Origin of the sequence: Roseovarius atlanticus (assembly GCF_001441615.1) — a bacterium.
GTDB classification, from domain to species: domain Bacteria; phylum Pseudomonadota; class Alphaproteobacteria; order Rhodobacterales; family Rhodobacteraceae; genus Roseovarius; species Roseovarius atlanticus.
In genome coordinates this window covers 1-53,980 of the sequence record NZ_LAXJ01000025.1, presented here as the reverse complement: position 1 = coordinate 53,980, position 53,980 = coordinate 1, and the positions used below count along the sequence as shown (strand labels likewise).

Annotated in this window: 61 protein-coding genes and 1 riboswitch (1 of these 62 cut by a window edge); of the genes, 21 read left to right on the top strand and 40 right to left on the bottom strand. The window is 65.0% G+C overall.

From position 1 onward, the window contains the following. The 9 genes from XM53_RS18710 to XM53_RS18670 all read left to right on the top strand — a co-directional run. Nucleotides 1-947 carry the 3' portion of a VWA domain-containing protein gene (locus tag XM53_RS18710; RefSeq protein WP_057796118.1) on the top strand. Its footprint begins 19 nt before the window's first position, so the window shows 947 of its 966 coding nt (coding positions 20-966); the start codon falls outside the window, past its left edge; the stop codon is at nucleotides 945-947. Further along, nucleotides 944-1,837, top strand: a complete 894-nt coding sequence (locus XM53_RS18705; RefSeq protein WP_057796116.1) for a vWA domain-containing protein — start codon at nucleotides 944-946, stop codon at nucleotides 1,835-1,837. Before XM53_RS18710 ends, XM53_RS18705 begins: the two co-directional genes overlap by 4 nt. Further along, nucleotides 1,834-2,508 carry a hypothetical protein gene (locus XM53_RS18700; protein WP_057796114.1) on the top strand — a complete coding sequence of 225 codons (675 nt, stop codon included), beginning with the start codon at nucleotides 1,834-1,836 and terminating at the stop codon, nucleotides 2,506-2,508. Before XM53_RS18705 ends, XM53_RS18700 begins: the two co-directional genes overlap by 4 nt. Before the next feature lie 404 nt (nucleotides 2,509-2,912). After that, a complete protein-coding gene (locus tag XM53_RS18695) occupies nucleotides 2,913-4,082 on the top strand; it encodes a hypothetical protein (RefSeq protein ID WP_236544561.1) in 1,170 nt (389 codons plus the stop codon). A 150-nt stretch (nucleotides 4,083-4,232) separates the two neighbouring features. Beyond that, nucleotides 4,233-4,946, top strand: coding sequence for a LuxR C-terminal-related transcriptional regulator (locus XM53_RS18690; protein WP_057796110.1), 714 nt, complete (start codon nucleotides 4,233-4,235; stop codon nucleotides 4,944-4,946). A 10-nt stretch (nucleotides 4,947-4,956) separates the two neighbouring features. Beyond that, nucleotides 4,957-6,108 carry an FIST N-terminal domain-containing protein gene (locus XM53_RS18685; RefSeq protein WP_236544560.1) on the top strand — a complete coding sequence of 384 codons (1,152 nt, stop codon included), beginning with the start codon at nucleotides 4,957-4,959 and terminating at the stop codon, nucleotides 6,106-6,108. Next, entirely contained in the window at nucleotides 6,108-8,402 is a 2,295-nt protein-coding gene (locus tag XM53_RS18680) for an ATP-binding protein (RefSeq protein ID WP_057796106.1), read from the top strand. Before XM53_RS18685 ends, XM53_RS18680 begins: the two co-directional genes overlap by 1 nt. A gap of 15 nt (nucleotides 8,403-8,417) precedes the next feature. After that, nucleotides 8,418-9,092, top strand: a complete 675-nt coding sequence (locus tag XM53_RS18675; RefSeq protein ID WP_328586692.1) for a hypothetical protein — start codon at nucleotides 8,418-8,420, stop codon at nucleotides 9,090-9,092. Beyond that, entirely contained in the window at nucleotides 9,089-9,436 is a 348-nt protein-coding gene (locus XM53_RS18670) for a hypothetical protein (protein WP_057796104.1), read from the top strand. Before XM53_RS18675 ends, XM53_RS18670 begins: the two co-directional genes overlap by 4 nt. A gap of 7 nt (nucleotides 9,437-9,443) precedes the next feature. On the opposite strand, the gene pqqE is transcribed toward XM53_RS18670, so the two are convergent. From pqqE to XM53_RS18635, 7 genes are all read right to left on the bottom strand, one after another. Continuing rightward, complete coding sequence (pqqE, locus tag XM53_RS18665; RefSeq protein ID WP_057796103.1) at nucleotides 9,444-10,553, bottom strand: pyrroloquinoline quinone biosynthesis protein PqqE; 1,110 nt, start codon at nucleotides 10,551-10,553, stop codon at nucleotides 9,444-9,446. Beyond that, entirely contained in the window at nucleotides 10,550-10,825 is a 276-nt protein-coding gene (pqqD, locus tag XM53_RS18660; protein ID WP_057796101.1) for a pyrroloquinoline quinone biosynthesis peptide chaperone PqqD, read from the bottom strand. The genes pqqE and pqqD overlap by 4 nt, the downstream gene beginning before the upstream one ends. Continuing rightward, nucleotides 10,825-11,574, bottom strand: coding sequence for a pyrroloquinoline-quinone synthase PqqC (gene pqqC / locus XM53_RS18655; protein ID WP_057796099.1), 750 nt, complete (start codon nucleotides 11,572-11,574; stop codon nucleotides 10,825-10,827). The genes pqqD and pqqC overlap by 1 nt, the downstream gene beginning before the upstream one ends. After that, nucleotides 11,571-12,467, bottom strand: coding sequence for a pyrroloquinoline quinone biosynthesis protein PqqB (gene pqqB / locus XM53_RS18650; protein WP_057796097.1), 897 nt, complete (start codon nucleotides 12,465-12,467; stop codon nucleotides 11,571-11,573). Before pqqB ends, pqqC begins: the two co-directional genes overlap by 4 nt. A 29-nt stretch (nucleotides 12,468-12,496) precedes the next feature. Next, nucleotides 12,497-12,595, bottom strand: a complete 99-nt coding sequence (pqqA, locus tag XM53_RS18645) for a pyrroloquinoline quinone precursor peptide PqqA (protein ID WP_057796095.1) — start codon at nucleotides 12,593-12,595, stop codon at nucleotides 12,497-12,499. An 86-nt stretch (nucleotides 12,596-12,681) separates the two neighbouring features. Next, entirely contained in the window at nucleotides 12,682-13,368 is a 687-nt protein-coding gene (locus XM53_RS18640; RefSeq protein WP_057796092.1) for a response regulator transcription factor, read from the bottom strand. Between the two features lie 47 nt (nucleotides 13,369-13,415). Beyond that, the gene (locus XM53_RS18635) at nucleotides 13,416-14,984 is read right to left on the bottom strand and encodes a sensor histidine kinase (protein ID WP_057796090.1); all 1,569 of its coding nucleotides are present in this window, start codon (nucleotides 14,982-14,984) and stop codon (nucleotides 13,416-13,418) included. Between the two features lie 168 nt (nucleotides 14,985-15,152). Here XM53_RS18635 and XM53_RS18630 point away from each other — a divergent pair, with 168 nt between their 5' ends. After that, nucleotides 15,153-15,356 carry a hypothetical protein gene (locus XM53_RS18630; protein WP_057796087.1) on the top strand — a complete coding sequence of 68 codons (204 nt, stop codon included), beginning with the start codon at nucleotides 15,153-15,155 and terminating at the stop codon, nucleotides 15,354-15,356. Between the two features lie 7 nt (nucleotides 15,357-15,363). Here XM53_RS18630 and XM53_RS18625 read toward each other — a convergent pair whose 3' ends face one another. The 9 genes from XM53_RS18625 to XM53_RS18585 are packed head-to-tail and all read right to left on the bottom strand — an operon-like array spanning nucleotide 15,364 to nucleotide 22,141. Continuing rightward, entirely contained in the window at nucleotides 15,364-16,155 is a 792-nt protein-coding gene (locus tag XM53_RS18625) for an ABC transporter permease (RefSeq protein ID WP_057796085.1), read from the bottom strand. Next, entirely contained in the window at nucleotides 16,152-16,871 is a 720-nt protein-coding gene (locus XM53_RS18620; RefSeq protein ID WP_057796083.1) for an ABC transporter ATP-binding protein, read from the bottom strand. Before XM53_RS18620 ends, XM53_RS18625 begins: the two co-directional genes overlap by 4 nt. Next, on the bottom strand, nucleotides 16,868-17,488 hold the full coding sequence (locus XM53_RS18615) for an ABC transporter ATP-binding protein (RefSeq protein WP_057796172.1): 621 nt from the start codon (nucleotides 17,486-17,488) through the stop codon (nucleotides 16,868-16,870). The genes XM53_RS18620 and XM53_RS18615 overlap by 4 nt, the downstream gene beginning before the upstream one ends. Beyond that, on the bottom strand, nucleotides 17,485-18,231 hold the full coding sequence (locus tag XM53_RS18610; protein ID WP_057796082.1) for an ABC transporter permease: 747 nt from the start codon (nucleotides 18,229-18,231) through the stop codon (nucleotides 17,485-17,487). The genes XM53_RS18615 and XM53_RS18610 overlap by 4 nt, the downstream gene beginning before the upstream one ends. Further along, complete coding sequence (locus XM53_RS18605) at nucleotides 18,232-19,194, bottom strand: ABC transporter substrate-binding protein (RefSeq protein WP_057796080.1); 963 nt, start codon at nucleotides 19,192-19,194, stop codon at nucleotides 18,232-18,234. It lies immediately after the preceding gene. Between the two features lie 30 nt (nucleotides 19,195-19,224). Further along, nucleotides 19,225-19,473: a PepSY domain-containing protein gene (locus XM53_RS18600; protein ID WP_057796078.1), complete on the bottom strand. Its 249-nt coding sequence runs from the start codon at nucleotides 19,471-19,473 to the stop codon at nucleotides 19,225-19,227. A gap of 13 nt (nucleotides 19,474-19,486) precedes the next feature. Next, a complete protein-coding gene (locus XM53_RS18595) occupies nucleotides 19,487-19,936 on the bottom strand; it encodes a cupredoxin domain-containing protein (RefSeq protein ID WP_057796076.1) in 450 nt (149 codons plus the stop codon). A gap of 15 nt (nucleotides 19,937-19,951) precedes the next feature. Beyond that, nucleotides 19,952-20,926, bottom strand: a complete 975-nt coding sequence (locus XM53_RS18590) for a YVTN family beta-propeller repeat protein (protein WP_057796074.1) — start codon at nucleotides 20,924-20,926, stop codon at nucleotides 19,952-19,954. 9 nt (nucleotides 20,927-20,935) lie between these two features. Further along, the gene (locus XM53_RS18585; RefSeq protein WP_082631116.1) at nucleotides 20,936-22,141 is read right to left on the bottom strand and encodes an ABC transporter substrate-binding protein; all 1,206 of its coding nucleotides are present in this window, start codon (nucleotides 22,139-22,141) and stop codon (nucleotides 20,936-20,938) included. 121 nt (nucleotides 22,142-22,262) lie between these two features. Between XM53_RS18585 and XM53_RS18580 the strand changes: the two genes are divergently transcribed. Genes XM53_RS18580 through XM53_RS18565 form a run of 4 tightly spaced genes read left to right on the top strand, consistent with a single transcriptional unit; the run spans nucleotide 22,263 to nucleotide 25,030 of the window. Next, on the top strand, nucleotides 22,263-22,769 hold the full coding sequence (locus tag XM53_RS18580; protein ID WP_057796071.1) for a DUF3280 domain-containing protein: 507 nt from the start codon (nucleotides 22,263-22,265) through the stop codon (nucleotides 22,767-22,769). Continuing rightward, nucleotides 22,766-23,308 carry an SRPBCC family protein gene (locus XM53_RS18575; RefSeq protein ID WP_057796069.1) on the top strand — a complete coding sequence of 181 codons (543 nt, stop codon included), beginning with the start codon at nucleotides 22,766-22,768 and terminating at the stop codon, nucleotides 23,306-23,308. The genes XM53_RS18580 and XM53_RS18575 overlap by 4 nt, the downstream gene beginning before the upstream one ends. Further along, nucleotides 23,292-24,224, top strand: coding sequence for a YncE family protein (locus XM53_RS18570; protein ID WP_057796067.1), 933 nt, complete (start codon nucleotides 23,292-23,294; stop codon nucleotides 24,222-24,224). The genes XM53_RS18575 and XM53_RS18570 overlap by 17 nt, the downstream gene beginning before the upstream one ends. After that, nucleotides 24,221-25,030 (top strand): quinoprotein dehydrogenase-associated SoxYZ-like carrier, encoded by an 810-nt coding sequence (locus XM53_RS18565; protein ID WP_057796065.1) that lies wholly within the window; start codon nucleotides 24,221-24,223, stop codon nucleotides 25,028-25,030. Before XM53_RS18570 ends, XM53_RS18565 begins: the two co-directional genes overlap by 4 nt. A gap of 51 nt (nucleotides 25,031-25,081) precedes the next feature. On the opposite strand, the gene XM53_RS18560 is transcribed toward XM53_RS18565, so the two are convergent. The 8 genes from XM53_RS18560 to XM53_RS18525 form a co-directional block, all read right to left on the bottom strand. Continuing rightward, nucleotides 25,082-26,506 carry a putative sodium/potassium/calcium exchanger gene (locus XM53_RS18560; RefSeq protein WP_160321417.1) on the bottom strand — a complete coding sequence of 475 codons (1,425 nt, stop codon included), beginning with the start codon at nucleotides 26,504-26,506 and terminating at the stop codon, nucleotides 25,082-25,084. A gap of 101 nt (nucleotides 26,507-26,607) precedes the next feature. Beyond that, on the bottom strand, nucleotides 26,608-27,153 hold the full coding sequence (locus XM53_RS18555; protein ID WP_144435610.1) for a PQQ-dependent catabolism-associated CXXCW motif protein: 546 nt from the start codon (nucleotides 27,151-27,153) through the stop codon (nucleotides 26,608-26,610). After that, nucleotides 27,150-28,019: a substrate-binding domain-containing protein gene (locus tag XM53_RS18550; protein WP_057796061.1), complete on the bottom strand. Its 870-nt coding sequence runs from the start codon at nucleotides 28,017-28,019 to the stop codon at nucleotides 27,150-27,152. Before XM53_RS18550 ends, XM53_RS18555 begins: the two co-directional genes overlap by 4 nt. After that, entirely contained in the window at nucleotides 28,003-28,530 is a 528-nt protein-coding gene (locus tag XM53_RS18545; protein ID WP_057796059.1) for a c-type cytochrome, methanol metabolism-related, read from the bottom strand. Before XM53_RS18545 ends, XM53_RS18550 begins: the two co-directional genes overlap by 17 nt. A 106-nt stretch (nucleotides 28,531-28,636) precedes the next feature. Beyond that, a complete protein-coding gene (locus XM53_RS18540; protein ID WP_057796057.1) occupies nucleotides 28,637-30,436 on the bottom strand; it encodes a methanol/ethanol family PQQ-dependent dehydrogenase in 1,800 nt (599 codons plus the stop codon). Nucleotides 30,437-30,557: 121 nt separating this feature from the next. Next, complete coding sequence (locus XM53_RS18535) at nucleotides 30,558-30,950, bottom strand: c-type cytochrome (protein WP_082631115.1); 393 nt, start codon at nucleotides 30,948-30,950, stop codon at nucleotides 30,558-30,560. A 37-nt stretch (nucleotides 30,951-30,987) separates the two neighbouring features. After that, complete coding sequence (gene fghA / locus XM53_RS18530) at nucleotides 30,988-31,815, bottom strand: S-formylglutathione hydrolase (protein ID WP_057796165.1); 828 nt, start codon at nucleotides 31,813-31,815, stop codon at nucleotides 30,988-30,990. 7 nt (nucleotides 31,816-31,822) lie between these two features. Next, a complete protein-coding gene (locus tag XM53_RS18525) occupies nucleotides 31,823-32,950 on the bottom strand; it encodes an S-(hydroxymethyl)glutathione dehydrogenase/class III alcohol dehydrogenase (protein ID WP_057796055.1) in 1,128 nt (375 codons plus the stop codon). 164 nt (nucleotides 32,951-33,114) lie between these two features. Here XM53_RS18525 and XM53_RS18520 point away from each other — a divergent pair, with 164 nt between their 5' ends. Next, nucleotides 33,115-33,729 (top strand): hypothetical protein, encoded by a 615-nt coding sequence (locus tag XM53_RS18520; protein WP_057796052.1) that lies wholly within the window; start codon nucleotides 33,115-33,117, stop codon nucleotides 33,727-33,729. 3 nt (nucleotides 33,730-33,732) lie between these two features. On the opposite strand, the gene XM53_RS18515 is transcribed toward XM53_RS18520, so the two are convergent. Beyond that, nucleotides 33,733-34,764: a quinoprotein relay system zinc metallohydrolase 2 gene (locus tag XM53_RS18515; RefSeq protein ID WP_057796051.1), complete on the bottom strand. Its 1,032-nt coding sequence runs from the start codon at nucleotides 34,762-34,764 to the stop codon at nucleotides 33,733-33,735. 107 nt (nucleotides 34,765-34,871) lie between these two features. On the opposite strand from XM53_RS18515, the gene XM53_RS18510 reads away from it, so the two are divergent. Then, on the top strand, nucleotides 34,872-35,681 hold the full coding sequence (locus XM53_RS18510; protein ID WP_057796049.1) for a quinoprotein dehydrogenase-associated SoxYZ-like carrier: 810 nt from the start codon (nucleotides 34,872-34,874) through the stop codon (nucleotides 35,679-35,681). An 85-nt stretch (nucleotides 35,682-35,766) separates the two neighbouring features. On the opposite strand, the gene XM53_RS18505 is transcribed toward XM53_RS18510, so the two are convergent. From XM53_RS18505 to ectA, 4 genes are read right to left on the bottom strand one after another with little or no spacing between them, the layout of a single operon-like run. Continuing rightward, entirely contained in the window at nucleotides 35,767-37,203 is a 1,437-nt protein-coding gene (locus tag XM53_RS18505; RefSeq protein WP_057796047.1) for an aspartate kinase, read from the bottom strand. A 4-nt stretch (nucleotides 37,204-37,207) separates the two neighbouring features. Next, nucleotides 37,208-37,609 (bottom strand): ectoine synthase, encoded by a 402-nt coding sequence (locus XM53_RS18500; protein ID WP_057796044.1) that lies wholly within the window; start codon nucleotides 37,607-37,609, stop codon nucleotides 37,208-37,210. 5 nt (nucleotides 37,610-37,614) lie between these two features. Next, nucleotides 37,615-38,904 (bottom strand): diaminobutyrate--2-oxoglutarate transaminase, encoded by a 1,290-nt coding sequence (gene ectB / locus XM53_RS18495; protein ID WP_057796042.1) that lies wholly within the window; start codon nucleotides 38,902-38,904, stop codon nucleotides 37,615-37,617. 56 nt (nucleotides 38,905-38,960) lie between these two features. Continuing rightward, on the bottom strand, nucleotides 38,961-39,485 hold the full coding sequence (ectA, locus tag XM53_RS18490) for a diaminobutyrate acetyltransferase (protein ID WP_057796040.1): 525 nt from the start codon (nucleotides 39,483-39,485) through the stop codon (nucleotides 38,961-38,963). A gap of 245 nt (nucleotides 39,486-39,730) precedes the next feature. Here ectA and XM53_RS18485 point away from each other — a divergent pair, with 245 nt between their 5' ends. After that, a complete protein-coding gene (locus XM53_RS18485; RefSeq protein ID WP_082631114.1) occupies nucleotides 39,731-40,213 on the top strand; it encodes a MarR family winged helix-turn-helix transcriptional regulator in 483 nt (160 codons plus the stop codon). A 42-nt stretch (nucleotides 40,214-40,255) separates the two neighbouring features. Here the strand turns inward: XM53_RS18485 and XM53_RS18480 are convergent, their stop codons facing one another. The 6 genes from XM53_RS18480 to XM53_RS18455 form a co-directional block, all read right to left on the bottom strand. Next, nucleotides 40,256-40,690: a response regulator gene (locus tag XM53_RS18480; RefSeq protein WP_057796038.1), complete on the bottom strand. Its 435-nt coding sequence runs from the start codon at nucleotides 40,688-40,690 to the stop codon at nucleotides 40,256-40,258. Nucleotides 40,691-40,692: 2 nt separating this feature from the next. After that, nucleotides 40,693-41,844 carry a PAS domain-containing sensor histidine kinase gene (locus tag XM53_RS18475; RefSeq protein ID WP_057796036.1) on the bottom strand — a complete coding sequence of 384 codons (1,152 nt, stop codon included), beginning with the start codon at nucleotides 41,842-41,844 and terminating at the stop codon, nucleotides 40,693-40,695. 115 nt (nucleotides 41,845-41,959) lie between these two features. Continuing rightward, entirely contained in the window at nucleotides 41,960-44,026 is a 2,067-nt protein-coding gene (locus XM53_RS18470; protein WP_144435609.1) for a sensor histidine kinase, read from the bottom strand. Between the two features lie 67 nt (nucleotides 44,027-44,093). Then, nucleotides 44,094-44,465 (bottom strand): Hpt domain-containing protein, encoded by a 372-nt coding sequence (locus tag XM53_RS18465; RefSeq protein WP_057796032.1) that lies wholly within the window; start codon nucleotides 44,463-44,465, stop codon nucleotides 44,094-44,096. Beyond that, nucleotides 44,462-45,418, bottom strand: a complete 957-nt coding sequence (locus XM53_RS18460; RefSeq protein ID WP_057796030.1) for a response regulator transcription factor — start codon at nucleotides 45,416-45,418, stop codon at nucleotides 44,462-44,464. The genes XM53_RS18465 and XM53_RS18460 overlap by 4 nt, the downstream gene beginning before the upstream one ends. Nucleotides 45,419-45,524: 106 nt before the next feature. Then, a complete protein-coding gene (locus tag XM53_RS18455) occupies nucleotides 45,525-46,973 on the bottom strand; it encodes an MFS transporter (protein WP_057796028.1) in 1,449 nt (482 codons plus the stop codon). Between the two features lie 69 nt (nucleotides 46,974-47,042). Between XM53_RS18455 and XM53_RS18450 the strand changes: the two genes are divergently transcribed. Beyond that, nucleotides 47,043-47,456, top strand: coding sequence for a helix-turn-helix domain-containing protein (locus tag XM53_RS18450; protein WP_057796027.1), 414 nt, complete (start codon nucleotides 47,043-47,045; stop codon nucleotides 47,454-47,456). A 12-nt stretch (nucleotides 47,457-47,468) separates the two neighbouring features. Here XM53_RS18450 and XM53_RS18445 read toward each other — a convergent pair whose 3' ends face one another. From XM53_RS18445 to XM53_RS18425, 5 genes are read right to left on the bottom strand one after another with little or no spacing between them, the layout of a single operon-like run. Continuing rightward, complete coding sequence (locus tag XM53_RS18445; RefSeq protein ID WP_057796025.1) at nucleotides 47,469-48,470, bottom strand: HesA/MoeB/ThiF family protein; 1,002 nt, start codon at nucleotides 48,468-48,470, stop codon at nucleotides 47,469-47,471. Next, nucleotides 48,449-49,045 (bottom strand): thiamine phosphate synthase, encoded by a 597-nt coding sequence (locus XM53_RS18440; RefSeq protein WP_057796023.1) that lies wholly within the window; start codon nucleotides 49,043-49,045, stop codon nucleotides 48,449-48,451. The genes XM53_RS18445 and XM53_RS18440 overlap by 22 nt, the downstream gene beginning before the upstream one ends. After that, the gene (locus XM53_RS18435; RefSeq protein ID WP_057796021.1) at nucleotides 49,042-49,815 is read right to left on the bottom strand and encodes a thiazole synthase; all 774 of its coding nucleotides are present in this window, start codon (nucleotides 49,813-49,815) and stop codon (nucleotides 49,042-49,044) included. The genes XM53_RS18440 and XM53_RS18435 overlap by 4 nt, the downstream gene beginning before the upstream one ends. Before the next feature lie 3 nt (nucleotides 49,816-49,818). Beyond that, on the bottom strand, nucleotides 49,819-50,016 hold the full coding sequence (gene thiS / locus XM53_RS18430; RefSeq protein WP_057796018.1) for a sulfur carrier protein ThiS: 198 nt from the start codon (nucleotides 50,014-50,016) through the stop codon (nucleotides 49,819-49,821). Further along, nucleotides 50,000-50,995: an FAD-dependent oxidoreductase gene (locus XM53_RS18425; protein WP_057796015.1), complete on the bottom strand. Its 996-nt coding sequence runs from the start codon at nucleotides 50,993-50,995 to the stop codon at nucleotides 50,000-50,002. Before XM53_RS18425 ends, thiS begins: the two co-directional genes overlap by 17 nt. Nucleotides 50,996-51,091: 96 nt before the next feature. Further along, a riboswitch (TPP riboswitch) is annotated at nucleotides 51,092-51,192 on the bottom strand. A 328-nt stretch (nucleotides 51,193-51,520) separates the two neighbouring features. Here XM53_RS18425 and XM53_RS18420 point away from each other — a divergent pair. The 3 genes from XM53_RS18420 to coxB form a co-directional block, all read left to right on the top strand. Next, nucleotides 51,521-52,477 carry a peptidoglycan-binding domain-containing protein gene (locus XM53_RS18420; protein ID WP_160321416.1) on the top strand — a complete coding sequence of 319 codons (957 nt, stop codon included), beginning with the start codon at nucleotides 51,521-51,523 and terminating at the stop codon, nucleotides 52,475-52,477. A gap of 256 nt (nucleotides 52,478-52,733) precedes the next feature. After that, nucleotides 52,734-53,330, top strand: a complete 597-nt coding sequence (locus tag XM53_RS18415) for an exopolysaccharide biosynthesis protein (protein ID WP_160321415.1) — start codon at nucleotides 52,734-52,736, stop codon at nucleotides 53,328-53,330. Continuing rightward, nucleotides 53,327-53,980 (top strand): cytochrome c oxidase subunit II (gene coxB, locus XM53_RS18410; protein ID WP_236544559.1); only part of this gene is annotated, 654 nt, incomplete at its 3' end. The genes XM53_RS18415 and coxB, both read left to right, overlap by 4 nt.

Sequence of the window (53,980 nt, the reverse complement as noted above, 5' to 3'; positions counted from 1 at the left end):
CGCTGGCGCTGCTTTTGCTGCCGCTGCCTTGGTTGGTGCAGCGCTTCGTGGCGGCGCGGAGTGCGGGAGGCCGGGCGCTGGTGCTGCCGCGCCGGGTGGGGGAGGACCTGCTGGCGCGGGCGCGGCGTGGTGGCGTGGGCGTGGCGGGTGTGCCACTGCGCGACGGGGCGTTGTGGATCGCGTGGGCACTGTTGGTGGTGGCATTGTCCGGCCCGAGGGATCTGGCGCCGGTGTCGGCATTGAAAGTGTCGGGACGGGACCTGGCGATTGCGCTGGATCTGTCGGGCTCGATGGTGCGGGACGATTTCGATCTGGACGGCCGGCAGGTGACGCGGCTGGAGGCGGTGCAGACCGTGGGGGCGGAATTTGCGCGGCGGCGGGGGGGCGACCGGCTGGCGCTGATCGTGTTCGGATCGGAAGCCTATTACGCGACGCCCTTCACCTTCGACATCGAGGCGGTGGCGCAGGAGATAGAGACCTCGGTGATCGGCATTTCGGGGCGGGCGACGAATATCTCGGACGGGCTGGGACTGGCGCTGAAGCGGATGGCCGACAGCGCGGCGGCGAGCAAGGTGGTGATCCTGTTGTCGGACGGGGTGAACAACGCGGGTGCGACGAAGCCGCTGGGTGTGGCCGAGCTGGCCGCCCGGATGGGCGTCCGAGTGCACACGATCGCGCTGGGGCCCAAGGATCTGGAGAGCGCCGAGGAGGGCGAGCGCGGCGTGGTGGATGCGCGGACATTGCGCGCGATTGCGGAGGTGTCGGGCGGCGAAAGCTTTCGGGTGCGCACGACCGAGGATCTGCAAGAGGTGGCCGAGGCGCTGGACCGGCTGGAGGCGAATGACAGCGACGGGCTGGCCGCCGAGATCTATCGCGACTACTGGCCGTGGCCGGCCGCGGCGGCGGCGCTGTTGTGTCTTTTCGTGATCGCGAGGGACCCGGCATGAGCCTGGACGTGACCCTGCTGCGGCCCCTGTGGCTGTTGGCGCTGCCGGTGCTGGCGGGGCTGGCGTGGTGGCTGTGGTCGCAGCGGCAGGGGTTGGGCGACTGGCAGCGGGCGGCGGAGCCGGGGATGATCAGGGCGATGGCGGCGCTGGGCCGGGTCGAGGCGCAGGCGGGGCGGTCGGGCCTTTGGGCCGGTGTGGCGGTGCTGGTGATCGCGGTCCTGGCGCTGGCGGGTCCGGCGGTGGAGCGGCGGGACACGCCGAGTTTCCGCAACCTCGACGGGGTGCTGTTCTTGGTGGATGCCTCGGCCAGCGTGACGGAGGATGCGCGCTGGCCCCAGATGCAGGCGCTGGGGCGGTTCGGGTTGGCGAGCCTGGGGACGCGGCCCGGGGGGATCGTGGTTTACGGCGGGGATGCGTACTTGGCCACCGGCATGACGCTGGATCACGTGCAGCTGGGGCAGACCTTTTCGCTGATCGGGCCGGAGCTGGTGCCCGATCCGGGCACGCGGCCCGAGCGGGCGTTGGCGCTGGCGGTGGCGCGGCTGGAGGAGGCCGAGATCATCGCGGGGGACGTGGTGCTGTTTACCGACGGGGCGGGGCTGGGGCCGGAGAGTTTGCGGCTGGCGGCAACGCTGGCGGAGATGGGCGCGCGGCTGTCGGTGGTGGGGATGGGCGACGATGCGGCGTTCGGGACCCATGCGCAGGCGGGGGGCGGGCGGGTCTTTGGCCTTGATGACGCCGATGCGCTGGCGGGCTGGCTGGGGCAGGACATGGCGGCGCGGCTGGAGCGGCAGGAGTACCCGCTGATTTTCTGGAGCGACATGGGGCGTTACCTTTTGCTGCTGGCCGCCCTGCCGATGCTCCTGATGTTCCGCAGGCAGGGCGCATGAGGGGGCTGGCGCTGATCACGGCGGTGTTCCTGCTGGCGGGAGGGGCTCTTGGCGGCGCGGCGTCGGTGGGGCGTGTCTTGCTGGCGGTGGGTTTGCCGGGTTGGGCGGCGGAGGTGTTCGAGGCGCCGGACTGGCAGGGCGTGGCGCGGTTCCGGGCAGGCGCGTACGGCGCGGCGGCGGAGGCCTTCGCGGCGGCGGGACAGGATTACAACCGGGGCAACGCGCTGGCCTTTGCGGGGGAGTATGCGCGGGCGTTGGAGGCCTATGATCTGGCCATTGCCGCGGGCGATCCGTGGGCGCGGGCGAATTTCGACGTGGTGGCGGCCTATTACGCGGGGCTGGCCATCGACCCCGAGGCGCTTGACCTGCTGCCCGAGCGCAAGCGCGGTCCGACGGCGGAGGCGGAGGTGGGGCAGGGCGACGCGCGCGCGGCGGGGACCGGGGATGGCGTGAGCAATACCGGCGCGGTTCTTGGCATGGCGGAGCTGGAGAGCCGCGGCAAGCTGGGCGTGCGGCGGGTGTTCAAGGACTATTTCATGGTGGCCGACGAGCGGTGGCTTTTGCAGCTGGAAGACGTGCCGGGCGAGTTCATGGCCGAGCGGATCTTGCAGGAGTACAAGCGGCGCGACAAGCTGGGGCTGTCACCGCCAGAGCCGGAGGACCCGAGATGAGGGGGCGCTTGCAGACGGAGCGGTTGGCGCAGGCGCGCGCGGTGCGCGCGGCGGCGGGAGGTCCCGGATCGGGTCCGGGACGGGGGGAAGGAAGTGTGGCGCGCATGTGTATTGCGGGGTTGGCCGGGTGGATCGGTCGACACCTGTGGCGGTGGCGGGCGAGAGGTCCCGGATCAAGTCCGGGACGGTGGGGGAGAGGCGTGGGGCGCGCGTTCTTTGCGCGCCTGGCCGGGTGGTACGGGCGGCACTGGTCGGCGCGGCCTGCAATGGCGGAGAAGACGGATAGGTTTGTGGGCCCGCCCCGGTCTGCGCGCCGGGGCCTCTGGCGATGGCGGGCAGGAGGTCCCGGATCACGTCCGGGACGGGGTGCGCGTGCAGCGGGCGTATGCGTCTGGATGCTGGGGATGTTCGCTTTGATGGTCCCGGAAATCGCGGTCGGTCAGACGCGCGAGGTGCGGCCTGGGGAGCTGAAGCTGGAGGTCAGCGTGGAAGAGCGCGCGGCGACGCCCTACACGCGGGAGATGGTGCTGTTGACGATCCGCGGCACCTATCGGCGTTACATCACGCGCGAAACGCTCGTGCAGCCGGAGCTGGAGGGGTTCAACTGGTCGCAGCTTGGGCCTGACACCTGGCGCGAAGAGCGGGTGGAGGGGCGCGCGGTGAAGGTGTTCATCCGGCGCATGGCAGTGTACCCGGAGCGCCCCGGCACCCTGACCATCGGGGCGTTCCGGCACCAGCTGACGCTGACGGACGAGGGAGACGACTGGTTCGCGTACGAGATCGCGTCCGAGCCGATCACGATCGAGGTGGACCCGGCGCCGGAGGGCAGCGACTGGTGGTTCCCGGTACGTCAGTTACAGGTCTCGGACCAGTGGTCGAACGCGCCCGACCAGCTGACGCCGGGGGAGGGCGTGTTGCGGGTGATCCGCATCGAGGCGCTGGGCGCGACACCCGAGATGATCCCGCCGATGCCGGAGCTGACCTCGCCCTCGGGGATGATCTTTGCCCATCCGGAAAAGCGGCTGATCCAGCTGACGCCGGAGGGGCCGAAGACCATCGCCTTCTGGCGCTGGACGATCCGACCGGGCAATGACGTCTCGGCGGTGGTGGAGCCGCTGAGCTTTGATTATTTCGACACGGTGGCGCGGGAGCCGCGGACGGTGGAGATCAACGCGCAGCGGGTGGCCTATGGCGCGCGGGTGCCGGGGAGCCGCGCGGAGATGGCGGCCACGGCACCGGCCGCGCCGGTCGTGACCGAGGCGGTGTTGCCGGGATTTCCGGCGCTGGGCGCGGCGCTGGCGGTTTTCGCTGCGGCGCTGTTGCTTGGGCTGAAGGGCCGGGCGTGGTCGGGGAGGCCGCAAGTATCGGATTGGGTGCCTGCGCTGGACCCTCGGCGACGTGCGCTGCGCCGGGCGGCGCGGGCCGGGCGGACGGGCGAGATGCGGCAGGCGTTGGTGGCCCTGGCGCGAGCGGGGCCGGGCGCCGAGACATACCGCGCCCGGCTGGCGGAGCTGGACCGGGCCGTCTATTCCGGTCAGGCGCCGCCGGGTGACCTGACCCGTTTCGCCCGGTAGTTGCACAAGTCTGCCTCGGTCTGTGAGTGTGGGTTTTGCGGCGGAGGTGCCCGCCAGGCCATTGGCCGAGCCTTGCCGGTTCCGCAAAGCCCGCGCCAAACGGTTGATCATTCCCGATTTGGTGCTACGTTTCGATTTGGGAGGATCGGCATGTTGGCAGCAAGACCCGAATGCGCACCCGCGCAGCCTGTGTCGTCGGTGATGATCGTGGACGACCATCCGCTTTACAGCGATGCGCTGGAAACGGCGCTGTCGCTGGGATTTTCCGAATGCAGTATTCGCAAGGCGGGCAGCCTTCGCGCGTGTTTCGACCTGCTGGACGAGGGGTTTCGGCCCGATCTGGTGATGTTCGATCTGAAGCTGCCGGATGTGACCGGAGTGTCGGGGTTTGAAAAGCTGCGCGAGCGGGTGCCCGAGGCGCGGGTGCTGGTGATCTCGTCGCTGGCATCGAGCGAGCTGGTGCACACGCTTTTGCGGTCGGGTGCGATGGGATTTCTGCAAAAGGACGCCTCGGCCAAGACGCTGCAATTCGCGGTGTCGGAGATAGCCGCCGGGCGGCGATACATCCCGGCCGAATATGCCAATGCGACCGCGGAAGAGTGCGAGGACGACCTGTTCAAGACCACGCCGGAGCTGAGCATCCTGACGCCGCAGCAGGTCAATATCCTGAAGCTGATCTGCGCGGGCAAGCCCAACAAGCAGATCGCCTATGAGCTGTCGCTGGCAGAGGCCACGGTGAAGGCGCATATCACGGCGCTTTTGCGGCGGCTGGACGTGCGCAACCGGACCCAGGCGGTGGTGTTCGTGGAATCGGTGATGGCGCGCCATGCCGAACCCGAGGCGCGCGCCTTTTTGCAACACTAGGCGGGGACGCGTGAAGGCCGCCCCCCCAGAATTCGTGGTGATCGGGGACTCGCGGGCCGAGGACCCGGCCGTTGCGGTGGCCGAGGCCTCCGAGAGCCTGCGCGGCAGGGGCTTGTGTTTCGTGTTCGCCGTTCTGCCCGACAGCCTGGACGTCGAGGAGACAAGCGCGCTTTTGTCCCAAGAGTTCCGCGGCGTGCCGGTGTTCGGGTGCAGTTCGGCCGGGCAGATCACGACAGACGGGTATGACGACCAGGCGCTGTTGCTGCTGGGTTTTCCGCGCAAGAATTTCCGCTGCGCCTCGATGCTGTTCCAGGACCTGCGCCCGGATCATGCCACGGCCTTTGCCGCGCGGGCGCAGAAAGAGGCCGAGCGGTTCCGCCACACGGCAGGCTGGAACCGGTTTGCGCTGATCGTGGCGGACGGGCTGTCCAAGCAGGAGGATCTGCTGGTATCGACCCTTGACGCGGTGCTGGGCGACGTGCCGATTTTCGGCGGCTCGGCGGGGGACGGGCTGAAATTCGAGCGGACCTACGTCCTGCATGACGGCGAGGCGCATTCGGGGGCGGCCGTGCTGTTGCTGATCGAGACCGACTTGCAGTTCCAGGGCGTGGCCTTCGACCATTTCCAGCCCGAGGGCGCGCAGATCGTCATCACCTCGGCGGATGCCGAGGACAGGCTGGTCTATGAGATCAACGGGGCACCGGCGGCGGAGGAATACGCCCGGCTGGTGGGGTGTGCGCCCGAGGCGCTGAGTCCGGAGGTGTTTGCCGAGAACCCGATGATGCTGCGCCACAACCTGACGCATTACGCCCGCGCGATCAGCGATGCGAAACCGGGCGGCGCGCTGTCGCTGCTGGCGGCGATCGACGACGGGCTGATTCTGACGCTGGGCAAGGCCAAGGGCAGCCTGGAGGCGCTGCACGAGGGGTTGTCGGCGCGCGATGCGGCGGGGCAGCCGCCCGATTTCATCCTGGGTTTCGACTGTTTCCTGCGGCGGCTGGAATTCGAGCACAAGCAATTGACGAAGGAAGTGTCGGACATTTTGCGCACCCACCGGGTGATCGGGTTCAACACCTATGGTGAGCAGAAGTCGGGCCTGCACATGAACCAGACCTTCGTGGGCGTGGCGTTCTTCAAGCCCGAAGCGCGGGTGCTGAACTGATGCTGGTGAACCCCGACGAGCCGCTGGATGTGCAGGTCGAACGGCAGGCGCGGATCATCGACGCGCTGATGCGGCGGGCGAACCGGCAGGACGATGTCCGCCCCTCGGCGTTTCGCGCGTTCCAGTCGGCCATCGAGTTGCAGGAAAAGATGCAGGCGCAGGGCCGCGACCTGGCGCGCGCGGTGTCGGAACTGGAGACGGTCCGCGGCGAGCAGGAGCGGATGCGCAAGAGCCTGGTGGCGGCGCTGTCGTCGATGGAGGGGGGCTTTGCGCTGTTCATCGACGGCAAGCTAGAGCTGTGCAACCACCTGTTTTTGCAGCTTTTCCCCGATATCTCGAACAAGATCGACACGGGGCTTTCGATTGGCCGGTTCTTTGCGCGGCTGGTGTCGAGTAAGTTCTTCCGCTCGGCCGACCGCAACCTGGCCACCCTGCCCACCACGCTGGAGAAGCGGCGCGACGAGGGGGTGATTACCTCGGTCATGATCGAGATGGCCGACGACCGCTGGTTCCAGCTGAGCGCGCAGCACACGTCGGGCGACAACGTCGTGCTGCTGTTGACCGAGATCACCGATTTCGTGCGGCGCAACAGGTCGGAGAAGGAAAGCCTGATCGACCGGCAGGAGGACTACCTGAAGGCGGTGTTCCAGACGCTGACGTCGGGGGTGTGCACGTTTTCGTCGCGGGGCAAGGTTCTGATGCATAACGGCCAGTTCCGCGAATTGCTGGGACTGCCCGCGTCCTATGTCGCGCAAGGCGAGCCGGTGACGGCGCTGGTGGAGTATCTGTTCGCCAACGGGCTGGCGGTCGAGGGCGATGCCGTCAACATCGAGGCGATCTATCGCAAGCTGGTGACCGAAGGCGCGTTCCGGCAGCGCGTGCGGCTGGGGCCCGAGCGCGTGCTGGAACTGCACATGCACGAGATGCCCGACAGCGGCTACCTAGTGGAGGTCGAGGACGTGACGCTGGAGGCGCGCGCGACCGAAACGCTGGAACGCCGGGTGATGGAGCGCACCGCCGAGCTGACCCGCGCGAACGAGAAGCTGACGGAAGAATACGAAAAGAAGGCGCGGGTCGAGGAGGCGTTGCGTGAGGCCAAGGACAAGGCGGAAAAGGCGGTGTCGTCGAAGACGCGTTTCCTGGCCGCCGCCAGCCACGACCTGTTGCAGCCGATCAATGCCGCCAAGCTGTTGATCTCGACCCTGCTGGAGACGTCGCGCGGCACCGACATGCATGGCATGGTAGAGCGGCTGGAAGGATCGTTCCGGTCGACCGAGCAACTGCTGCACCTGCTCTTGGACATCTCGCGGCTGGAAAGTGCGGCGCCCGACACGGTGTCCCCGCTGGTGGTGAACCTGACCTCGATGATGAACTCGATCCATGCCGATCAGAGCCTGGTGGCCGAGCAGAAGAACGTGAGCCTGAAGATGGTGCCCTGTTCGGTGCTGGTGCGGTCGGACCCGGTATACCTGTTGCGGTCGATCCAGAACCTGGTGGTGAACGCGATCCAGTATACCCAGCCGGGGGGCCGCGTCCTGGTCGGGTGCCGCCGCCGCAAGGGGCGCGTGGTGCTGGAGGTCTGGGACACCGGCATCGGCATTCCGAAACGTGACCAGCAGCGGGTGTTCGAGGAGTTCGCCCGCGCCGATGGCGAGAAGCTGGCCGCGGGCGTGGGGCTGGGCCTGTCGGTGGTGGAGCGGGCCTGTCGCCTGCTGGGTCACAAGCTGTCGGTGAAGTCGAAGCCCGGCGTGGGGTCGGTGTTTCGCATCGAGCTGGAGACGGTGGCGGATGCGCAGGCGGTGAACGAACCCCTGAGCCTTGCGTCGAATGCCGACGACCTTCTGGAGAACCAGATCGTTCTGCTGATCGAGAACGACGACGACGTTCTGTTCGGCACCACCAAGCGGCTGGAACAATGGGGCGCCGACGTGCTGGCCTGCCGGTCGATCGACGAGGCGCTGACCTGCGTCGAGGACATGGGCATGGCGCCCGATATCATCCTGGCCGATTACACGCTGGACAACGGCGACACCGGGGTTGATGCCATCGCAAAGGTGCGCAAGCTGACCAAGGTTCATGTGCCGGCGATCCTGATCACCGCCGATCGCAGCCCGAGGGTGCGGGCGGCGGGGCTGACCTATGACATCTCGGTGATCTACAAGCCGGTCAAGCTGAACCGGCTGCGGCCGTTGATGGCGTGGAAGATCGGTCAGCAAGGGGATGCCGAGGCGCGGGGTGATACGAAAGTGGCCGGTGACAGCGCCGCCGGAGCCTTTAGTGTCTGGCCTGAATAGGGAGGAGATTTGAGCATGATGATGCGCGTGACGAGCTTTCTGGTCGGCGTCGCCTTAAGCTGTGCCGCCGCCATGGCTGCGCCGCTCAGCGGGCAGGAAACCTATGACCTGTTGTTCCGCAATGGCACGCTGGATGACGTGTCGCGGGACCAGTCGCTGGTCTATGAGCGGCAGGTCAGCAACGCGCTGGCGCCGGATGCGGCGGAGCGTGACAGCGGCAAGGTTGCGCTGACCGTGGGCGAGGGCGAAAGCCCGCTGGCGGTGCTGGAACTGCGGCAGGGCGAGAAGTACCGCAAGCTGGGGCAGTTCCCGGCCAGCGTGGGCAATCCGATGATCATGTTCTTCTACGAGTCCACGGTGCGCGACATGGCCGAGAGCGCGGGCGGCAGCAAGTTCTACATCCGCAACCGGGTGAAGGAGGCGCTGGTGCAGCCCAACGAGGTGACGATGGGCGAGGCCGAGTTTGACGGGCAGACAGTTCAAACGCAGACTGTGACGATGCAGCCCTTCGCCGAGGACCCGAACCGCGCCCAGATGCGCGGCTTTGGCGACCTCAAGCTGACGGTTACGATGTCCGAGGACGTGCCGGGCTGGTACCTGAATCTCGTGGCCGAGGCGCCGGGGCCGGAGGGTAGCGCCGGCTATCGCTCGGAAGTGACGTTCGAGACGCTGGAGGAGGTGACGCAATGAAGAGCCTGCTTGCGTCGATGCTGATTGCGCTGCCGGGCGTCGCGCTGGGCCAGACCGCCGCCGAGCGTCTGAACGATTTCCCGACGGCGGCGCGGGCGGATTACGTTTTTGCCTGCATGTCCACGAACGGCACCACGCGCGAGATGTTGCAGAAATGCTCGTGCTCCGTCGACGAGGTGGCGCAGATCCTGTCATACGAGGAGTATCTGGAGGCCGAGACGGTTTTGTCGATGCGCCGGGTCGGTGGCGAGCGCATGGCGGTGTTCAACAGCTCGGCTGCCGCGGCGAACCTGGTGGCAGAGTTGCGCCGGGCGCAGGCCGAGGCCGAGATCGTCTGTTTCTGAAACTACCTCAGCTGGTCGGTTCGACCTCTTTCTTGCCGGGCATCGTGCGATAGACCAGCGGCGCGTCGGTGTTGGACGCGTGGGTGTCGGCTTGTGCCTGAAGCGCCCCGTGATGGGGGGACTTGATGCAGACCGGGTCGGTCGCGGCGGGGTCGCCGACGATGGCCATGGCCTGGCACCGGCAGCCGCCGAAATCCACCAGCTTGCGGTCGCAGGATTTGCAGGGTTCCTGCATCCAGTCGGTGCCACGATAGGCGTTGAAGGCGGCGCTGTTGTACCAGATGTCGTCGAGCGGCTTGTCGCGGACGGTCTCGAATTCCAGTTGCGGGATGGATTGCGCGGCGTGGCAGGGCAGGACTTGGCCGTCGGGGGCGACGTTGAGGCCCGTGCTGCCCCAGCCGCCCATGCAGCGCTTGGGGTAGTCGTCGTGATAATCCGCGGGCACGTAGTCGATCACCAGCTTGCCTTTGAGCGCGGCACGGGATTCGGCCACGATGCGGGTCGCCTCGCGGGCCTGTTCGCGGGTCGGCATGAGGGTGTCGAGATTCTTCAAAGCCCAGCCGTGGAATTGCACGGTGGCGACCTCGATCCGGCGGGCGCCCATTTCCTGCGCCATTTCGATGGCCCGGGGCAGTTGGTGCAGGTTGCGCCGGTGCAGGACGGCGTTGAGCGTGAGCGGAAAGCCGATCTGGCCGATCCACTCGGCCACCTGCATCTTGCGCTTGTAGCCGCCATTATAGCCGCCGATCTCGTCGGCCATTTCGGGCGTGGTGCCTTGCAACGAGAGCTGGATGTGGTCGAGGCCGGCCTCGTCCAGTTCTTTCAGCCGACGCTCGGTCAGGCCGATGCCGGAGGTGATGAGGTTGGTATAGAGGCCGGCGTCGCGGGCGGCCTGTACAAGCGGAACGAGGTCGCGGCGGGAGGCGGGCTCGCCGCCCGAGAGGTGGAGTTGCAGCACGCCAAGCTTAGCGGCCTCGTCGAAGACTCGGACCCAGGTTTCGGTATCAAGCTCGCTGTCCTGCCGGGCCAGTTCCACGGGGTTGGAACAATAGGGGCAGGAGAGCGGACAGCGGTGCGTCAGCTCGGCCAGCATGGCGATGGGGGCGGGTATTTTCATTGCGCTACGTCCAGGAATCTGCGGTCGCGCAGGGCCGTAAGGAAGCCGTTGCTATCCTCGGTGATCTGCTCGACCGGGGCGTTGTACTTGTCCGACAGGGCCTGCGTGATCTCGCCGAAGCTGCGTTGTCCGTCGACCTCGGTCAGGATGGCGTGACCGATCTGGTCGAGGGTGATGGCGCGTTCGGGCGCGAGAAGGACCCACGTATCGCGCACCTTGTCGAAATGCAGGCGCACGCCGCGGGGCAGGGAGGGAATGTCGGTGGCGATCATCAGGAGGCCCTTTCGAGCAGCAGCCCTTCGCCCGGTTGCCAGCCGCCGGGCGGGATGCGGGCGGGTTCGACATAGGCGCTCCAGAGCGCATCAAGCTGGGACCAGAGCACGTCCGTCTTGAAGATGAGCGCGTTGGCGGCGGCGTCCTGCTTTTCCTGCGTATCGGCGTGGTCGAGCACCCAGGCGAGGCCGAAGGCGACGTCCTTGGGCGCTTCCTTGAGCCTCGTCTTGAAGTAGCTGAGCGAGCTGTCGTCGGCGAAGTCGTAGTTCTTCAACAGACCCTCGATCCGGTTGGCGTGGATCTTGGGCGCGAACAGCTCGGTTAGGGACGAGGCGACGGCCTCCAGCAGGGTCTTGTCGCGGACGAAGCGGACATAGGCGTCGCAGGCGAATTTCGTCGCTGGCAGCACGCCCTCGCGGGAGGCGACGTAAGCCGGGTCGAGGCCCACGGCCTCGGCCAGTCGCAGCCAGCGCTTGATGCCGCCTTCGTTCTCGGCCGTGCCGTCGTGATCCTCGATTCGGCTACGCCACGCGCGGCGCAGGTCGGGATCCTCGACGCGGCTCATGAAGGCGGCGTCCTTCATGGGAATGGTGTGCTGGTAATAGTAGCGGTTCAGCACCCAAGCACGGACCTGGTCGGGCGTGCAGTCGCCGCCATGCAGGCGATCGTGGAACGGGTGCAGATCGTGATACCTCTCGGCGCCGATCTTGCGCAGGCGAGCTTCGAATTCTTCGCGGCTTTGCGTCATGGGGTGATCTCCATTCCGTCCTGTCCGATGATCCAGCCCGCTGCTTCGGCCTCGGCTTTTTCCGCCGAATCGGGGCGCAGGACCGGGTTGGTGTTGTTCATGTGCACGAAGACCTTCTTGCCGATGTCGATGCCCGCGAAGGCGGCGATGGAGCCGTCGGGGCCGGACATGGACATGTGGCCCATGCGTTTGCCCGTCTTCTTGCCGAGGCCCGCGCGGACCATTTCGTCGTCGCGCCAGAGCGTGCCGTCGAAAAAGACCATGTCGGCGCCGTGCAGGCGGTCGCGCAGATCGTCGTTGAGCCGCGCGCAGCCGGGGATGTAGAAGGCCGTCGTGTCGCCGTTTTCCAGCACGACGCCCACGGTCTGTTCGCCCATCAGGTCGGTTTCGACCGTCTCGCTCTCCATGTAGAGCGGGACCTTGCCGGGCACAGCGAAAAGCGTCGCGGTCAGGTCGGGGGCCAGTTCGAACGGTTCATCGAGGGCGATGTTGGTGCGAGTGACGACCTGGGCATGCAGGGCGTCAAAAATGGGATTTGCGGCCAGAACTTCGTGTATTCCCTTGGTGGCGAAGAGGGTAAACGGCTGCATTTCGCGCAGGGTCAGCAAGCCGGCGACGTGGTCGATATCGCCGTTGGTCACCAAGACGGAGGTCAGCGGCAGCTTGCGTAGGTCCGTCGGATGGAGGGCCGCTGTGTTCGACAGCTGGTCGCGTATGTCGGGCGATGCGTTCAGAATGGCCCAATCGACACCGTTTCCGGTGACTGCGAGGGACGATTGTGTCTGTGAGGGAATGTCGCCTGAACGTGCGAGATTGCAGTTGTCACAACCGCAATTCCACTGGGGCAGGCCGCCCCCGGCCGCAGCGCCGAGAATATGCGCGCGGAATGACATCGAGATATCCTCCCGCGCGCAGATCAGTCTTAGATCAGGACTTCGCGCTCTTCGTCGAAGTCAGGACCGTACATGTTGATTTCCATGCCGCATTCGATTTCGCGGATGATCGGTTTTGCCCATGCCATGATGGTTTCCTCCTTTGAATAACAGTCCAAAGATGACAACTCGGCCGCTTCATTGCGACTCTTAATTTCTGTGAAACGCTTAGACTTTAGTCCCGGTTCCCGGGGTCAAGCCGCGGGGCGAGGCCATCGATGACGAAGCCCTGATTCCGTACCGTCTTGATCTCAAAGCAAAAATCGGCGTCGCGGAGTTTCTTGCGCAAATAGCCGATATAGACGTCCACCACGTTTTCGTTACCCGACCCCTCGGCCTGCCAGAGCGCGTCGAAGATATCGCCGCGTGGCAAAGGCGTGCCGTCATGGGCGATGAGCAGGCGTAGAAGGTCATCTTCACGCTCGGTCAGCGACACGCGGGCGGTCTCGGTATGCAGGACGCGGTCGGCGGTCAGCGTGGCGGGTTGCGGGCGCTGCGAGGTCGCGCGGCGTTCCTGAACGCGCAGGCGAGCCACCAGTTCGTCGAAGCTGAAGGGTTTGACAACGTAATCGTCGGCCCCCGCCTCGAGCCCCGCGGTGCGGTGTTCGACATCCGAGAGCGCCGAGAGCATGAGGATGGGCAGGGTGGCGCCGCTCTCTCGGGCGCGGCGCACCAGATCAAGGCCGCTGTCGGCGCCCAGCATGACGTCGATGATGGCGCCAGAGAACGTCTCGCCGCGTAGCTTGTCGAGGGCGTGGTCGTAGCGGTTGACGGTTTCCGCCTGATAGCCGTGCAGGCCCAGCCCCCGCGCCAGGGCGGAGGTGATTTCCGGGTCGTCGTCGACGATCAGGAGGCGGGTCATGGCAGTGCGGTCTCTTTCGCGGCTGAGGGCCTGAGAATAGCGCCGTTTTAGCCGGTTGAAAGGGAAAGGCGAACCGCGATCTTTGTCCCGGGTGCGTCGCTTAGGGCGTCGGCGCGGGCGACCGGGCTTTCAAGGGTGATGGTGCCGTCATGGGAGTCGATCACCCAGCGGGCGAGGGCGAGGCCGATGCCGAAGCCCTGGGCCGAGGTGCTGCCCGATTGCGTGAAGCGTTCGAAGATGCCGGGCTGGTCGGCGGGGGCGATACCGGGGCCGTTGTCGATGACGGCGATTTCGGTGGTCTGGTCGCCGGCCCGCGCGTCGAGCCGAATTTGTCCGCCGTCGCGGGCGTGGCGGATGGCGTTGCGCACGAGACCCACCAGCACCTGCCGGATCCAGTTGCGGTCGCAGGTCAGGGTGACGTCGGGGATGTCCGACAGGGTGAGGGTCATGCCCGCATTGTCGGCCTCGGCGCGGATTTCCTCGTGCACTTCGGTTATGAGATCGCGCAGGGGAACGGGTGCGGGGTCCAGCGCCAGTTGGCCGCTGTCGGAGCGGGCCACGCGCAGAAGGTCGTCGATGCGGCGGTTCAGACGCGCGGCGCGGGCCTCGATCGTGGCGAAGGCGTCGGCGTCGGGCCCACCCGCCGCGCGGCCGATCTGTGCCTCCATCAGGATGACGGTCAGGGGCGTGCGCAATTCGTGGCTGACATCGGCAAAGAAGCGGCGGCGGTTCTCGTCGATCTCGGCCAGGGTTTCGTTGGCGGCGCGCAGTTCCTCGGTGCGGGCGGCGATGATGCTGCTGAGTTGCGCACGGTCCTGCTCGACCGCCGATTTGCGGGCGGCGAGGGCATGGGCCATGCGGTTGGTCTCGGCATAAAGACCGCCGATCTCGTCCCGGCGGGTTTCGGGCAGGTCGATGGCGAAATTCTCTTGCCCGATCTTCTGGGCCGCCTCGCGCAGGCGGTCGAGCCGGGCGAATTGCGGGCGGATAAGGCCGAAATAGAAGGCCAGCACCATCAGTACGGCGGCGACCGCGATGGCGATGGCGGCCAGGGTCAGTTTCTGGCGCAGGGCGACGATATCGGCGCGGATGTCGTTGCGGAAAAGCTGTTCCGTCTGCACCGCCTGGCTGAGCAGGGGGTCAAAGCCGGTGGCGAAGCTGTCGATATGGGCTTGCAGGCGGGGGCGGTCGATGTCGTCTTCGCCGAGGCCGCGCATGGTGCTGGACAGGAGCGCCTCCATCCGGGCGAGGCCGAGGGATTGCGTGCCGAAGCGGGACTGGGCGTCGAGGCCCAGATCCTGCGCTTCTTCGACCGCCTGGGCCACGTTCTGTTGCAGGCGCGCAAAGGAAGAGCGGAGGTTTTCGACCACCGGTTCCAGCCGTTCCAGCCGGGTGTCGGCAGGCAGCTCGCGCTGCACGGCCTCGGTTGCGACGACGAGGAAGGTGGCGGCCTGGGTCGAGAGGCCGGCATAGCCCGACATGCGCTGTTCGGCCTTGAGCGTGGCATCGAGGCGGTCGGAGACGGCCAGCAGGCCCAGCCAGAGGATGAGCGCGGTGACCCATGTGCCCACACCCAGGGCGAGGGCGCCGAGGCCAAGGAGGGTTTTCAGCGACATGGCACAAGCGCCCGGAAATTAGGCATCAATGCTGCAATGCAGCATAAATATGCACAGCTTCGGAAAAACCGGCCGGCGAACGGTGCCGTTACCCTTTCCTTAGAGGTTTTGCGCTTCACTTTGACAGCAGACGGGAGCGAAGACGAATGCAACACGCAAGGAAAGACCATGATCGAGCTTCTGTTTGTCGCCTGTCTGGCGCAGTCCCCCGACCAGTGTCGTGAACGCAGTCTGCTGTTCACTGACGTCACCCCGATGCAATGCCTGATGGGCGCGCAGCCGGAACTGGCCAAGTGGGTGAACACCCATCCCAACGAACGTATCAAAAGCTGGCGCTGCCAAACGGTGAACACTGCCGAGGTGGACATCTGAGCGGTCCTCAGGTCTTGCGCTTCATCAGGCCGCGGGCGGGGTCGTAGCCCCAGATCGCCAGCGCGCAGAAGACCAGCGTGCTGCCTGTGACCCAGGCGAGGGCGGTCCAGTTGATTTGAAGGTAGAGCGAGAAGCGGATCAGCTCGACCGCGTAGGTGAAAGGGTTGAGCGCGCAGATGTCGCGCAGCAAGGGTGAGCTTTCGGCCATTTTCCACAAGGGGTAGAGGGCCGAGGACATGAAGAACATCGGGAAGATGACGAAGTTCATCACGCCCGCGAAGTTTTCCAGTTGCTTGATGAAGCTGGACAGGACCAGCCCAAGACCGCCGAGCATGAGGCCGCCGAGGATGAGGCTGGGCAGCACGGCGAGGTATCCCCAGGCGGGCATGGTGATGCCGAAGGCGGCGGCGATGGCGAGGAAAGTGTAGACCTGCAGCACCGAGATGATCGTGGCGCCGAACAGGCGGCAGATCAGCAACCACCAGCGGGGAAAGGGGCTTGTCAGCAGCAGGCGCATCGAGCCCATTTCGCGGTCGTAGACGAGGCTAAGCGAGGATTGCATCCCGTTGAAGAGGAGCACCATCGCGCAGAGGCCGGGTACGATATAGGTCTCGTAGGTGATGTAGGTCTGATAGGGCGGGATGATCGACAGGCCAAGTGCGGCGCGGAACCCGGCGGCGAAGATCAGGAGCCAGACGAGGGGGCGGACGAGGGCGGCGATGAAGCGCTCGCGCTGATGCACGAAGCGCAGGAATTCGCGGGCGATGATCGCCTTTGCGACGCGGAACGTGCCGGTCATGCGGTTTCCCCCGTGCGTGTCAGGAACCAGTCCGACAGGCTTTGATCGCCGCGGGCCGCGCCGGCGGTGCCGCGGTGGATGATCTGCCCCTTGTGCAGGACGACGAGCGCGTCGCCGTCGCGCACCTCGTCCGTCAGATGGGTGGTCCAGAGGACGCAGAGGCCGGTCCTGGCGAGCTCGTGGACGTGATCGGTGATGCCCTGCCGCGAGGCGGCGTCGAGGCCCACGGTGGGTTCGTCGAGCAAGAGCACGTGCGGGTCGTGGATCAGGGACCGGGCGAGTTCGGTGCGGCGGCGGTGGCCGCCGTTGAGGTCGCGGGCCTTTTCCTCGGCGCGGTGGCGCATGTCGAGCTGGTCGAGGGCGGCGTCGATGCGGCCCGGAACCTCGGATTTCGGCAGGCCCTGGAGGGCGGCGAAATAGGCGAGGTTCTGGCGGACCGAGAGGTTGAGGTCGAGCGTGGATTGCTGGAAGACGACGCCGAGCTTTCCGAGGGCGCGGCGGGGTTCGCGGCGCATGTCGTGGCCGGCGACGGTGATCTCGCCCTGGGGGGCCACCAGCAGGCGGGTCAGCAGGGCGATGAGCGTGGATTTGCCCGCGCCGTTGGGGCCGAGAAGCGCGCAGAAGGTGCCGGGGGCGACGTCGAACGCCACATTGTCCAGCGCCTGCTTGGCGCCGTAGTGGAAGCTGAGGTTATTGACGGTCAGGCCTGTGGTCACGTGGTCCGGTCCTTTGTCGTTCCGGCGAGTTGCGCGCCGTTTGGCCCAGTTTCCAGTGTCAGGGTCCGGTGTGCAAGCCGTGTCGCCTCGGCCATGTCGTGGGTCACGAAGAGCGTTGCCGGCTGGTGGCGGGCGATGAGCGCCTCGGTGAGCGTCAGCATCCGGTCGGCGGCGGCGGCGTCCAGCGAGACGAACGGCTCGTCCATGATCAGCAGGTCGGGTTGTCCGGCGAAGGCGCGGGCGAGGGCGAGGCGGCGTTGCTGGCCGAGGGAGAGCTGGCCGGGAAAGAGGGTGTCCTTGCCCGAAAGGCCGACCTCGTCGAGCGCGGCGAGGGCGCGGTCGCGGGGCAGGCCGGGATGCAGGAGTGTGAGGTTGTCGAGGGCGGAGCGCCAGGGCAGCAGGGTGGGTTCCTGGAAGACCATGGCGATGGCGTCGGGCCGGTGGATCTGGCCGGTGAAGTCGGTGTCGATGCCCGAGACCAGCCGAAGGAGGGTGGATTTGCCGATGCCGGAGGGGCCAACAAGGGCCACGGTTTCGCCTGCCGCAACCTCGAAGGCGATGGGGCCGAGCACGCGGTCGTCGCCGAAGCGTTTTTCTGTGATGGAGACGGTGATCATGCGCGGCGCCACCGGGTTGCGTGGCGTTCCCACGGTTGCAGCAGCGCCCATTCCACCAGCAGCATCACGGTGATGAAGGAAAAGGCGTAGACCAGCACCATGGCGACGTCGAAGAGCTGGAAATAGAGGTGGATCTGGAAGCCGATGCCGGACGAGCGGCCCAGGAATTCGACCACGAGGACGATTTTCCAGATGACGGCCACGCCCCCCCGCGCGGCGGCGGCGATGAAGGGGGCCAGTTGCGGTAAGGTGATGTGGCGCAAGCGCATCCAGCCTGACATGCGGTAGACGCGGGCCAGCGCGTCGAGCTGTGGATCCATGGCGCGGGCGCCTTCGCGGATGACGATGGCGACGTTGGGCACCTTGTTGAGCGTGACGGCGGCGATGGCGGCGGCCTCGGTCAGGCCGATCCAGAGGTAGCAGAGGACGATCAGCACCAGCGCGGGCAGGTTGAGGAAGATCACCAGCCACGGGTCGAGCCAGCGGTTGAGCGCGGGCGACCGGCCCATGGCGAGGCCGATGATGCCGCCCAGCGTCATGGCGAGGCAGAAGGCCCAGAGCACGCGCAGCAGGGTGGCCGAGAGGTGAGTCCAGAGCTCTCCGCTGGCGATTTCCTGTGCGAAGAGAGGCGCGAGGGCCCAGGGGGTGGGCAAGACCTGCGGATCGGCCTTGAGCGTCGAGGCCACGACCCAGAGCGCGAGAAGCCCCGCGATGGAGAGGAGCGGCGTCAGCTTGGTTTGCATTTAATGGACGTCGGCGAAAAGGCCGTCGGGGAGCGTGTCGGCCTGCCCCACCAGTTCCGCGCCGCCGAGGTCGTGCATGAGGCTGAGAAAGGCTTGGGCGGCGTCCTCGTCGATGGGTTTCCGGGCCGGGATGCCGGCGATCCAGTCGGTGCGGAGTTGCTCGAATTCGGCATCACTGTCGGCGTTCATCATCGGGCGCAGGTCCTGCCAGATATCGTCGGAGGACATCAGCAGGGTCTTGGCTTCGCGGCTGGCCTCATAGAAGGATTGCGCGAGGTCGGGGTTCTCCGACAGGAACTCTTCCTTGAAATAATAGCCCAGTAGGGGTGTTTCGGGGTCGAGGCCCAGTTCGCGGGCGGCGGTGTCGACGGAAATGAGTTCACGCATCCCGGCGGCCTTCATCTTGGCGAGGTAGTGCCAGTAATTGATGGCCCCCGCGAGGCCGCCGTCAAGGGCGGTGCGGAAGATCAGGGGCGGCGCGCCGTAGACTTGCTCGGTCTCGGCCTCGAGATCGAGATCGTAAGCTTGCGCAGCATAGGCGCGCAGGATGAGCCAGGACTTGTCGAGCGGGCCGCCGGCGATGCCGAGTTTCTGCCCGGCGAGGTCGGCCAGGGTTTGGGCGGTGGAGTCGGCGGAGACCACCACGCCGCCCACGGCGCGGGAATAGGGGAGGAAGACATAAGGCTTGCCCGCAGCGCGCTGGCGGGCGACCCAGATCCAGTCGGCGACGGCCATGTCGGCCTCGCCGCCTTCGACGGCGATGCGGGTGGCGCTGTTGTCGGCATAGAGCTGAATGTCGAGGGTGAAGCCGTGTTTTTCGTCGAGGCCTTCATCGACGATGGTCTGAAGCTCCCAGTTGACCGTGCCGATCTTGAGGGTGGCGGCGCGGATCGTCGGAGCTTCCTGGGCATAGGCCGCCATGCTGCTTAGCAAGAAGGAGAGAGATGCTATGATGCGCAACATGGCGGGCCTTTCGTCTGGGAGGACGTGGGTTTATTCGGCGCGGCGTTCGACCTCGTTGAGGTCGGCGTCCAGTTCGATGTCGAATTGGTTGCCGCCCTTGCAGATCACGTCGTCAAGCTCATACCCACCGTCGTCTTCGACTTCGATATCGGCGGGGTCCATCTGGCATTCGATGGAGGCGAGATAGGCCTCGATCTTTTCGACGGTTTCGGCGTCTACGTGGTCGTCGGCGAGGGCGGGCGAGGCGACAAGCGCCGCGATTGCGAGAGTGCGTTTCATTCGAGAGGCTCCATTACTGGATGTTGAAGGTCACTTGTTGCGTCTCGCCGGTGGAGCCGGGGATGCGCAGCGTGTGGCTGCCCGGCTTGATGGCGATGAAGGAGAGCGTGGCGACACCGGCATCATCGAACTCGAGGGAGTCGATGGCCATGGGGCGGACCTCGATCTTGTTTATGACGATCTCGTTCATCCAGATCGCGCGGAAAAAGTCGCTGCCGGTGATGGCCAGTTCGGCGGAGCCGTCGGCGGTGATTTCGAGCGTGTAATAGGCGCCGGATTGCAGGTTAACGCTACCGGTTTCGTGCAGCGGCTGGCCCGAGGCAAGCGTGATCTCGATCGTGTCGCCACGGTTGCAGGCGGCCAGCAGACCGGCAAAGCCGAGGTCGTCGCAAAGAGGTGCGGCGACGGCTGGACCGGTGAGGTAGGTGGCGGCGGTGGCCGCTGCTATCAACAATTTTTTCATTGTGCGTATCCTTCTTTATTCGATGGTCACCACGCCCCAGGGCTGATCGCCAACCTGGATGGAGCGAACGGCCTCTTCCTTGGCCACGTCGATGACGGTGATGTCGTTGGAATTGCCGTTGGTGGTGAGCAGGTATTTTTCGTCCGGCGTGAAATCGAGCTGCCAGACGCGCTGACCAACCAGGATGTAGTCCAGCACCTCGAGGCTTTGGGCATCGACCACGGCGACGCGGTTCGAAGGGCCAAGCGCCACGAAGAGACGGGTGCCGTCGGAGGTGACCTTGGCGCCCACGGGTTGCAGCCATTCGGGCTGAACGTTCGGGACCTCGAAGGTGATTTTCTGCACGAGCGTCGGTGTGCCGTCCTCGGCGATGTCCATGACGCTGACTGTGCCGCCGATCTCGGAGGTGACGAAGAGGCGGGTGCCGTCGGCGGTGTACTGGGCATAGCGCGGGCGCTGGTCGACCAGGATGTTGTGCTTGATCTCGTAATCCTCGGTCGAGATGAAATGCGCCATATTGGTCGTCTCGGACGTGTTCACCACCCACTTGGCGTCGGGGCTCATGCCCATGCCCTCGGGTTCGACCCCCACGGGCACCTCGGCCAGCACGGTGCGGCTTTCGGTGTCGGTGACGGTCACGAGGTTGTCATCCTCGTTGGCGATGTAAAGCCGCTTGCCCGAGGGTTCGATGATGAAAAGCTCGGGGTCGGGGCCGGAGGGGAGCGAGGGCAGCTCCTCGTAGGTTTCGGAGTCGAACACGCGGACGAGATTGTCGTCGGAGGCGCAGACATAGATCTTGGTGCCGTCGGGGCTGGCGGTGATGCCGCGGGGGCGGTTGCCGGCGAAAAACTCGTCGGTCACTTCCCAGGTTTCGGTGTCGATCACGGTGATGGTGTTGCCGCGTTCGTTGGTCACGAAAGCCTTGCCGGCCAGCGCGGGCCCGGCGGCGAGCGCCAGGGCGGAAGTTAGAAGGAGTGCCTTGAGTTTCATGTGTTCCCCTTAGTTGCTGAAGGCCGTGCAGGCCGATTCCGGGCGGTCGAGGCCGAGCGTGTCCTGCACGGCGTTCTGGTGCAGGAAACCTTCCTGCGGGCTGACGCTGACCGTGACGCGGTCGTCGTAAAGCATGACCTGCTGGCGCATCTGGCCGTTCCAGTCGCGGAAGGTGACTTCCTGCCCCTTGAAGCCGGCCAGTTCGAACTGGTCGGAGAGCAGGTAGTCTTTTACCCCGTCCGGCTCGGCGGTTTGGGCGCGGGTCACGGCCTCACCCACCGCGCGCAGGGCGATCCAGACGTTGTAATCGGCATCCTTGATGTAGCGGCCCGCCAGTTTTTCGAAGCGGGTCTGAAGCTGGGTCGCGCCGTAGGCTTCGTGCCCGCCATGCATCTGCACGGGGCGCAGACCGGACGAGCCCATCACGGGGCGCGGATCCCACAGGTGGTAGGTGAGGTAGGCGGCGAAATAGTCGGTCTCGTCGGCGGTGATGACCACGTCATGCTCGGGCAGGTCCTGCATGAAGGTGGGCAGTTGGCGCTGGACGAGGACATGGCCGGAATCGGTACGGCGGGCGCCGCCGGTGTCTTCGAAGGTGCGTTCCTCGACGATCTGGGCGCCGAACTTGGTGGCGGCGCGGCGATAGGCGTCGGCCAGCGCCATGTCGGCAGGGTTGGAGCCGGAAATGAGCACCCAGCGGGGCCACTTCTTCCAGATGGCGAATTGCGCGATGGCGTCGGCCTGCTGGGCATAGCTGGTGGCGGTGTGCAGGAGGTTGGCGCGGCAGTCCTCGTTGCGCATGGCCATGTCGCCGGCGCGGGCGTTGAAGACCAGCGCGCCCTCTTCGGCGGCACGGTCGGCGAGGCGCAGAACGTCCTCTTCCCGGGCGTGGATGACGATCAGGCGGATGCCGTCGGCGAGGATTTCGTCGAGGGCGGCATCGGCGGCGTCGGGCGCGGCGGATTTCTGGATCGTTTCGTAGGTGTGGCCCATGAAACTGCCGGTGGAGTTGTTGTCCTGATCGGCGAGTGCGGCGCCGGCAAAGCCCAGATCCTCGGGCGCCTCGTCGAAGCGCGAAATGGGGCGCTGGACCTGGTAATCGACGCGCAGGACGGCGGCGCGGACGTCGATGGCCGCGGCAGTTCCCGCGGTAAAAAACAGTGTGACGGCGCAGAGAAGCGCGGCCGCGAAAAGCGTCGCAAAACGGTTCAGCACTTTTATCCTCCCTTACCGCGAAGTTGATCTTCGCGGCCCGACCAATACCAATTGCCGTGTTTCGCAATCACTGTACCCAACGCAAGATGAAGGGCGACTCTTAACTTCTAAGAACGCCCGTATGCGATTGATATTGTTCTTGTTCCTGGCTTTCGCCCCGGCTGCGCACGCGCAAGGCACTGTGGCCTTTTTCGGGCTGCACCTAGAGGACAGTTCGGGGCAGACAACGCAATCCTCGGCGCTGGTGGCCGAGGGGCCGGACGAGGCAGACCTGGCGCGGGTTGAGATGCTGGAAGCGATGCTGGCGGAGAGATTCGAGGGGGAAGGCTATGCGCTGATGGACCTTGCGCCGGTGGCGGAAGAGTTGGAGCGCGTAAGCAACCCGGCGAGCTGTTATGGGTGCGACATCCGCATGGCCAAGACGCTGGGCGCGGAGTTCATCCTTGTGGGCGAGATCAACATGGTCTCGCCTGTGCTGGTGTCCATCGCGGTGCAATTGAAGGATGCCGTGAGCGGCGAGATCGTGAAGGGTGGCAGCGTCAGCGTGCGCGGCAGCACCGACGAGATCTGGGCGCGGGGGATGCGACAAATCTTGAAAAACAGGATCTTCAGGGAGGAAGATACATGAGAAGACGACTGTTCATGGCCAGCCTGACGGCGCTGATGCTGCCGGGCATGGCGTTGGCGCACGGGCCGACGCGGCAGAAGGTGACGCTGACCACCGAGGTGGCGGCGGAACCCGCCGAGGTCTGGGAGGCGATCGGCAATTTCCAGGACATGTCCTGGCACCCGGCGGTGCATTCCACGACCGGCGAGGGCGGCAACGAGGTTGACGCCACGCGCGTGTTGACGCTGGGCGAGGAGGGTGGCCCGACCATCGACGAGATCCTCTACAAGTACAGCGACGAGAAGATGAGCTATTCCTACCGGATCACCGAGGTCGCGGTCGAGACGCTGCCGGTGACGAATTACTCTTCTCACCTGACGGTGAAGCCGCGTGACGGGGGCGGGTCGATCGTGGAATGGCGGGGCGCGTTCTATCGCGGCTATCCCAACAACGATCCGCCGCCCGAATTGAACGACGAGGCGGCAATTGCGGCCGTGAGCGGTGTCTACCAGGCGGGGCTGGATGCCCTGACCGAGAGGTTCGGTGCGCCGGGTTCTTGATGCGCTGGCGATTTGCCTGGCCACGCCGGTGGCCGGGCAGACCGCCTTTGTCACCTGTCAGCCCGCCGATGCGTTGAGCGTGATTGACGTGGCCCGAGGGGTCGAGATCGATCGCTGGGACGTGGCGGGCAAGCCTGCCGGGGTCGCCGTTGGTGGCGATGCGGTCTATTCCGTCTCCCCGGATACAAAGACCGTGCGGCGTTTCACGCTCACCGGCAGGCTTTTGACCGAAACGCAGCTTGACGGCGGGCCGACCGGCGTGGCGCTGGATGCCGCGCGCGGGCGGCTGTTCGTGTCGGACTGGTACAATGCGCGGCTTTGGGTGTTGGATTCCGAAAGCCTTGAGGTTTTGCAGGAACTTGGAACCGGGGCGGAGCCGGCGGGGATCGCGCTGTCGCCGGATGGACGGTTCCTGGCCAGTGCCGAGAAGGATGCCGACCGGGTGTCGGTGTGGGATGCCGAGACGCTGAAGGTGGTGCACCGGGTCGATGTGGGCGTGCGGCCCTATGGGTTGGGGTTTGCACCCGATGGGCGGCTGTTCGTGGGCAACGTGGGCAGCAATGACGTGAGCGTCGTGGATCCAAGAGTCGGCGCGGTGCTGGCAACGGTGCCGGTGGGCGAGCGGCCCTATGGCGTGGCCTTCGCAGGCGGGCGTGCCTTCGTGACCAACCAATATGCGAATTCCTTGAGCGTCATTGAACTCGACACGCTGGACTCGGTGGAGGAGGTCAGCGTGGGTGAATATCCCGAAGGGATCGACGCCACGGCGGATGGGAGCCTCGTGGTCTTTGCCAACTGGTTCGAGAACACGGTGACCGTGATGGACGCCGAAACGCTGGACGTGATATATGACGTGGATACCTGCGACGGGCCCCGGGCCTTTGGCAGGTTCCTGTCGGGAGGAGGCAAGGAATGATCGGAACATCTGTGCGTGCGTTGAGCGCGCTGTGCCTGATGGCGGTGCCGGCGCTGGCCGGGACGTGGGAGGATCTGAGCGCCGAGATCTACGGCGAGCGGGCGCTGCTGGACGGTGCGCAAGTGATCGCCATCGACGCGCCGTATCGGACGGGCAACGACGCGCGCACGCAGCTGGCGGCGCAGGTGGTCGCCCCCGAGGGGGCCGAGATAGCCAGCGTGACGCTGGTGATCGACGAGAACCCTATGCCGGTCTCGGCGGTCTTTGACCTGGATACGCCGCTGCCGGCGTTCTTTTTTGACGTAACGATGCGGATCAACGGGCCGACGCCGATGCACGTGGTGGCCGAGACGACCGACGGACGGCTTTTCGTCTCCGAGGCCTTCGTCAAGACCTCGGGACAGGGGGCCTGCGCGGCGCCGCCGGGGACCGACCCGAAGCTGGCGCTGGAAACGTTGGGAAAGATGCAGATCGAACTGGCCGGGCGTCTGACGGGCCTGGGGCAGAGTGCGGCGGACAAGCTGGCGAACCGTTTGAACCGCATGGACGTGGACATTTCGCACCCGTCGCATTCGGGGATGCAGATGGACCAGATCACGCTGCTGTTCTTGCCCATGCGCTATGTCGAGACGGTGGATATCGACCTGGACGGTGCGGGGTATGTCGAGATGACGGGGTCGATATCGCTGTCGGAGAATCCGCAGGTGGCGCTGTCGGTGCCGAGCCGGGCGCAGGCGGTGGACGTGACCATGACGGATACCGATGGCACCGTCACCCATGCGCACAAGAAATTGACCGGATACTGAGACGGAGTGACCCCGGGCACGTGATGCGCGCCCGGGGCCTTTCGTTGTTCGTTACTCGCAGGCCGTGGCGAAGCGTGCGGTCTTGTTCTCCACGCTTTCGACCGTGAGCATACAGCCGTTTTCAAGCTCGACCTCGGAGCCGGATTCGGCGGATTGCACGTTGAAGCCGTTGACGGCAAAGCGCACGGTGTCGTCCGCGATGGAGCTGACGAAGATGCGGATGTCGCCGTCGTTCAGGACCGCGGTGGAGCCGACGCCGAAGGTTTCGGTGTCTTCGCCCGATGCGGACCCGCTGTCGCCGGAGCCCGAGCCACTTTCGCTGAGCTGAGCTTCGAGTGCTGCGACACGTTCCTCGAGCGCGGCGATCTGGTCGGCACTGGATTGCGTGCCTTCGCTGTCGCTCTCGGCGGATGCGGCTTGTTCGTCAGAGCCTTCGTTGTCGCTCTCGGAGGCGGCTGCTTGCTCTTCGGAGCCTTCGCTGCCGCTCTCGGAGGCGGCGGCTTGCTCTTCGGAACCTTCGCTGCTGTTTTCGGAAGACGCGGCTTGTTCCTCTGAGCTTTCGGTGTCGCTCTCGGAGGCGGCGGCCTGTTCTTCGGAACCTTCACTGCTGTCTTCGGAAGACGCGGCTTGTTCTTCGGAGCCTTCGCTGCTGCTCTCGGAAGATGCGGCTTGCTCTTCTGAGCCTTCGCTGCTGCCCTCGGAAGATGCGGCTTGTTCCTCGGAACCTTCGGTGTCGCTCTCGGAGGAGGCGGCCTGTTCTTCTGAGCCTTCGCTATCGCTCTCTGAGGCGGCGGCTTGGTCTTCGGAACCTTCGCTGTCGCTCTCGGAAGAGGCTGCTTGGTCTTCGGAGCCTTCGCTATCGCTCTCTGAGGAGGCGGCCTGCTCTTCGGAACCTTCGCTATCGCTCTCGGAGGAGGCCGCTTGGTCTTCGGAACCTTCGCTATCGCCCTCGGAAGACGCAGCTTGTTCCTGGGAACCTTCGCTCTCACTCTCGGAGGACGCTGCCTGCTCTTCGGAGCCTTCGCTGTCGCTCTCGGATGCAGCGGCTTGGTCTTCGGAACCTTCGCTATCGCCCTCGGCAGACGCAGCTTGTTCCTCGGAACCTTCGCTCTCACTCTCGGAGGACGCTGCCTGCTCTTCGGAACCTTCGCTGTCGCTCTCGGAGGCGGCGGCTTGGTCTTCGGAGCCTTCGCTGTCGCCCTCGGAGGAGGCGGCTTGTTCCTCGGAACCTTCGGTATCGCTCTCGGAGGAAGCGGCCTGTTCTTCGGAGCCTTCGCTATCGCTGTCGGAGGCGGCAGCTTGGTCTTCTGAGCCTTCGCTGTCGCCCTCGGCGGCTGCGGTCTCTTCCTCGGAGGTTTCGGTGCTGGCTTGGGCGGTCTGGTCGCCCAGCGGTTCGGGTCTCGGGCGCAGGGCTGCTACTGCCAGAAGCACGGCCACGGCCGCGATCAGGACCCCGTAAATCAACTTGTCATTCAATGTTTCCACTCCCAGGTCTAAGTGTTTTCGTTGCGTGAGTCGTTTTCAAACCATATGGGACGACCCGGCCAATCGGCAAATTTATGGCGCGTATTCGCCTGTCAGGGGGTGGGGAAAGGCTTGATTTCTTCCAACGGAAAGTCCTGAAACGCCCACCCGTCCGTACCATCGGGGAACCAGTAGACCTGCGAATGGTTCCATTCGAGCGCGCGTTTCGCGGCGTTCCAGCTCATCCAGCAGTCTGCCAGGCAGAAAAACACCACGGGGCGGTCGGGGTCGCCCGCGGTGGCGTGATCGAGACCGGCGCGGAAATAATCGGCGGTGACGTCGGCCAGCGCACCATAGCCCACGTTGGGCAGCCAGACCGCGCCGGGGATGCTGGGGCGGGGCTTGTCGCGCCAGATGGTGCCTTCGGGCAGGCCCTCGGGCTTGGGCGCTTGCGGTAGGACGTCGATGAAAACCGCCTCGCCGGTTTGCCAGAGGGCGTGGGCCTCTTCCGCGTCGATGACGGTGCCGCGGTCAAGCGTTGCGGGCACCGGGGCGCGGTAGTCATCCATGCGGTAGTCGGAGGGTTCGGCCACGTCCTGGGCGGTGGCTGCGGTGGCGGCCCAGGCCGCAAGGGCGAGGGCCACCACGAGGCGTTTCACTGTCCCAGGTCCAGAAGCTCGTTGCCCATGTCGCTGACAAGGGGCACGCCGGCCTCGGTCAGAAGCGCGTTGATCTCGTCCTGGTGGCGGCGGATGAGCGAATTGAGCTCGCGCTGCCAGACCTTTTCACCCTGCCGCACGCCCATCGTGATGCGGAAGAAAAGGCGCGGGGGCAGCTCCTCGTTGATGAGGGGGATCACCTTCATGCCGGGGTAGTCGGTCTTGACCAGCGGGCCGCCGAGCGGGCCCCACAGGATGGCGGCGTCGATGTCGCCGGCCTTGAGGTCGTCGAGCATGTTGGTCGCCGGATTCTCGTGCCGGCGGTCGACGACGAGGTTATAGGGCTTGGCCTTACCAATGAGCCCGTGGCGCGCGAGATGCGCCGAGGGCGGCGTGCCGGCGATGATGCCGATGCGGGTGCCTTTGAGGGCGTCGTCGGTGAGGCTCTCGACCGAGGCGAGGGCGCTGTCCTGCGGCACGATCAGGGTATAGACCGAGCTGAAATAGTGGTTGGTGTTCAGCACCAGTTCGTGGCCCTGGGCATAGCCCATCACGACGTCGCAGCGCTTGACCTTCAGCGTGTTGCGGATGAAGCCCGTGGCCTGCGGATACCAGGTGTATTGCACCGGCAGGTCCAGCTTTGACGCGATGAGTTCGGCCAGCTTGTTTTCGTACCCCGTGCCCTCCTTGGTGGACATGGGGTAATTGGCCGGATCGGCGCAGACGCGCAGGGCGTTCTGCGAGACAAGGTCGGAGGTCTGGGCCGTCGCCGGCCCGGACATCAGCAGCGCCGAAAAGCAAAGCGCCGCCGTCCCGGTGAGGCGGGCGGCGGCGCGCAATGCTGCGGATTTAGCCCATGCAGGCATTTTCATCCTCTTGGATCGCGTCGGACTTGGCCTCTTTCGAGCCGGGACGTCCGCGCGGGACGGCCTCCATGCCGCGGGCCTTGAGATAGACATAGATGTCGTCGAGATAGCACATCACGTTCGGGTTGTCGCCGAAGTGGGGCATGACGGAGTTGCCGTTGCCACGGCCATTCACGACGACATCGTAGAAGTCGTAATAGCCCATGTGGACGGCGGAATTCTTGACCTTGGGGGCGTAGGACGAGCCTTCGCCATCGGGGCCGTGGCAGACGTGGCATTCGGCGTGATAGCGGCGGAAGCCCGAGAAGGTCAGCCAGTCTACGGTGCCGTCCTCGGCCACGTTGTAGGTGGGAACGTCTTCTTCGTTGAAGTAACGCCCGCCTTCTTCGTAGGCGACGGTCTCGTCGTGGTTAGCAGGATCGACCGGCTGATCGCTCCAGTTCTGAGCCGAGGCTGTGATCGGCAGCGCGACCAGGGCCGAGGCGAGTGTCAAGCGGAGTCCGGTGCTCATGATGCGGTCATACCTTTCCTGTTTTTGGTACTGATAATGCGTCGTTTATCTCGGGCACGGGGCCGGTCTTCCCGAAGGAGGACCGGCCCCGGCTGTTGCGTATCGCTTAGTCCGGCAGAGCGAACACGGTCAGCTGGCCACCCAGCGCGGTGTAGTCGCTGAGAGCGGCGTAGCCACCCACGGCGCCCAGACCGTCATTGGGGTTGGTCAGACCGGCCGCGAGACCGATGCCGGCCCAGCCACCGACGCCCGAGAGGACGCCGACATACTGTTTGCCGTCGCGCTCGTAGGTCATCACGTTGCCGATGATGCCCGAGGGCGTGCGGAACTTGTAGAGTTCCTCACCCGTGGCGGTGTCGACAGCCTTCAGGTAGCCTTCGAGCGTACCGTAGAAGGTGATGCCACCCGCGGTGGTCAGAGCACCGGACCAGACCGAGAACTGCTCGGGGTTGGACCACTTGATCTCGCCGTTGATGTTATCCCAGGCGATGAAGTTGCCCATGCCGCCATGGCTGTCCGGGGCAGGGTACATCGACAGGGTCGCGCCCACATAGGGCTGACCTGCGGTGTAGCTGACGCGGAACGGTTCGTAGTCCATGCAGACGTGGTTGGTCGGAACCAGGAACAACTGGGTTTCCGGGTCATAGGCCGCGGGCTGCTGGTCCTTGGTGCCAAGCGCCGCCGGGCAGATGCCGGTGGAGTTGACGTCTTCGCCGTTCTGCTCGGTGGAGTATTGCGCCACCACTTCGGGACGACCGTAGTTGTCGGACTCGGGGTCCATGTCGACGCCGGAGGTCCAGTTCACGACCGGGTCATACTTTTCGGCGACCAGGAGTTCACCCGACACGCGGTCCATCGTATAGGCCAGACCGTTGCGGTCGAAGTGGGTCAGAAGCTTGCGCTCTTCGCCGTCAATTTCCTGCTCCGTGAGGATCATTTCGTTGACGCCGTCGTAATCCCACTCGTCATGCGGGGTCATCTGGTAGAACCACTTGGCCTCGCCCGTGTCGATGTCGCGGGCCATGACAGTCATGGACCAGCGGTTGTCGCCGGGACGCTGCGAGGGGTTCCACGTCGACGGGTTGCCGGTGCCGTAGTACATCAGGTTCTCTTCGAGATCCGCCGAGTACCAGCCCCAGGTGGTGCCGCCGCCGATTTGCCACTGGTCGCCTTCCCAGGTGTTGGTGCCGGAGTTTTCGCCGACAGGCTCGCCCAGGTGGGTCGTGTTCTCGGGGTCCACGAGGATGTCCTCGTCGGGGCCCATCGAGTAGGCGCGCCAGGCCTGGGTGCCGTCCGACATGTTGTAGGCGGTCACGTGACCGCGCACGCCGAACTCGCCGCCCGAGATGCCGACGATGACCTTGTCCTTGACCGGAAGCACGGTCGCGGTGTTGGTTTCGCCGATGGACGGATCGCCGTTGACGACTTCCCATTCGACCGAACCGTCGTCGGCGTTGAGCGCCACGACCTTGGTGTCGGCCTGGTGCAGGAAGATCTTGCCGTCGGCATAGGCCACACCGCGGTTGACGGTGTCACAGCACATCACCGGAATGACGTCCGGATCCTGCTTGGGCTCGTACTTCCACTTGATCTTGCCTTCGTCGGCCAGATCGAGCGCGTAGACGATGTTGGGGAAGGGCGTGTGGACATACATGGTGTCGCCCACGACGAGCGGTGAGCCTTCGTGACCGCGCAGAACGCCGGTCGAGAAGGTCCATGCGACCTGCAGGTCACCCACGTTTTCCTTGTTGATCGAATCCAGCTTGGAATGGCGCTGGTTCTTGTAGTCGCCCGTCTGGATCGCCCATTGGCTGGGGTCGTCCATCTGCGTGACAAGGTCGTCATTGGCGACGGCCATGCCAGCGCAGAGCGCCAGACCCGAGGTTAAAAGCATAAGCTTCTTCATTGTAGTCCTCCCATGGAAGCAGCGGTTTGCCGCTGCATTGGAATGGTCGATGTATCGACCGTTAAAGCGGGGGTCCCAAGCTCTCTCCTTCAAGGAGCCCCCGCGTCTCGGACGTGCCGCGTTATTCGCCCGTGGAGGCGAGATACGCGATCACGTTCATTCTTTCTTCCTCCTTGCGCAGACCGGCGAAGGCCATCTTGGTGCCCTTGGCATAGTCGCGCGGCTTTTCGAGGAAGGCCGCCAGTTCTTCGGGCGTCCATTCCTTGCCCTCGGCGCCCATCTCGGCCAGCACGTCGGAATAGTCGAAATCCTCGTTGGCCGCGACGGGCTTGCCCACGATGCCGGTCAGCACGGGGCCGACCTTGTTTTCGGCGCCTTCGCCGACGGCGTGGCAGGCCTGGCATTTGCGGAACACCTTTTCACCGGCTTCGGCGTCGCCTTCGACGTCTTGCGCGAAGCCCAGGGCGGGGGTGGTGGCCAGCAGGCCGGCAGCGAGGATGGTACGGATGGTCAAGGTGATGTCTCCCTAGTCAACAGTGTCAGTACACACATCATTGCAGCAGGCGTTCGGCGTGCCACGAGACGTGATCGGCGGCGAAGGTCTGCACAAAGAAATAAGAATGGTCATAGCCCGGCTGGATCCGGATCTGGCCGGGCTGGCGGCGTTTGGCCATGGTGTCGGCCAGCGCCTCGGGTTTCAGCAGGTCGAGGAACTGGTCGCTCGATCCCTGGTCGATCAGCACGTCGCCCTTCCAGCCGTGTTCTTCCAGCAGAAGGGTGGAATCGTGCTGCGCCCAGGTGCTCTCGTCGTCGCCCAGATAGGCGCTGAGCTGTTTTCGGCCCCAGTCCGAGCGGGTCGGGTTGGCGATGGGCGCGAAGGCCGAGAGCGACTCGAACTTGTCGGGGTTGCGCATGGCGATGGTCATGGCGCCGTGCCCGCCCATCGAGTGCCCGGTGATGCCGTGACGGTCCTGCACCGGCTGGGTTTCGGCGATGATCGAGTAGAGCTCGTTCACGATATAGTCGTACATGCGGTAATGCTGCCGCCACGGGTCGCAGGTGGCGTTGACGTAAAAGCCCGCCCCCTGGCCCAGATCGTACGCCTCGTCATCGGCCACGTTCTCGCCCCTGGGCGAGGTGTCGGGGAACACGAGCGCAATGCCTTCGCGCGCCGCGTGTTCCTGGAACCCACCCTTGGTCATGGCGTTTTCGTGGTTGCAGGTCAGGCCCGACAGGTACCACAGCACCGGAACCGGGCCATCCTTGGCCTGCGGAGGCTGGTAGACGGCGTAGGTCATCTCGCAGGCACAGGTGTTGGAACTGTGCTTGTAGACGACCTGTTCGCCGCCGAAGCTCCTGTTCTGAGAGACGACCTCGATGGACAAATCAGAACTCCACCACGGCGCGGATCGACTTGCCTTCGTGCATCAGCTCGAACCCGTGGTTGATCTCTTCCAGCTTGAGCTTGTGGGTGATCATGGGGTCGATCTCGATCTTGCCGTCCATGTACCAGTCGACGAATTTCGGCACGTCCGTCCGGCCCTTGGCGCCGCCGAACGCGGTGCCTTTCCAGACCCGGCCGGTAACCAGTTGGAAGGGGCGGGTGGAGATTTCGGCACCCGCGGGCGCCACGCCGATGATGACCGAGCAGCCCCAGCCGCGGTGCGAGCATTCCAGCGCGTCGCGCATCACCTTGACGTTGCCGGTGGCGTCGAAGGAATAGTCCACGCCGCCGATCTGGTCGTTGCCCTTCTTGGTCATGTTCACGATCTCCTGGACCGTGTTCTCGACCTTGGTGGGGTTGACGAAGTGGGTCATGCCGAACTTCTTGGCCATCTCGGCCTTGTCGTCGTTCAGGTCGACGCCGATGATCATGTCGCAGCCCGCCATGCGCAGGCCCTGGATCACGTTGAGGCCGATGCCGCCCAGGCCGAAGACCGCAGCAGTCGAGCCGATCTCGACGCCGGCGGTGTTGATGACCGCACCGATGCCGGTGGTCACGCCGCAGCCGATATAGCAGATCTTGTCGAAGGGCGCGTCGTCGCGCACCTTTGCCAGCGCGATTTCGGGCATGACCGTGTGGTTGGCGAAGGTCGAGCAGCCCATGTAGTGATGGATCGGGGTGCCGTCGAGCATCTTGAACCGGGTTGTGCCGTCGGGCATCAGGCCCTGGCCTTGGGTGTTGCGGATCGCGGTGCAGAGGTTGGTCTTGCCCGAGAGGCAGGACGCGCATTCGCGGCATTCGGGCGTGTAGAGCGGGATCACGTGGTCGCCCGGCTTGAGCGTGGTGACGCCTTCGCCTACCTCCATCACCACGCCCGCGCCTTCATGGCCCAGGATGGCGGGGAAGATGCCCTCGGGGTCGTCGCCCGAGCGGGTGAATTCATCGGTGTGGCACAGGCCCGTGGCCTTGATTTCCACCAGAACTTCGCCGGCCTTGGGGCCTTCGAGTTCGACTTCCATGATTTCCAGCGGTTTGCCGGCCTCGAGGGCCACGGCAGCTTTGGTGCGCATAGTACTGTATTTCCTCCCGTTCGCGCCGCAGTGGTGGCGCGTGAATCAAGTTGATGGTAGGGGGCGGCCATGCCGCCGCACAATTAGTACCTTGGTTGGTATTCCAAAGTGAACCCTTGCCGGGGATGGATGGGCGTGTTCCCATGGGACCAAGGGAGGACCGTATGAGGACGCTGGTTTTAACGGCATTTGCCGGATTCATGGGCGCCGCCGCCCCGGTGATGGCCGAGGATTTCTCGGACCCGACTTGGCCTTGCGTGCAGCGCAAGGTCGAAGAGCTGTCGCTGGGGCTGATGTGGCCCGTGGCCTTGCCCGAGGGTGAGGTCGAGGACCCGGCGCTGGCGGCGGACATCCGCGATCTAGCCGGCACGCTGGCCGTGCGGCGGCTGGAGATGGACGCGTTGCGCCAGGCGGCCGAAGAGTTTACCGACCGGTGGCCCGAGAACACGGGCGCCAACCTTGGCCTGGCCTTTGCGCAGACCTTCAAGTCGCTCAACACCCGGCGGTCGCAGATCATTAATGGCATCGCCGATTTCTCGCTGGGGCAGATCGCGCTGGCCGAAAAGATCGACGACATGCGGCTGGAGATGGATACGGCGCTGGAAGCCGACGACCCGGATTATGACCGGATCGACGCTCTGGAGGAAAAGCTGGACTGGGACCAGGTGATCTATTCCGACCGGCAGCAGTCGATCACCTATCTGTGCGAGACGCCGCAGCTGATCGAGAAGCGGCTGTTTGCCATTGCGCAGATGCTTCAGGACGTGGCGAAGGACTAGACGCTATTCCCACTCCAGTTCGGTAAAGGCGACGGTGGCGTTGCGGGGGTTGTACGCCTCGAAAAGCTGCCACTTGTCCGCTTCGCTGTCCGCGATGGTGGTGACGGCGTCGCCCAGGCGGGTGCCGCTCGCGATGGCGGCGCGGGTGTCGTCGCGCAGGGTTTCGAGATAACGGCGCTGGTCCTTGGCGCCTTTGGGCCAGTCCAGCACGGGGCCGCCGTGGCCGGGCACGATGCGGGCGACGTTCCACGCTTGCAAGGTATCCAGCACGTCGAGCCAGCCCAGGACGCTGCCGTCGAGGGCGGGGGTGTGCATGTGGAAGACGAGGTCGCCGGTGAAAAGCGTGCCGGTCACTTCGTCCAGCACGGTGAGGTCATTGCCGGTGTGGGCGGTGGGCCATGCGTGCAGGGTGAGGGTGCGGCCGCCGAGGTCGATTTGCATCGGGGTGCCGGGGGCGACCGTGATGTCGGTGTCCGGTGCGGCGGAGCCGGCGAAGGCGGGGCCGATGAGGCGCGTGAGGCTTTCCGCGTAATTGGCCTGCCGGTCGGCCAGCGCGCGGGGCAGGGTGGCGTGGGAGACGATATTGGCCCCGGTGGTGCGAAAGGCGTCGGTGCCCAGCACGTGATCGGGATGCATATGGGTCAGGATCACGTGGCTGAGGGGCTTGTCGGTGTGCTGGCGAATGGCGCGCCAGAGCGCCTCGCCGATCCAGCGGGCCGAGCCGGTGTCGATCACCGCGACGCTGTCGGCGCCCACGATGAAGCCGAGATTGGCGACGTCGCCGCGATTTTCGGTGTCGGGTTCCTCGATCCGGCCCAGATGGGCGAAAACGCCCGGTGCAACCTCGGTCACGTCAAGCGCGGGGCCAGCGGGCACGCAGCGTGGGTCGTCGTATTTCTTCGACAGTTCAGGGAGTTGCGCCTCGCACGCGGCCTGTGTGGGCGTCTCGTACCCCGCCAGCAGCATGTCCCGGCAGGCCGGGTCGGCATCGGCCGGGGCAAGCGCAAGACAGGCTGTGACGACGATTTCGAACATGCGGGGATGATCGCACACGCGATTGTGAGGTCCATGCCCCATTTCGTATAGATGGATTTTGCCGCCGTTTCGTGGCATAACATGATCGCATTACGGGAGGAGGCCGTATGAGACATGCAATTGCATCCGTCCTGGCGCTGGGCCTCGCGGCCTCTGCCGGTTGGGCTGAGGAGGCGGTCAAGAACCCTTTGACCGAAAGCCCGACCTGGCAGGATCTGCGCTATGACGTGCTGGGCGAGGCCACGCTGGAGGAGGCGGAGGGCCCGCTCAGCGTTAAGGCGCCGTACCGGGCGCATGATGCGGCGACCGTGCCAGTGCAGCTGACGCAGACCGACCCGGAGGCGCAGATCAGGTCGGCCACCGTGGTGATCGACGAGAACCCCGCGCCGGTGGCGGGGGAATTCACGTTCGGGCCCGGGATGGGGCCGCTCGATTTCGAGATGCGGGTGCGGGTGAACCAGTATTCCAACGTCCGTGTCATCACCGAAACCGAAGACGGTCTTTACATGACCGGGCGGTTCGTCAAGGCGTCGGGCGGCTGTTCTGCCCCGGCCTCGAAAGACCCCGAGCAGGCGCTGGCGGGCATGGGGCAGATGAAGCTGCGCAGCTTTGGCGAGACGGCGGCGGTATCCACGCCCCGGCGCGAGGCGCAGATCATGATCCGGCATCCGAATTATTCGGGTCTGCAACGGGACCAGATCACGCAGTTGTTCATCCCGGCGCATTTCATCGACACGATCGAGGTGCGGCAGGGTGACGAAATGCTGTTCACGATGACGGGGGGGATTTCGATCTCGGAAAACCCGTCGTTCCGGTTCTTCTATAACGACAACGGCTCGACAGACCTGACGGTGAAGGCCACGGATACCGAGGGCAACGTGTTTGAAAGCACGTTGCCGAAATCTTTGGACGGTTGAATCAACTCTTGATCGATTGAATGCAAAAAGCGCGTGCCGGGATGCCGGCACGCGCTTTTCTCTGTTTATTGCGGCTAGGGCGCTGTCAGGCAGCCATCGTCATGCCCGGCTTTTTTGCCGGGTCGTCGGATGCCTTGCCGAAGAACACGTCGTGCAGCGCCTTGATCGCCGGATCGCGGTCCTCGCGTTCGAGGATGAATTGCGTATCGACGTGACGCGGGCCTTGCGTGGCCCCGAGCGAGGCCATGCCGTTGTCGGCCAGCGCCTGAAGCCCGTGTTGCAGGGTGCTGAGCCCGTCAAGATCGCGTCCGATGACGGAGACCAGCGCAAGTTTGCGGTTGCGGATCTCGGACTGCGGATACTTCTCGGCCAGGTCATCGGCCACCTTGCGCATGGCTTTGACCGATGCGTCGACATAGTGCGTGATCGTGTTGGCGTTCGACGCCTTGGACACGATGCGCACGTCATGGCGCGTCAGCGCGTCGAGGATGGCGGCGTCGTAGCCTTTGACGCCGACCATGTCCTGTTCGAACACTTCAAGCGCGACGATGTCGAGGCCGGTGACCATCTCGACCGCCGGCTTGTCGGCGGGTTGATCGTCGATGACCGTGCCCGGCTCTTCGGGTTCGAACGCGTTGGTGACGCGCAGCGGCACGCCGGCCTGGCGCAGGGTCTTGGCGGCGGAGGGGTGGATCGCCTCCATCCCGAGGTTCGCCATCTGGTCGGCCACATCGTAATTTGTGTGACCCAAGGTGCGCACGTTCTCGGCGCCGACCAGCTTGGGATCGGCGGAGGAGAGGTGAAATTCCTTGTGGATGATCGCCTCGCGCGCGCCAGTGAGGGCGGCCATCTGGGAAAACGTGACCTCGGAATAGCCGCGGTCGAATTCCTTCATCAGGCCCTCGCGGCACTGGGCATAGCCGGTGACGATGGGCATCTCCGTGGCCGGGTCGATACTGGCCATGGCGTTGTTGATACGTTCGTCCAGCGTGACCTCGCCATCTTCCCGCCATCCGGTCAAGTCCACCGCGCGGGCGTTGACGCCGGCGCGTTTCAGGACCAGGGCGGCCACGTGGGCGCTGTGTGCTTCGCCAAGGCCCGACAGCAGCTCGCGAATGTGCATCAGGTGCGCATTCAGCCGGAAATGACCATAGGAGCACAAGCGTTGCAGGTCGATCAGGCAATTGCGTGCGCCTTCGATCCGTTCGTTCACGAAGGCCGTCGCCTGGGCGAGGTCGTCCGGGTGCTCAAGCACATCCTCATGTGCCTTGATCATGGCGCGGCAGGCCTCTGTCAGCGCGGCGTGCCAACCGTGGTCGTCTTCGGCGTTGGCGAAGGCGGCATAGGCACCATCCTCGCCCGTCTTTTTGTGCTCCAGCAGCATGTCGGTGATGCCGCCGAAGGCCGAGACCACGAATATACGACCGTATTGCGGTTCGCCGTTCTTAATGAAAAGCGTGTCGCGCAGCTCGTGCAGGCGGGACATGGACGTCCCGCCGATTTTTTCCACTGTGTGGGTCATTGGTTCACGCCTCGGCAGGTTCGGGCGCCGCGTAAGAGCCATCTTCGCGATGGACCTCGTTGCCGGTGACCGGCGGGTTGAAGCAGCAGGCCATCACAAGCTCTTCGGTGGCGCGCAGGATGTGGCGGTCGTGCTTGTCCAGTGCATACATCACCCCGGGCTTGATCTCATGCGTCTCGCCGGTGGCGATGTCGGTGATCGAGCCGGTGCCTTGCATACAATAAACGCTCTCGAAGTGGTTCTTGTACTCGAACGTGTGTTCGGACCCGGCTTCGAGGAAGGTGATGTGGAACGAAAAGCCCATGTTGTCATCGGCCAGCAGCATCCGAACGCTTGTCCAGTTGGCGTCCGAGACCACGCGGTCTTTTTCGTTTTCGGTGATCTTGTTGAAGTCTCTGACGATCATTTCGGTTACTCCGCTGCGATATTGTGGCCTTCGACGCAGGTCGAGGCGGCTTTTTCCAGGATATCGAGACCCTTTTCGAACAGCTCGACCGGGATAGTGAGCGGTGCGAGCACCTTGACCACTTCGTCAAAGCTGCCCGAGGTCTCGATGATCAGACCGTTGCGGAACGCTTCGCCGCAGATCTGCTCGGCCAGTTCGCCCGAGCCCACGTCGACGCCGCGCATCATGCCGCGGCCCTTGAGCTTGGCACCCGGGACCATGTCGGCGATGCGTTGCAGGCGCGTCTCGAGGATCTGGGCCTTTTCCGCGATCTCGTTCTTGAACTTGTCGTCCGACCAGAATTTTTCGAGCGCGACGCGCGCAGTGATGAAGGCGTGCGTGTTGCCGCGGAACGTGCCGTTGTGCTCGGCCGGTTTCCAGATGTCGAGGTCGCGACGGATCAGCAGCGCGGCAAAGGGCAGGCCAAAGCCGGACAGCGACTTCGCCAGCGGGATCATGTCGGGTTCGACATCCATGTCGTCAAAGCTGAAGAAGCTGCCGGCGCGGCCGATACCCGCTTGGATGTCGTCGACAATCAGGAGCGTGCCGTGCTTCTTGGCCAGGCGGCCCAGGCGCTCGACCCAGTCCTTGGATGCGGCGTTAAGCCCGCCTTCGCCCTGCACCAGTTCCACCAGGAAGGCGGCGGGGGCTTCGACGCCCGACGAGGGGTTGTCGAACATCATTTCCATTTGACCGATCGTATCGACATCGTCGCCGAACGCGCCGTCGTAGGGCATCCGGTTGATGCCGCAGAGCGGTGCGCCACCGGCACCCGCGCGTTTGCCGGCATTACCGGTGCACGCGAGCGCACCCAGCGTCATGCCGTGAAAGCCGTTGGTGAAGGCGATGACATCGCGGCGGCCGGTGACCTTGCGCGCGAGTTTCAGCGCACTTTCGACAGCATTCGTGCCGGTCGGGCCGGTCATCATGATCTTGTGGTCCATGCCGCGCGGCTCGAGGATCAGCTTCTCGAAAGTCTCAAGGAACTGCGCCTTGGTGTCGGACATCATGTCGAGCCCGTGCGCGATGCCGTCATTTGTGATGTGATCGAGCAGCGCCGCCTTCATATCGGGGTCGTTGTGACCGTAGTTCAGCGAGGAACATCCGGCCAGGAAGTCGATGAAGGTGCGTCCATCCACATCGGTCATCTCGGCGCCGGATGCGGACGTGAACACCGTATCGAACCCGCGGCAGTAGCTGCGGGCCTCGGATTCACGGCGTTCGAAAACAGGTTTGTGGGAGGTATTCGTAGACATACGACCTCTCTTTCAATGTCAGAATTTGAGGGGGGGTGGGGGAGGTGGCCCCGGTATCAGGCCACCTTCGCCAGCTCTTCAGCCAGCGGGATCGTCACGAGGTTCTCCGTCTTGCTTTGGCCGTTGAAGTGCTCGTCCTTCTCGTAATACGCCTCAGCATTAAGATCGGTTCCGCACTCTTCGGCAAATTTACGGAAAAGCGCCCAGGACGCGTCATTGTCCGACGTGATGGTGGTCTGGATCTTGTTGACGTCGGCGCACGCGTCACGACCCAGCGCCTCTTTCAGCATCAGCGATCCAAGTCCCATACCGCGCGCGTCTTCCGAGACGGCGACTTGCCAGATAAACAGTGTTTCGGGGTCGCTCGGGATGACGTGACCGGAGACCCAGCCGACGGGCTTGCCCTCGATTTCGGCAAGAACGCAGGTTTCGGCAAAGTGATCGCACTGGATCAGGTTGCAGTACATGGAGTTCTCGTCGAGCGGCTTGCACTCGCGCACGAGTTCCCAGATTTCGGAGCCGTCGGTTGCATCGGGCTCACGAAGGGTCGGGGTCAGTTCTTTTGCAAGGTCGCGGGGCATAGTTTGTTCTCCGATTTGCTTTGGCTAACAAAGTAGCATCGGGGTGGGGGTACTTCAAGTGACTAAGTATATTTTTTGTTTGGCTAACTAAACTCCGCCAAAAGCCTATGTTTTTTATAGAAAAATACTTTGCCGCGACATACATGTACGAGGCTGACTGGTTAAGTTTCCTAACTACAGGGGGCTTCACAAACGAAATCACCGCGTATATGTTTAGCTATCCAAACGAAACGCCAAAGGTAGGAATGGACCGCATCGATACCTCTTTAGTAGCCCTCAGACGCATTCTTCGCGCGACCGACCTTTTTGGTCGCGAGGTTCAGCAGTCCGCCGGGGTGACCCCCGCGCAGTTCCGGGTCTTGCAGATCATCGGCGAGACCGGGCAGGCGACCGCGACTGCGATATCGTCGCGGATGCGGGTCACGCAAGCGACCGTGACCTCGCTGGTGGACAAGCTGGTGAACGAGGGGATGGTGCTGCGTGAGAAGTCGACACGGGATCGCCGGCAGACCAATATCCACCTGACCGCAAAAGGACGCGAGACGCTGGCCAAGGCGCCCGACCCGCTGCAACAGCGCTTTGTTCGCAAGTTTTCCGTCATGGAGGATTGGGAGCAGGCGATGCTGGTGTCCAGCCTGGAGCGGGTGGCGGCGATGCTGGACGCGGACGAGATCGACGCGGCCCCCGTACTCGATTCCGGCGATTTCAAGAATTTAGGCGACGGCTGAGCCCCCGCGTTGCCGCGGGCATCCTCGGCTGTGCCGGTCGGATCATAGCTTTTGCCAGATGTCCTCGATCTGGGACGACAGCATCATCGGATCCACCGGTTTGGTGATGACGGCCAAGGCGCCTTTGTCACGCAGTAGCTTGGAAAACGAGTCTTCGGCCTTCGCCGTCAGGAATATGGTGGGGATGTCCGCAAGGCCGGGCTGGGCCGTGATGGCGCGCCAGACGTCCTCGCCGGACATGTCGGGCATCATGACATCCAGCAACAGCATCTGCGGGTTGACCGACACCGCGGCCTCGACGGCATCCTGGCCGGTGGCAAATTGGTGCACGTCGAACGAGCCGACGGTTTCAAGGGCCATGTGAATGATCACACGAATGTCTTCGTCATCGTCCACATGCAGGATGGTTTGCAGGGGCTGCCGCGTCACGACTGTGTCCTCCTCGGGACGGTTGGGAAAGGCGAGGATGTTGGTCATGCCTAGCTCGCTACCGACCCGATATCCTGATGCAGATCGGTCCAGAGCACAAGATGCGGGGGGATCCGGACCTGGAAGGTGCTGCCTTGGCCGACTTGGGAATGAAAGGTGATGGGATAGTCGAGGCGCTTTGCGATGGCGGCCACGATCGCAAGGCCGAGGCCGGTTCCCGGACGCTTGGTGCCATCGCCGGCGCGGGCCTGAGAGAAGGGCTTGAACAACATGCGGTTCTGTTCTTCGGAGATACCCGGACCCTCGTCGGCGACGGAGATGACGATGCCCTCCTCTGACTGGGAAATCCCGACGCGCACGACGCCGCCCCGGGGCGAATACTTGATCGCGTTCGAGCCGAAATTGGTAATGACCTGGGTGATGCGTTCAGCGTTGCCCAGCACCATGGCGCTGCGCAGCTCGGTGTCGACCTCGAGCCGGACTTCGTTTTCCAGAGCCGCGCCGGAAATCAGTTCGACGGTGTCCTGCACACACTCGACGACGTCCATTTCGGCGATGGAAAAATCCATCTTGTTGCTGTTGATCTTTTCCAGGTCGAGAATGTCATTGACGATCGACAGCAGGCGGTCGGTATTGCGGGCGGCGATGTCGACCACGCTTTGTGTCTTGGGGTCCAGCTCGGAGACCGCGCCGGCCTTGAGCAGGCGCAGAGCCCCGTGGATCGACGTGAGTGGCGTGCGCAATTCGTGGCTGACGGTGGATACCGTTTGCACCTTGTCGAACTGCGCGCTTTTGCGGGCGGAGATATCGCGCAGGACGGAGACGAAGAAATCGCCTTCGTCGCGCGTGCGCACAAGCCGTGTCGAGACTTCGATCGGCTGGGTGAGATGTGTGAGTTCAAGTGTGATCGCGCTTTCCTCGCCGCTGAGCAGCGGGGCCGCGGCGCGGAAAAAGGACTTGCTGTCGAAGGTGGCGGCGGTGTCGCTGATACGCTTGGTGCGGGCCTCTTCGGGGGTCCAGCCATGGCGGGCACGGGCGGCTGCGTTCATGTAACGAATGCGGAGCGTGTCGCTGGCATAGACGTACACGCCGTCCTGAAGGCTTTCGAGAATCGTTTCCAGAAACGAAAGGTCTGTGGTGGCGGCATCGGCCGATGGCGCGCCGCAGTTCTTGGATCCTTGAGAATGTGCAATCGGTAACATGGATGCCCTTTCGTGCCGTGTCGGGGTGCCGACCAAAAAAATCTTAACTCTTGGGGGTGGTGTTCATTGGGCTGAAAAAAGAAAAAGTTTAGGCAAATCAGAGTGTCCCTACGCGTCAGGCGGCCATTTCCATGCTCCGCGCGCGGATCGGAAGAGTGAGCGTAAAGGTACTGCCGCGGCCCTCTTCGCTTTCGACCGAGATCTTGCCGCCGTGCAATTCGATGAGTTCGCGGCTGATCGCAAGGCCCAGTCCGGTGCCCGAGTTGCGCCGCGTGACGGAGGTGTCGACCTGCACGAACTGATCGAAGATCTGGTCCAGCTGGTCGGCGGGTATGCCGCAGCCGGTGTCGCGCACGGTGATCCGCACGGTCGTGTCGTCGCTGTCCGACGACAGGTGAACGCCACCGGTTTCGGTGAACTTGATGGCGTTGCCGACGACGTTGATCAGCACCTGGCGCAGACGCTTCGCGTCGGCCGTGATCAGAAGGGGGGCGATATCCGAAGTGAGCGAAATGCGCTTTTCGGTCGCCTTGATTCCAAGGCTCGAGGTGACGGTCTTGACGGTGTCCTTCAGATCGATCTGCTCAACGTTCAGCTCGACAGTTTCGGCCTCGAGCTTGGCGCGGTCCAGCACGTCGTTGATCAGCCCGAGAAGGTGATCGCTGGCGGTGCTGATGCGGCCGGACATACCGGACACGTCACTGCGCAACGCGGCGAGTGCCTCGGCGCATTCGGATTTGTCCGCGCCGCTGCGCACGGCCCGGTCCAGCGCCTTGTACCCGGGCAGGACATCGAGGTTTTCCAGGAAGCGGGCATAGCCGATGACCGATGTCAGCGGTGTGCGCAGCTCGTGGCTGATGATGTTGAGAAAATTGTTCTTGGCCCGGTTCGCCGCCTCGGCCCGTTCACGTGCTTGCTTCAGCTCTGTGATGTCGACGCGGAACCCCACGGTGTCGCCGTCCGGCGAGCGGGTCTCGGCCACCTTGAGCCAGCGGCCGTCTCCCAGCCTCTGTTCGATCGGCTCTCTCGGGTTGAAGTGCATGTCCAGCCGCTCTTTCAGCCAGGCCTCTTCGCGACCGATGGCATCCTTGTACTGGCCGTTCCTGAGTCCCTCGCGCAGGATGTTTTCGAAGCTGTTGCCCGGGAAGATGGCATCGCGCGACAGTTCGTAATAGGACAGGTATTTCTCGTTGGCGAAGACCAGGCGATCGAACTGATCGTAGAGGGCAAAGCCGTCATCGATAGAGTTGATGGCCGAGCGCAGTTGGCCCTCGGCGATGCGCTTGGAGCGGTACATCGACCAAAGCGCGAGGAACATCGCCCCGAACGCCGAGCAGCCAAGCAGGCTGAGCACCCAGACGTAAGTCGCTGCGCGAACGTGCGCGGGCCAGCCCGAGGATGGCACGAGACCGATTTGCCAGATGCTGCTTTCTGTCGGAACCTGGCGCAGGATGGGGCTTTCGTCAAAGACGCCTTTGGGCCCGTACATCATTTTCGCGGGCACGAGATCCGGGGTCAGACTGCGGATTGCGACAGTATGCGCCTCGATACCAAGGTCTTGATTTATCTGTGATATCAGCCGGTCTCGGTCGACAACGACAGAGATGATGCCGGAGGCAATGCGGGACATGTCTTCCCGGTTGTTCGGGTAGTATGGGGTCCGCTGGATGAATGCTTTGCCCCCCTGTACGAGATCGATCGGTCCTTCCAGCGATGCCTGGCCGGTGCGCAAAGCCTCGCGGACGGACATGAACTGTGTCGGAACCAAGCGATAGTCCAGACCGATTGCCTTTTCGTTGCCGTCGATCGGGAAAACCTGTTCAACCACGTAACCGCGGGACCGGCCAACGAGGAGTATCGAGGGAGTCGTCCCGATCAGAGGTCCAACCAGATCCTGGTACTCCTGTTGCGTCATGTTGGGGCTTTGTTCGATGGAATAACGGATCGCGCGAGCGATGACGTCGACCTTGGTCAACTCGCGTTGCAAAGCGCCTGCGATCGCGTCGGCGTTCTTGCCAACGTCTTCCCTGGCAGCCTGCCGGGCCAGGTCCAGAAGACGGGTGTTCACCTGGCTGGCGACGAGCGCCGTCAAGACCCCTATCACGATGATCGTGATGCCCACCGCGATGGGAAACTCGCGGAGTTTGAAGACCTTTTTCAGTCTTGCGGTACGACTAGGCACGTCGGAGCCCCCTAAGTGCGGTTTCTGTCGGTGGTCGATCCGGTGGCGCGGCGCGCCGTGGAGTCGGTCAGATTTCGGTCAGGTGATCTTCCAGCAGGTCGAGAAACCGTTCCACCCGCGCGTTCAGCGCCGCCTGGGCCTCTGTCGACAAGGGTTTGCGTTCAATTTGCATCACATCGTCTTCCAGTGCGCGGGCCTCGACCGAGACGTCATCGAGACCAAGGCTTCCGGCGACGCCGCAGATGCGGTGGGCTTCGAATTGCAGGCTTTCAAGCGCGGCTTCGGTGTCGGAGCCAAGGGCCAAGCGGGCGGTTTCGATCCGGCAGATGCGCGCATCGAGGCCGGCGCAGAAATCGCGGCGCATTCCGGCCAGGGCGTCTGCGATGCTGGACCGGGCCGCGGCGGCGTCGGGCCGCGCGGGGCGGGCGGGGGCGGTCATGCGATTGCCTGCAGTTTGCGTGTTTCAACGGCCTCGTCGGGCGCGCGCGCGGCGCGGCGGGCCCGCGTGATCAGGCTGGTGGGGCACTGCGTGCGGAACAGACCGTTGCGGACCGGCGCGCCGATGAAGACCTGCGGCAGCGTCATGTCGATGGCCGAGAAGCGCAGGCGCAGGGCTTCGAGTTCGTGCGCGAGGTTTTCCTCGATCAGCACCGCGTCGACCTGCGGCTGGTCTATCAGCAGGGCGACGATATCGCCCTTGCCGGGGCAGGTCAGCATGTGCGGACAGGCCGCAAGCGACCGCGACACGGCCTGCGCCATATCGCCGATCAGCACGGCGTAGTAGGTCGGGTCCATCATCCGAAAATAGTGCTCGGCCTGGGGCAGGGTGAAGCCGATCGCGCATGACTGGCGCAGGCGGAAGTTGCCCTGCTTGAGAAGGAAGTTTTCCATCGACATCAGGCTGACCGCACCGGGCACGTCGTCGAGGATGATCTCGCCGTCGAAATCGGCCGAGGGGAACAGGATCGCCTCCTGTTTCAGGACGTGTTCGTGCAGCAGGCGGGCCTGGGCGCGTTCGGCCAGGATGTTGCGGGCCATTTCGAGGCGGATCTTCAGTTCGACCATGTCGAGAGGCTTGGTGATGTAATCATTCGCCCCCGCCATGAAGGCCGCGTCGATCGACGCCTTGTCGGTCAGGGCCGACAGCATCACGATGGGCGTCGCCTGGTGATGCGGAATGGCGCGCAGGCGCCGCACCAGTTCGATCCCGTCCATCGGCATCATGCGGATGTCGACGATGAAACACTCGATGGACTTGGTCCTGGCGGCGGCGATGGCAAGCGCGTCCGGCCCGTTGAATGCCGTTTCGACGTTCGTGTAGCCCAGTTGTTCAAGCCGGGTCGTCAGCAAGTCGCAAAAGATCGGCTCGTCATCTATCGCAAGGATACGCATTGTTTCACTTTCAACATTAAATACCAGCTCGCGTTCTGATTGTTCACGGCCAAATCGGGCAATTTTGTGGCGCGCTCAGGGTAAAAGATGATTTTTTTCAGATTGTTCATGTGCAGGTTGTGTGGGATTTGCCGGGCGCGTCGCCGGGCCCGGGAACCGCGTGGCGATGCGTGGTCCGGGCAAGCAACGCAAGGCCCAGCGTGAAAAGGGCAAGACAGGCTGCGGCCATGAAGGTCAAGGAAAACGCCTGAGCGACGCGGTCCGGCGCGGCGCCTGACGGGTCCCCCGTGCCGAGGATCGCCGCGAAAAGGGCGGCCATGACCGAGGCACCCGTCATCAGTCCGAGGTTCCGCGACAGCCCCAGCAGGCCGGACACGCGCCCCCGGATGTCGCGCGGGGTATCGGACAGGACGGCGGTATTGTTGGCGGCAAGGAACAGCTGGAAGGCCGGTGTCAGAACGATCAGCGCCAGGATGTATCCCGTTACGCCGAAATGCCGGGGAACAACGGCCAGGCAGAGCAGGCCAACGACCGTCTGCGCCAATCCGGCCAGCATCACGCGGCGCGCGCCGAACCGGTCGGTCAGCCAGCCGGCGGGTATGCCGGTCAGCCCCGAAACCATCGGGCCGACCGCAAGCACAAGGCCGAGGCCCGCATCCGGCAGGCGCAGCGAGAAGGCCAGAAAGAAAGGCCCGACGACCAGCGTCGCCATCATCACCGTTCCCACCGCCACGTTCATCGCGACCCCCAGCCCGGTGCGCCCGTCGCGCAGCAGCGCCAGGGGCACAAGCGGGGCGGGGGCGCGCGCCTCGACGCGCACGAACAGGACTAACGCGGTCAGGGTCACGGCCGCCAGCCCGAGCGGTGTCAGCGCGGCGGTGGCGGCCTGGCCGCTTGCGGCCATGGCGTAGCCCGCAAGCGAAATCGCCAGCAGGCCGTTTCCAGGCAGGTCCAGCGCCCTGGGCGTCAGGCGCGTCCGGCCCACGTCGCGCGGGATGCAGCAAAGCGCCGGGACCGCTGCCAGCACGCCGATCCCGGCCAGTCCCCAGAACGCGGCGCGCCAGTCGGCCCAGGCCAGCAACAGGCCGCCCAGCGACGGACCGAGGGCGGTGCCGACCGCCGAAGACGTCCCAAGCACGCCAAGGGCCGTACCAAGGCGGCTGTCGGCCACAAGGTCTCGGGCCAGCGCCATCGGCATGGCCATCAGGGCCGCGCCGCCCAGCCCCTGAAGCGCCCGGCCCGCGATCAGCAGGGCCATGTCCGGCGCCATGGCGCAAAGTATCGATCCCCCGGCAAACACCGCCAGTCCCGCAATCAGCACGCGGCGGCGGCCGACCAGGTCCCCCAGCCGTCCGGCTGTGACGATCGAGGTGGTCAGCGACAGGAGGTAGCCCAGCATGACCCATTGCGCCTGCGACACGGACGCGCCGAAATCCCGCGTCAGTGCTGGCAGAAGTACGGTGGCGATGCCGACCCCCAGCGAGGCCGTCACCGTGGCCAGGGCCAGCGTCGGCATGAGGGAAAGCAAGGGGCGGGGTGCAGGCGTGTTGGTCATGGGGTCTGTCCTTGTGAATTGCGTGAAGACCGCCTAGGCTTGCTACTTCAAGTTCACTTGAGGTCAAGAATGAAACTTCTCGATATTGGCGAACTGGCCCGGCAGAGCGGCGTGCCACCGTCGACCTTGCGGTATTACGAGGACATCGGGCTGATCCGGTCGGAAGGACGGCACGGCTTGCGGCGGCAGTACGATGCGCCGGTGGCGACACAGCTGGCGTTGATTTCCCTTGGCAAGCTGGCCGGATTCTCGTTGGCCGAGATGCGCGGCATGTTCGGGGCCGATGGCACGCCGCAACTGCCGCGGACAGAGCTGCATCTGAGGGCCGACAGGCTGGACGCTCAGATCCGCGACCTGACGCGGCTGCGCGATGCATTGCGCCATGTGGCGGACTGCCCGGCAGAGACCCACATGGACTGCCCCAAATTCATGCGGCTGATGCAGTTTGCGACCCGGACCGCCGGGTCCAGACGCCAGCGGTAGGCTTGTAGCGGCTCAGGTGCTGATCGGGTCGCCGGCCGCGACCAGGGCGATCTCGCCGCTCCAGGTCTGGCGCAGATGGGTGGCCGCCTGCCAGGCCCGGAGGCCCGAGCGGCAGGCGAAGACGGCGCGGCGGCCGTCGGGCGGCGCAAGGCCGGAGCCGCTTTTGATGTCTTCAAGCCGAAGGCGCCGGGCGTGGGGAAAGACCGGCCTGGGCGCCTCATCCGGGGGGCGCAGTTCAACCACGAAATCGCGCGCGGTGATCTGGCTGGCGGCGATGAAGCGCAGGTCCGCGGCAGGCTCGGGCGCCGCGTCGAAGCGAAAGCTGCTGCTGCGATAGCCTTGCATGTCGAAGGTCAGCACCTGGCCCAGCGGCGACGGTGTCTGACCGGTCAGGCAGGCCAGCGCCATCTGTGCCTGTGCCGCCCCGATCATGCCGACGACCGGCCCCATGACGCCCGCCGTGGCGCAGGTGGCGGCGCGGTCGGGCAGGTCCGGGAACACGGCGCGCAGCGACGGCGCGGTCCCGCAGAAGCCGCCGGCATAGCCCGCGACCCCCAAGACCGAGGCGCTGATCAGCGGCACGCCCGCGGCGAGGCAGGTGTCGGACAGAATATAGCTGACCGCGAAACTGTCGGCGCAATCGAGCACCAGTGTCGCCCGCGCCACGAGGCCGGGCGCGTTGACCGGATCGAGCGGGGCGGCGACGGTGTCGATGGTGCAGTCGGTGTTCAGGCGGCGCAAGGTGTCGGCGGCGGCCTCGACCTTGGGGCGGCCGATGTCGTCTTCGCGAAAAAGCGTCTGGCGGTGCAGGTTCGTGAGGGCGACCGTGTCGCCGTCGACCAGCGTCAGCCGTCCTACGCCCGCACCGACAAGGTATTGCAGCGCCGGCGCGCCCAGTCCGCCCGCGCCGATCACCAGCACATGCGCTGCTTCCAGCGCGACTTGTCCTGGCTCGCCCACCTCAGGCAGGCAGGTCTGGCGGGCGTAGCGGCTCATCGGGTTGCCGCCAGCCATGCGCGGACGCGGTCCTCGGGGCTGTCGTTGAGGGTGATGTCGGTGACGGCGGCCACCACGTCGGCCCCGGCGGCAAAGGCGCCGGGCGCGCGCTCGACCGACATGCCGCCGATGGCGATGAGGGGCAGGTCGCCGATCAGACCGCGCCATTGCGTCAGACGGTCGAGGCCCTGTTCGTGCCACTTCATCTTTTTCAGGATCGTGGGATAGATCGGGCCGAGGGCAATGTAGTCTGGCTCAAGCGCCAGCGCGCGGTCGAGTTCGGCCTTGTCATGGGTGCTGATACCAAGGCGCAGCTCGGCATCGCGGATGGCGGAAATGTCCGCGGTATCAAGATCTTCCTGCCCAAGGTGAATGTAGGTGCAGCCGGTGTCGATAGCCTCGCTCCAGTGGTCGTTGACGATGAGCGTGCAGCCATGCGCGTCGCAGACTGCCTTCGACCGCAGGATGTGGTCGCGCAGGGTGTCGGGTGCCGCATCCTTGACGCGCAGTTGCACCAGCTTGATCCCCAGCGGCACGAGGCGTTCGATCCAGTCGGCGCTGTCGAAGATCGGGTAGAAACGGTCGAGCGTCATTCGAGGAAGGCCTTGCCGATCACGGGGGTCGAGGGGGCCGCCATGTCGCGCGGCTCCATCGGGTCGGCAGACTGGGCCAGTTTCCCGGCCTTGAGGGCGAGGGCAAACGCCTCGGCCATGGCCGCCGGGTCGCCGGCCTTGGCGACGGCGGTATTGAGCAGGATGGCGTCATAGCCCAGCTCCATCGCTGCCGTGGCCTGTGACGGCAGGCCAAGCCCTGCGTCGATCACCAGTGGCACATCGGGGAAATGCGCCCGCAGCGCGCGCAGGCCGAAGATGTTGTTCAGGCCCAGACCCGAGCCGATGGGCGCGCCCCAGGGCATCAGCACTTCGCAACCGGCATTGAGCAGGCGGTCGGCGACGACCAGATCCTCGGTGGTGTAGGGGAACACCTGAAAGCCGTCCTCGGTCAGGATGCGGGCGGCCTCGACCAGGCCGAAGACATCGGGTTGCAGGGTGTCTTCCTCGCCGATGACCTCGAGCTTGATCCAGGGCGTGTCGAAGACCTCGCGCGCCATGTGGGCGGTGGTCACGGCCTCTTTCACGCTGTGGCATCCGGCGGTGTTGGGCAGGATATGCACGCCCAGGTCGCGGATCAGGGTCCAGAAATCCTGGCCCGCGCGATCCTGTCCGCTTTCGCGGCGTAGCGACACGGTGGCGACGCTGGCGCCGCTGCGCCGGAACGCCTCGGCCAGAATGGCGGGCGAGGGGTATTGGGCGGTGCCCAGCATGAAGCCGGTGGGCAGGGTGGTGCCGTAGAAGTCGCGCATGGCTCAGCCGCCCTGCATCGGGGCCAGAACCTCGACGCTGTCGCCGTCGGCTAGGGCATGGTCGGCGCGCAGGGACGCGGGCACGAAGGTGCCGTTTACGGCTGTCGCGATCTTGGCGTCGCCGTAGCCCTGGGCGGTCAGAAGCGCGGCCAGGGTCGGCGCGTCGGAGTGTACGGGCGTGCCGTTAAGCTGCAATTTCATCGGAAACCTCCGGTCTTTTGTCGTGCAGGATCAGGTCCGCGACCATCCGGGCCAGCGCGGGGGCCAGCAGGAAGCCGTGGCGGTACAGCCCGTTGGCGCGGATCAGGGTGCCGTCGCGGCGGATGCGCGGCAGGTTGTCGGGAAAGGCGGGTCGGCTGTCGACGCCGATCTCGACCACCTCGGCCTCGCCGAAGGCCGGGTTCAGCGCGTAGGCGGTGCTGAGCAGTTCCAGCATGGCGCGGGCCGTGACGTGGCGCCCGGCGCGGCCCTCGACCATGGTGGCGCCCAGCATGAACCTCCCGTCGCCGCGCGGCACGACATAGATCGGCACGCGCGGATGCAGCACGCGGATGGGCCGCGACAGTGCCACGTCGGGGCAGGACAGGATCAGCATCTCGCCCTTGACGCCGCGCAGATCGGGCAGGCTGTCGCGCGCGGCAAAGCCACGGCAATCGACCGTGAGGCCATGCGCGGCAAGAGCGTCGGGGTCTGCCTCGTCCTGCCGGAAGGTGGCGCCGTCGGCCGCCAGGCTGTCGCGCAGCGCGGCCAACGCCGCGCGGGGGGCGAGATGCGCCTCGGTCTCGAAGAAAAGCCCGCGATTGAAGCGCGTGCCAAGGTCGGGCTCCAGTTCGGAAATCTCGGGGCCAGCGACGGCGCGGTGGCCCGTGGTCAACCGGGCAAAGCGGGCGAGATCGGCCTTGTCGCGCCCGGGCGAGACCACCAGCGAGCCGCGCCGGGTGACGCAGTCGGTATGGGCCTGCCACCAGTCGGCGGCCTCGGCTCCGAGGCGCAGCACGGGTTCCTCGGCGCTTTCGCCTTCGCAATAGGGGGCGAGCATTCCGCCGGCCCACCACGAACAGGCATGGGGCCCGGGAGTGGCGTGGCGGTCGATCAACGTCACCGTCGCTCCGCGGTCCAGCAGGGTGCGCGCCACGCACAGGCCGGCGACACCGGCGCCGATGACGGTCACGGATGTCATGCCGGCGGGCCTGCTGCGGGCGTGGTGAATCCTTGTGTCACTGGCGCGTCTCCATGTCTGGGGGCGTGCCAACGTAAGAATGAGCCTGTGCGTTCTTTGCACATTCTACCCGTTCCCTACGCCGGTATTGCCCGGATCAGGTTCGACGGGTCGGTGCGTGCACCTCTCAGCCCCCAAGGGCCCCCCGACGGATGAATTTTGCGACCCGGCAAACTTGGTTTGCGCGGGCGTCGCGTCCGTTGCATAGATAGTTCAGCGATGCGCGTGCTGCAATGTCTGATGCGCAATCGGGCCAGTTTGGTGTGCGCCGGATTGACCCGCCAACGCGGCGGCGGGTGGCATTGCGCCGCCGCCGGCCGGGCCGTTTCATGTGCCCAACCTTGACCTTTGGCCCGTTGCACGCCTTATTCTGCACAAAGGTTCATGGAGGGCGATGTCGTGACAGGCGCACGCGGTTTGTTCAATCTTCGGCTTCGGGCAGGTGCCCGGATTTGTGCCGTGTTGCTGCTTGGGGCAGGTGGTGCAATGGGCCAGACGCAAGGGGCGGAGCCGCTTCCCGAGCCACTGCCGGAGCCGCCCGTCACCGCGACGCCTTTGGAAGAGCCGGCGCCGGCGCAGGGCGGTGCCGGGATCGACGTGACCGGGGCCGACGCGGATCGCGTCGACCCTGCCGCCACCGGCGCGGCGGATGGCGAAGACCGTGCAACGGCGGCGCAGGCGCCCGAGACGGATGTGCTGCCCGAACCGGCGACGACGCGCACCGATCCGCCGCCGCTGGACCAGACCGGCACCGCACGCCCGTTGCGGGACCAGATCGCGGCCTGTTACACGGGCAATACAGACGCCGAGGGCGATGACGCGGTCACGATCAGCTTTGTCCTGGACAGTGCGGGCCTCTTGCGGGGGATTCCCCGGCATGTGGGCGACGAGGCGCAATCGGCGGTTCACCGGCGGCTGTTTCTGGATGCCGTCGTGGCGCTGGAGGACTGCGCGCCCTACACGGTCAGCGGAACCGAGACCACCTATGAGGCGACGTTCACGCCCGAGGCGGTCGGGGCGGTCAACATCGTCGACTCCGCGCCGCTGGTGACGGAGCCTGAGGTTCTGGGCACCGCGCGTGTGGATCCGACGGCGCTTGCCACCGAAGAGATCGAGGCGGCGCTGGACCTGTCGCGCAGCGAACGGCGCGAGATCCAGAATCGCCTGCGGCTGGTCGCGCATGACCCGGGCGGCGCGGATGGCGTCTTTGGGCCGAACACCCGCACGGCGATTTCATCGTGGCAGGCCGAGCAGGGCTTTGCGGTCAGCGGGTATCTTGACGATCTGCAACTGACCGCCCTGCGCGAGCAAAGCGAGACCGAGTACGAGGCATTCCTGCAAACCCAGCCCAAGCCGAAGCCCAAGCGTAAGGCCAAGCGCGTGCGGGTCTGCAAGCGCGGCGTGTTTGGCGTGCTCTACGATTGCCGTTTCGTCTGGCGCTAGACATGCCGGAACATCGCTGATCCCAAGCCCCGGGGGGTCATCCCTGGCCCATGCCGCGTTTTTGATGAGAAACGGCGGATCGGGCAGATTTTGCGGGAACTGAATTTGGGTATCGGCGTTGTATCTGCGATACAAGAAGGCCGAAGATGCATCACGGACAATCTGCAAGTGCTCTTGACCCGGTCCCACGCCCCGGATCCCGAGGGGTGTGCTGCGGCGTTTGCCGTCCATGCGGACCCGTGGGAAGGCGTGCGCCTTGACTGACACAGCCAATGTATCCTCTGCCCATCCTTTGACCGACGTGATCGACCGGATCCGTTCGGTCGCGGACAAACCCGACGTGTCTGTGGGGGCCATCATGGATGCCGCCGGGCAAGCCGGGGTCTTGCCCCTGATCTTCGTGCCGGCGCTGATTGCCGCCACACCGCTTTCGGGGATACCGGGGGTCTCGATGATATGCGGCGTGCTGATCGCGCTGTTCTCGGCCGAACTGATCCTAGGGATGGAAAAGTTCTATCTGCCCGAACGGCTGAAGCGAAGGACCATCGACGGCGACAAGCTTGACCATGCGATGGCGCGGATCACACCGGTGATGAAATGGATCGAGCGCCATACCGGGCAACGCCTGTCGTTCCTGTTTCACCGACCGCTGCTGTGGGTGCCGCAGGGGATTTGCCTGCTGAGCGGGATGGCCATGCCGTTTCTCGAGTTCATTCCGTTCTCGGGGTCAATCGCAGCCACGGGCGTCTGCCTGCTGGTGATGGCGATGCTGACCCGCGACGGCTTGGTGTTCCTGATAGCGATGCTGCCCTACGCGATTGGCGCATGGCTTTTGGTCCGGTTCCTGTTGTGAGGTGGCCGGGGGTCCTGTCGCTGGTTTTCGCGCTGAGTGCCTGTGACGGGCCGCAATCGGTTCTGGACCCGGCAGGGCGAGACGCCGAGGTGCTGGCGACGCTGTTCTGGGTGATGCTCGGCGGGGCGGTGGTGCTGTGGGTCGCCTTGAACGGGCTGATCTATTTCGTCACAAAAATTGCGCCGCGCCCGCTGAATGCGCGTGCGGCCGAGGCGCTGATCATCGGCGGCGGCGTGGTGGTGCCGGTGATCCTGCTGTCGACCCTGCTGGCCTATGCGCTGAATGAGATGCCCAGGCAGCGCGACAGGGGTGAGGGATTGCGCGTGGAGGTGACCGGCCACCAGTTCTGGTGGCGGGTGGCCTATTGGCCCGAGGGCTCGGAGGTGCCGGTGATGGCGGCCAACGAGGTGCGGCTGCCCACAGGTCAGCGCAGCGAGATCACGCTGAACGCCGAACGGGTGATCCATTCCTTCTGGATCCCTGCGCTGGGGGGCAAGACAGACATGATTCCGGGGCGCGAGACGCGGATGTCGCTGGAGCCGACCAAGCCGGGCGAGTATCGCGGACAATGCACCGAGTTCTGCGGCGAAAGCCATGCCTACATGGCCTTCGGTGCGGTTGTGATGGAGCCCGAGGCGTTCGAGGCGTGG

Coding starts and splice junctions, on each gene's coding strand:
- XM53_RS18705 (WP_057796116.1), top strand. CDS start 944: ATGAGCCTGGACGTGACCCTGCTGCGGCCCCTGTGGCTGTTGGCGCTG.
- XM53_RS18700 (WP_057796114.1), top strand. CDS start 1,834: ATGAGGGGGCTGGCGCTGATCACGGCGGTGTTCCTGCTGGCGGGAGGG.
- XM53_RS18695 (WP_236544561.1), top strand. CDS start 2,913: ATGTTCGCTTTGATGGTCCCGGAAATCGCGGTCGGTCAGACGCGCGAG.
- XM53_RS18690 (WP_057796110.1), top strand. CDS start 4,233: ATGTTGGCAGCAAGACCCGAATGCGCACCCGCGCAGCCTGTGTCGTCG.
- XM53_RS18680 (WP_057796106.1), top strand. CDS start 6,108: ATGCTGGTGAACCCCGACGAGCCGCTGGATGTGCAGGTCGAACGGCAG.
- XM53_RS18675 (WP_328586692.1), top strand. CDS start 8,418: ATGATGATGCGCGTGACGAGCTTTCTGGTCGGCGTCGCCTTAAGCTGT.
- XM53_RS18670 (WP_057796104.1), top strand. CDS start 9,089: ATGAAGAGCCTGCTTGCGTCGATGCTGATTGCGCTGCCGGGCGTCGCG.
- pqqE (WP_057796103.1), bottom strand. CDS start 10,553: ATGAAAATACCCGCCCCCATCGCCATGCTGGCCGAGCTGACGCACCGC.
- pqqD (WP_057796101.1), bottom strand. CDS start 10,825: ATGATCGCCACCGACATTCCCTCCCTGCCCCGCGGCGTGCGCCTGCAT.
- pqqC (WP_057796099.1), bottom strand. CDS start 11,574: ATGACGCAAAGCCGCGAAGAATTCGAAGCTCGCCTGCGCAAGATCGGC.
- pqqB (WP_057796097.1), bottom strand. CDS start 12,467: ATGTCATTCCGCGCGCATATTCTCGGCGCTGCGGCCGGGGGCGGCCTG.
- pqqA (WP_057796095.1), bottom strand. CDS start 12,595: ATGGCATGGGCAAAACCGATCATCCGCGAAATCGAATGCGGCATGGAA.
- XM53_RS18640 (WP_057796092.1), bottom strand. CDS start 13,368: ATGACCCGCCTCCTGATCGTCGACGACGACCCGGAAATCACCTCCGCC.
- XM53_RS18635 (WP_057796090.1), bottom strand. CDS start 14,984: ATGTCGCTGAAAACCCTCCTTGGCCTCGGCGCCCTCGCCCTGGGTGTG.
- XM53_RS18630 (WP_057796087.1), top strand. CDS start 15,153: ATGATCGAGCTTCTGTTTGTCGCCTGTCTGGCGCAGTCCCCCGACCAG.
- XM53_RS18625 (WP_057796085.1), bottom strand. CDS start 16,155: ATGACCGGCACGTTCCGCGTCGCAAAGGCGATCATCGCCCGCGAATTC.
- XM53_RS18615 (WP_057796172.1), bottom strand. CDS start 17,488: ATGATCACCGTCTCCATCACAGAAAAACGCTTCGGCGACGACCGCGTG.
- XM53_RS18610 (WP_057796082.1), bottom strand. CDS start 18,231: ATGCAAACCAAGCTGACGCCGCTCCTCTCCATCGCGGGGCTTCTCGCG.
- XM53_RS18605 (WP_057796080.1), bottom strand. CDS start 19,194: ATGTTGCGCATCATAGCATCTCTCTCCTTCTTGCTAAGCAGCATGGCG.
- XM53_RS18600 (WP_057796078.1), bottom strand. CDS start 19,473: ATGAAACGCACTCTCGCAATCGCGGCGCTTGTCGCCTCGCCCGCCCTC.
- XM53_RS18595 (WP_057796076.1), bottom strand. CDS start 19,936: ATGAAAAAATTGTTGATAGCAGCGGCCACCGCCGCCACCTACCTCACC.
- XM53_RS18590 (WP_057796074.1), bottom strand. CDS start 20,926: ATGAAACTCAAGGCACTCCTTCTAACTTCCGCCCTGGCGCTCGCCGCC.
- XM53_RS18580 (WP_057796071.1), top strand. CDS start 22,263: ATGCGATTGATATTGTTCTTGTTCCTGGCTTTCGCCCCGGCTGCGCAC.
- XM53_RS18575 (WP_057796069.1), top strand. CDS start 22,766: ATGAGAAGACGACTGTTCATGGCCAGCCTGACGGCGCTGATGCTGCCG.
- XM53_RS18565 (WP_057796065.1), top strand. CDS start 24,221: ATGATCGGAACATCTGTGCGTGCGTTGAGCGCGCTGTGCCTGATGGCG.
- XM53_RS18550 (WP_057796061.1), bottom strand. CDS start 28,019: ATGCCTGCATGGGCTAAATCCGCAGCATTGCGCGCCGCCGCCCGCCTC.
- XM53_RS18545 (WP_057796059.1), bottom strand. CDS start 28,530: ATGAGCACCGGACTCCGCTTGACACTCGCCTCGGCCCTGGTCGCGCTG.
- XM53_RS18540 (WP_057796057.1), bottom strand. CDS start 30,436: ATGAAGAAGCTTATGCTTTTAACCTCGGGTCTGGCGCTCTGCGCTGGC.
- XM53_RS18525 (WP_057796055.1), bottom strand. CDS start 32,950: ATGCGCACCAAAGCTGCCGTGGCCCTCGAGGCCGGCAAACCGCTGGAA.
- XM53_RS18520 (WP_057796052.1), top strand. CDS start 33,115: ATGAGGACGCTGGTTTTAACGGCATTTGCCGGATTCATGGGCGCCGCC.
- XM53_RS18515 (WP_057796051.1), bottom strand. CDS start 34,764: ATGTTCGAAATCGTCGTCACAGCCTGTCTTGCGCTTGCCCCGGCCGAT.
- XM53_RS18510 (WP_057796049.1), top strand. CDS start 34,872: ATGAGACATGCAATTGCATCCGTCCTGGCGCTGGGCCTCGCGGCCTCT.
- XM53_RS18505 (WP_057796047.1), bottom strand. CDS start 37,203: ATGACCCACACAGTGGAAAAAATCGGCGGGACGTCCATGTCCCGCCTG.
- XM53_RS18500 (WP_057796044.1), bottom strand. CDS start 37,609: ATGATCGTCAGAGACTTCAACAAGATCACCGAAAACGAAAAAGACCGC.
- ectB (WP_057796042.1), bottom strand. CDS start 38,904: ATGTCTACGAATACCTCCCACAAACCTGTTTTCGAACGCCGTGAATCC.
- ectA (WP_057796040.1), bottom strand. CDS start 39,485: ATGCCCCGCGACCTTGCAAAAGAACTGACCCCGACCCTTCGTGAGCCC.
- XM53_RS18485 (WP_082631114.1), top strand. CDS start 39,731: ATGGACCGCATCGATACCTCTTTAGTAGCCCTCAGACGCATTCTTCGC.
- XM53_RS18480 (WP_057796038.1), bottom strand. CDS start 40,690: ATGACCAACATCCTCGCCTTTCCCAACCGTCCCGAGGAGGACACAGTC.
- XM53_RS18475 (WP_057796036.1), bottom strand. CDS start 41,844: ATGTTACCGATTGCACATTCTCAAGGATCCAAGAACTGCGGCGCGCCA.
- XM53_RS18465 (WP_057796032.1), bottom strand. CDS start 44,465: ATGACCGCCCCCGCCCGCCCCGCGCGGCCCGACGCCGCCGCGGCCCGG.
- XM53_RS18460 (WP_057796030.1), bottom strand. CDS start 45,418: ATGCGTATCCTTGCGATAGATGACGAGCCGATCTTTTGCGACTTGCTG.
- XM53_RS18455 (WP_057796028.1), bottom strand. CDS start 46,973: ATGACCAACACGCCTGCACCCCGCCCCTTGCTTTCCCTCATGCCGACG.
- XM53_RS18450 (WP_057796027.1), top strand. CDS start 47,043: ATGAAACTTCTCGATATTGGCGAACTGGCCCGGCAGAGCGGCGTGCCA.
- XM53_RS18445 (WP_057796025.1), bottom strand. CDS start 48,470: ATGGCTGGCGGCAACCCGATGAGCCGCTACGCCCGCCAGACCTGCCTG.
- XM53_RS18440 (WP_057796023.1), bottom strand. CDS start 49,045: ATGACGCTCGACCGTTTCTACCCGATCTTCGACAGCGCCGACTGGATC.
- XM53_RS18435 (WP_057796021.1), bottom strand. CDS start 49,815: ATGCGCGACTTCTACGGCACCACCCTGCCCACCGGCTTCATGCTGGGC.
- thiS (WP_057796018.1), bottom strand. CDS start 50,016: ATGAAATTGCAGCTTAACGGCACGCCCGTACACTCCGACGCGCCGACC.
- XM53_RS18425 (WP_057796015.1), bottom strand. CDS start 50,995: ATGACATCCGTGACCGTCATCGGCGCCGGTGTCGCCGGCCTGTGCGTG.
- XM53_RS18420 (WP_160321416.1), top strand. CDS start 51,521: ATGGGCCAGACGCAAGGGGCGGAGCCGCTTCCCGAGCCACTGCCGGAG.